Origin of the sequence: Vulcanococcus limneticus LL, assembly GCF_002252705.1 — a bacterium.
Taxonomy (GTDB): Bacteria; Cyanobacteriota; Cyanobacteriia; order PCC-6307; family Cyanobiaceae; genus Vulcanococcus; species Vulcanococcus limneticus.
The window spans coordinates 1-54941 of sequence record NZ_NQLA01000016.1; the positions used below are offsets into that span (position 1 = coordinate 1).

A 54941-nucleotide genomic window follows, 5' to 3' on the forward strand; every position below is an offset into this window, starting at 1 on the left:
TACGGCTGGATCAAACAGGCCGCCGGGTTGCGGCAGCTCAAGGCCAGAGGCCGCACCCGGGTCGGAGCGGTGTTCCGGTTGCATGTGGTGGCCTACAGCCTGATCCGCCTGGCCAACCTGCTCGCTCCACGGGAGGCGGTGGAATGAAACAGGCGGCAAGGGGCGATCGGGGTGGATTTCATGCTCAGCGAGAGGGACAGATGCCAACAGGAATCACCCGATCGGCCGATCGGACTGCCTCAATGGCGACGACCATCGCCGGTGGGATCGGTGGCAGTGCAGTAGCGCTCGGTTCGGGGGCAATTTCAGCAGCCTCCTAGCCAGCCAGAGGATCAGGCAGGGTGACGTACGCACCAAGAGGGCCGTCCCTTGCACATCGGAAGCAGCAAGTAGGGCCAGCCAGGCGTCACCGCAGCCAGTACGTCCTGTTGGCTGTTCACTGGCTGCTGTTTACGGGCTGCTGTTTACTGGCTGCCAGTCGAAGGTCCCGCCTCGATTCAGCACCTCGATCTCGGGTCTTCGAACCGGGCCTGGCACATTGCCACCATCCCTGGCGATAACGGGGTCCACCTCACCCCATGGATCGTGAGCCCGGGCACGACGCGTACCGCCCATCAGCGGAGGATCCTGGGGGCCTCAAGCCGTCGTGCATCACCCCCGGTGCTCCCCTGCCCCCTGATGGATGGGCGCGACCTCCGCAGCCTCAGCCGCCGCTCCCGCGGCCAGCGGGGACCAGTTGCCCCGGTACGCCCAGCAGCCGGCCTGGCGATCCAGGCCGCGATCAGGATTGAGGATCAGGCGGTGAACACCTCATCGCCGTAGCCGATCAGTTCCACCTGATGGCCGTCGGGGTCCCTCACGAACAGCGAGCGACAGCGGGGGCCGTAATCAAAGGCCATCACCTCCTGGCCTCGCCGCTGCAACTCCTGCTCCACCTCTGCCATGCGGTTGTAGGTGACCCGGAACGCCACATGACGCATCGCGATGGTGTTGTGGTCAGGCACCGGGGCTGGACTGGCGGAATCGGCAGGAAACAGGTTCAGATAGGCGCCCGGGCAGACCCGCAGGATGAACGGTGGACCGCTGGGCAGCCCCTGCATCGCCGCCGGCAGGAAGCCCAGCACCTGCTGGTACCAGGCCATTGAGGCCAGGGGATCGCGCACCGTGAGGGCCACATGATCCAGGGCCTCGATCGGCAGGGCATTCACGGGGCTGGCGCAGCCATCGGGAGCGGAGCTCATCAGATCGCGGGGAAGGGAACAGAGAAGGGCCGGCCGTCACACCAGCAAACCGGCGCTGCGCTTCTGGCGCAGCAGGCTGCGCAGGCACAGGGTCATGGCATCGCTGGCCAGCAACAGGTCGCCGCGGCCGTCGAGATCCGGCAGCCGCGGGGTGAGCGTCTCCACCATGCGCTGGTCTTCCGCCATGAATCGATCAACCCGACCGCGGGCATTGGCATCCGCCAGGGGAATGCGCAGGAAGGAGCGGAAATGGCGCCAGAGGTTGAGGGTGCGGCCCTCGTCCAGGGGCACATGCGCCGTGCACAGCGAAATCTGAAAATCGCCGAACACCACCCGCACCAGGGACACATTGGCCAGCCAGAGCTGGATGTGCTGCACACCGCCATCGCCGCCCTCAGCCTCAGTGTTCTCGTCGGTTATGAACAGGCCCCGCAGGCCCCGGCCCTGCTCAGCGCGGTAATGCCGGTCGCGGGGCGCCAACACCCGCTCATAGAGGCTGTCGTCCTTCACCCACTGCTCCTCAGGCATCAGCTGATCGGGAGCAGTCGCCCCAAAGGTGCCGGAGTGCACAAAGGGGGCATGGGTGAGATCCATGAAGGCCTCCAACACCCGCAGCCAGTTGGCCTGCCACTCCACCTGGCCCTCAAGGTTGCGCCAACGGGGATCACCGCCCTCGGGAATCGGGCCCACCGCCGGTAGAGGCGGCAGCGCCTCGGAACTGACCGCGGGCGCCTCGGGATCGCGGGCCCACCACAACCAGAGGAAGCCGTAGGCCTCCCGGCAGGGCACGCCGCGGGTGTGTGCCCGGCGGGGCATCGGTTCGCCGGTGTGCTGGGCAGGGATGCTGGCGCAGTGTCCGTCGGCGCCGAAGCACCAGCCGTGGTAACCACAGGCCAGACGGCCGTCCTGCACCCGGCCGGCACTGAGGGAGGCGCCCTTGTGGGGACAGCGATCCAGCACAGCGGCCACGGCACCGGCACTGTCGCGCCAGAGGGCAAAGCGCTCGCCATGGAGCCGCACCGCCAGGGGTTGCTCGGGCTTCAACGCCGATGCCAGGGCCACGGCGTACCAGGAATCGAGCAGTTGCATGGCAGGTGAGCCCCGGAGGCAGCGCGCATTCGCCAACGAAGCTGTAGCACGGGGACGCCTAGCCCAGATGGGTCTTCCAGCGATCGCCATCGCGGCGAAACCAGCCACGCTGCTGAAGCGCCGCCAGCAGGGCCTGCACCGGCGGGGTGTCCAACCCGCCCTGCCAGTCCTGCTCCAGCAAGGCCTGCAGATCATCGGAACTGAGGCCGCGTCGCAGGCCGCTCTTGAGCAGCCGCCGCAGCTCCGCAGGCTCCAGGGCCAGCAGGCCCGCCATCGACAGGGGACCCATGGGCAGGCTGTCGAGATCGACCGTGGGCACCACCTCAGAGCACCGTTTCCAGCAGGTGGCTGGCCAGGCCGCGCACCTGCTCGCTCCAGGGATGATCGGGATGCATCAGCACGGCAAGGCCGCCGCTGGCCAGGGTGAGCAGATCGTCACTGAGGGGCAGCAGGGCCCCGATCGGAACGCCGTAGCTGCTGGCCACCCGCTCGCGCACCTGCTGAGGATCAAAGAGTTCCGGCAACTTGTTCACCACCATGCGGATGGCCGGCACATCCAGACGCTGAGCCACCTCAATGGCCACTGCAGTGCCCAGGTAGTCCTGGCTGTCTGGACGCATCACCATCAACAGACAATCAGCAATGGCCGTCGAGAGGAGTGTTTCTTCGTTGATCCCTGGATGGGTATCAATCAGCACGAGATCGAGCTTCAGCTTCTCACTGAGGGTAAAGAGCGCATCGTTGAGCTTCTCCACCTCATAGCCCTCGCGCAGCAACCTGGCGATGCGATCGCCATCCATCGCGGCAGGTACCAGCCAGATCTGCCCGTGGGCCTGTTGCACTGACCGAGGTGTCACGTCATGGGCGCACTGCTCAATCGACGCATCGGCCTGCAAATGGTCATTGAGGGTGAACTGACCGGCTGCCGGCGTGAAGCCGAACAGCACGTGAATGCCGGGGGACGCCAGATCAGTGTCGATCACCGCAACACGCTTACCCTTCAGCGCAAAGGCGGCCGCCAGATTGGCTGTGAGATTGGATTTACCCGTGCCGCCCCGGAAGGAATGGATAGCGAGGATGTGGGCCATGCCTTCGGCGGATCGGATGCGGGCCGATCAATGGTAAGGCTACCGTTAGCACGTTGCCCCAGATCTCCGTGAACCTATCCGCTCGTCTGGTGGCCCTTGGGGTGAGCGGACCAATCGTGGGGCTGGCCATCTTCCTGGCCATCTCCAGCAGCATGGTGGTCGATCTCTCCCAGAAGGCCAAGCTGGAGCTCACTGCACTCTTCGAGCAGGACAACCGCACCAACCTGATGCTCACCACGAGCATCATTCAACGGGATGCACGGATTGTCGCCACGCAGTTGCAACGGGATTCCGAGCACCTGGCCACACAGTTGCGCCAGCGGCTGACACTGGCCAGCCATGGCAACCTGCTCTGGGACGGTCAGCCCCTGGCACCCGATTCCGCACCAGAACGCCTCAATCCGGTCCTGGGCCTGCCGCTCACGATTCCCAGCGAAACGGCATCGATCTACAGGCGCACGAACCAGGGCCGCTGGCAACGGCTGGCTGGGATGGACAGCGCCGGCCAGCCGTTGGCGGCCGGGTGGCAACCACCCGCGGCCACCGTGCAGGAGCTGGAGGCCAGGCTGGAGCCGACCAACGGTGGCCTGGAAGCCCGCAACAGCCTGCTGCTGCGGCATGGGGTCTGGCGGATGGCCCGGCTGACGCCGCTCCTGAAACCGGACAGCGGCCGATCGCAGCAACTGATCCTGGCGGTGGGGGTCAGCACGGATGCGGCGAACCGGATTCTGGCCAGGAGCGCCCAGCTGTTCCCGAACAGCACCCATCAGCTGGCCTTCTTCGAGTTCACGCCACAGGGAAGGATCTTCTGCAGCTTCGCCCAGCCCTCCCGCGCCAGCTGCGACACCCTGCGACGCGCCATGCTCAGCAGCGGAGGCATTCCCCGGATCACCGACAGCCACCACGACACCCTGAGCGAGCGTGCCCTGCGGCTCCCCCGTCGGCCGGGCTCACCAGCCCGGCAGGAGCAGCTGGTGCTGGCGAGCTTCCCAGGCTGGAACCGCCTGGCGGTGATCCAGGTGGAGGAATCCCAGCTCAGTCGCACGCTGGCGCCCCTGCGTCAGGCCACGGCACAGATGCTGCTGCTGCTGCTGGCGGCAACGCTGTTGCTGGTTGCCGGCTGTGCAACCGCCGCCTGGCGGATCGCCGCAGGCATCAGGCAGGAACTGCAGCTGTTGGCAGCAGCGGCCGACGGCATCGCCGCCGGCCGCTCTCGCACGCAGCTGCACTACGGCGCTGACGATGCCCTGGGCCGGCTGGTCCAGGCGTTCAACCGCATGGCGGGCGCCGTGGCCGACCGGGAGGATTCACTGCGGGAGCGCATCCGCACCCTGGAGATCGACATCAACGTGCAGACGCTTCAGGGCCAGGTGTGCTCAATTACGGGTAACCCCAGCTTTGACGCCCTCACGCAGAGGGCCCGGGAGATGCGGGAGCGGCGCCGCCGGCAGCTGGCCAGGGAGAACCAGCCGGGCATCAGTTGATTTTCGACAACCGGGGCGGCAGGCTCAGCCGGGCCAGGGGATTGCCCACCTGCTCGATCAGCTGGGGGTCGGGCGCGTAGCTGAGGCCACTGGCCCGGGCCAGACGCACCAGGGCGAGGTTGTAGTCGGTCAGCTGTTCCAGATAGGCGCTCACCGCCTGGGTGAGATCCTGCTGGGCCTGCACCACATCGGTGATGTTCCCGTAGCCGGCGTTGAAACGCAGGGTCTGCAGCTGCAGCGCGTTGCTGGAGGCCTTGACCCGGGCCGAGGCGAGCAGCACGGCGTCCCGTCCCAGCTGGGCCTGGGCGTGGTAGGTCTGCACCTCACGGCGCACCTGGTTGACGGCCGACTGGACATCCGCCTCGGCAGCCTTGGCCCTGCGCAGGGCGGCAGCCGCATTCATGCGTGCCTGGCCGCCATCGAAGCCGGTGAAGGTGATCTGGAGGGCCGTGGAGCCATTCCAGAGATCGGAGCGGGCATCAATCACATAAGGGGGCCCCAGGGAGGTGTAGCCCACACCTTTGGTCCAGTAGAGCGAATTCACCAGGGAGATCGTGGGTCGGTAGACCGCCAGCTCGATCTGTGCCTGGGCTTCATTGATCTTGACGGCAGTGAGCTTCTGCTCGATCACCTTGCGATAGCCCATCGCCGCGGTGATGGTGGCCTCGAGGGGCTGGGTCCAGGAACCCAGGGGGGCGAGGTCGTTGGCGGGCCGAATGGCGACGGCATTGGGGACGTTGAGCAGTTCAGCCAGCTCAGCCTGGGCCACCTGGGCGGTCTGCTGGGCATTGACCAGATTCACCTGGTCGGTCTTGAGCACCGATTCCTGCTTGGCCAGCTCGAGCTTCGAGGACACCCCGAGCTTCACCCGCGATCGGGCCAGGCCAAAGAGAATCTGGTCATTGGCCACAAGCTGCTGGCCGGTGATGATCTTGGCCGCAGCCTGCTGCAGCTTGATGTAGGCCTCCTCCGTGCGCAACCTGTTATCTCGCCTGGCAATCACGAAGGTGTCAACCGCCTGACGCACCTGATACTTGTTCTGCCAGATGGTTGGCGAGCGGGCCGGGTCGAACAGATCCCAATTAATGTTGAATTGATTGAGACTTTGAAAGTAGCTGCTGTTGAAACTGGTGAGCTTGCCGTAGGGACCGGTGGCGGGGGCTCCCACACCCATCAGGGCCCCGGGGTAGTTGTAGTAGGCCCTCTCGCCATACAGCCCACCGGCCAGGCTGGCGTTGATCGTGGGCCACCAACTGGCATAGGCCGCCCCCAGGCTGTTCTGGGTGGCCACCAGCTGTTCGTAGGCCTGGCGCACAACCGGATTGCGACGGTCCGAGAGGTCCACCGCCGTGGTGAGCTCGAGGTTGGCGAGCTGCTGCAGGGGAATCGGTGCGAGCTCGCCCAGCGGCAAGGGCTGACCTGCGGGCCAGCCCACACCGAGACCGTCGACCGCCTTGGTCGAGGGCAGGGGCTCGCGATCCTCGGCCGCGCGCCCGGGCAGCCCGCAGACCAGCAGGCCCAGGGCGACCCACGCAGCCACCCAGTGGTGGGGATGGGGCGACCGGGTCATCGGGCCTGGGCGATCACGTAGGAGAAGGGCAGGTCCAGCAGCTTGCCGGCCTGGGGCACGTAGGCGCGCTTGTTGAACACGTCGTAGTCGTGCCGCTCGATCACATCGAGGATGCCGCGGTAGAGCCGCAGTGACGCCCACACCGGCCAGCGGGCATCGGGCGCCAGCCAGCGCACACCGGCCTCGGAGCGGGCAAACCACTGGCGGGCCCGTTCGAGCTGGAAGGCCATCAGCGCCCGCCAGTTGTCGTTGAGGGTGCCGGCCAGTAGCTCGGCCTCCGAATAGCCGAAGCGTTCCAGGTCTTCCTGGGGCAGGTAGATGCGGCCGCGGCCCCGGTCCTCGCCCACATCCCGCAGGATGTTAGTGAGCTGGTTGGCGATGCCAAGGGCCACCGCGGCCTCGGAGGTGTCGGGGCGCTCGCTCCAGGGCGCTGAGGTGTAGGCGGGATCGAGGCCCATCACCTCCTGGGTCATCAGGCCTACGGTACCGGCAACGCGATAGCAGTAAAGCTCCAGCTCGGCGAAGGTGGCGTAACGGGTCTGGAGTAGGTCCATGCGCTGGCCCTCGATCATGTCGAGGTAGGGCTGCAGGCTCTGGGGGTAGCGCTCGAGTGTGTCCACCATCGCCCGATCAAGGCCATCGCGCACCTGGCCCTCAAACAGCTGGCGGGTGCGCAGCTCCCAGGCATCGAGCCGCGCCGCCAGCTCTTCCACCGGACGCGCCTGGGCTTCGGCGCTGTCCATCAGCTCATCGGTGCGGCGACACCAGACGTAGATGGCCCAGATGGCCCGGCGCTTGGCCGGGGGCATCAGCAGCGTGCCGAGATAGAAGGTCTTGGCCCACTCGGCCGTCTCCTGCCGGCAGGCCTCATAGGCCTCCTCCAGGCTTGGCAGCGCGGCGGATCCGGGCTCCCGCTGGCGGGACGCGGCGGCGGCGGACTGTGCCGTCATTGGGGCAGGGTCGGCACCTGGATCAACCGGGGCAGAGGCCATGGTGGCAGAACGCTGGGTCACGAGGCGGCACGGCGCTGGCGCATGGCCCGGGCCCGCTCGGCCAGGGAGGAAAAGGAAGGATCGCCCAGGATCGAACCCACCTGGCCCTGCACCACGGCGGTGTTGATCTTGATCTCCAGCTCCTTGATCGTGGCCCGCAACTCCGTCTCCCGCCGCGACACGGCCCCGGCCATGCGCTGGAAGGCCGCCAGCAGGGGCGCCACCCGGGGGTCCTCGCGCACATCGGCCGCCATGGACGCCACGAAGCGGTCGGCCTGGCTGAGCTCTCGATCGAGGCGTTGCTGGCTCAGCACCAGAGTCTGGTAGAGCTCCAGTTCCTGGTCCCGCAGGGCCTTCTTCTCCAGGCAGGCGCCGATGCGGGCCCGCAGCAGGGTGGCGTTGAAGGGCTTGGGCAGGTAGTCCTCGGCGCCGGCCTCAATGCAGCGCACCACGCTGGAGAGGTCGTCGAGGGCGCTGATCATGATCACCGGCAGATGGCGCAGCTCCTCGTCGGCCTTGAGCCGCAGCAGGGTGCCATAGCCATCCAGGCGCGGCATCATCACGTCCAGCAACACCAGATCGAAGCGCTGCTGGCGCACCTTCTCCAGTACCTCCACGCCGTCGACGGCCGTGGTGACGCTGTGGCCCTGGCGGACCAGGCGGCTGGCCAGCATGTCGCGGTTGAGCGGGTCGTCGTCCACCGCCAGGATGCGGCCGTGGCGGGGGGCCGGCTCGGATGCCTGGGGCTGGGGATCGGGCGCGGCTGGGGCATCGGGCAGCTCGCCGGGCGGCTGCGATGGGGCCCCGGCCGCGGGGAGCTGGCGAGCGGGTGGGGCGGCTCCGGGAGCCGGCAGCGGAACCAGCTGCAGCCGGGTGCGGATCAGGCCCACCAGCGTGGCGGCCGCCTGCTGGATGTGGCGCAGATCGGCCACTGCGGCCGGGTGCTCCTCAGCAGCCTCCTCCTCGAGCAGTTCGCTGTAGCCGATGATCTGGTTGAGGGGCGTCAGCAGGTCATGGCGCAGGGAGGCGAGTTCCTGGGCGGGATCCGGGGCGCCAGGGGCCTCTGATCCTGGCGGCGGGCTCGCAGCGGGGGCGGCACCCGAAGGGGGGGGGACAGGATGCATCGCTCAGCTGTCCACCGCGATGCCGCAGCGCTGCAGCTGGGCCTGGATCTTCTCCAGCAACCGGGCCAGATCCACGGGCTTGGTGTCGTAGTCGTCGCAGCCGGCGGCCAGGCAGCGATCCCGGTCCTCCGCCATGGCATGGGCCGTCAGGCCGATCACCGGGATGGCGGCGGTGGTCGCATCGGCCTTGAGGCGCCGTGTGGCCTCCCAGCCATCGATCACCGGCAGGCTCATGTCCATCAGGATCAGGGCCGGGGCCTGGGCCTGGGCTGCCTCCAGCGACTCGGCTCCATCCACTGCCATCACCACCTCGAAGCCCTTGCGCGTCAGCCGCCGGGACAGCATGTCCCGATTCATCTCGTTGTCCTCGACGAGCAGGATGCGAACCATCGCAGCGGCGGGAGCAGTCAGGATTTTCGCCTCACAATGGCATCAATCTGAGCGAGCAGAGAGGTGCCGGTGACGCGTCCCTTGCTGATCACATCGCTCACCCGACCGTTGAGCCGGGCTTGATCATCCGGGCTGAGGCTCTTGGCCGTGAGCACGATCACGGGAATGGCGGCGGCGATGGGGTTGCGGCGCAGCTGATCGACGAACTCCAGGCCATCCATTTCCGGCATCATCAGATCGAGCAGGATCAGGGCCGGCCGACTGATGGCGATCCGATCCAGGGCCTCGCGCCCGTTGCAGGCCCGCTCCACGCTCCAGCCCGCTTTCCCCAGCAGGCGCCGCAGCAGCTCGGCGTTGGCGTCGTCGTCCTCCACCACCAGCACCTGGCCCAGCTGGGAATCGCCTGTGAGCCGGCCGAGCAGCTGCTCCAGCTTGGGCCAGTCCACCGGCTTGGTGAGGCAGTCGGTGGCCCCCATGGCCACCCCCAGCTCGCGGTTGTCGAGCATCGTCATCATCACCACAGGGATCAGGGCCAGTTCCGGATCCGCCTTGAGGCTGGCCAGCACCGCCCAGCCGTCCATCCCCGGCATCATCACGTCGAGGGTGATCAGATCGGGACGCAGGCGGCGGGCCAGGGCCAGGCCCTCCGCCCCATCGCCGGCCAGCTCCACCTGGAAGCCCTCGCGCACCAGAAAGCGACGGATCAGCTCGCGGGCATCGGCGTCATCGTCGATGGCAAGCACGGTGCCCCGGGGCGGGACGGCGGGGATGGGCAGCGGCGGGTCCAGGGCCGATCCCCCCGGCTCCGCTGTCGCCGAAGCGGTGGGGTCGGCCCCAGCGAAAAGCTCCGGGGCCGATCCCACCGCGATCGTCCCCGCCGTGGTCGCGCCGGCGGCGGCCATGGCGGCGGCAGCGGCGGGGGCGGCAGCGGGCGTGGCGACTGGATCGGCCTCGGCCTCGGCCTCGGGCGTCACCCGACGCGGCAGCTCCAGGGTGAAGGTGCTGCCTCGGCCGGGCTCACTGGCCACGGTGATGTCCCCGCCCATCTGGCGGCTGAACTGGCGGCTGATTGCCAGGCCGAGCCCGGTGCCGCCGTAGCGGCGGGTGGTGCTGCTGTCGGCCTGGCTGAAGCTCTGGAACAGCCGCCCCATCTGCTCCTCGCTCATGCCGATGCCCGTATCGGCCACCGCGATGCGCAGGCGCTCGTCGGGACCGGAGCCCACGGCGCTCACGGTGATCGTGATCCGGCCGTGGTCAGTGAACTTGCTGGCGTTGCTGAGCAAGTTGAGCAGACACTGGCGCACCTTGGTGAGATCGGCGTGCACACTGCCGATGTCAGCGGGGCACTCCACATCCAGCCGATTGCCGTTCTGAGCCAGCAGCGGCTGGACGGTGCTGACCACCTCCACCAGGGTGGCGGCAAGGTCGAAGTCCTCGAGGTAGAGGGTCATCTTGCCCGCCTCGATCTTGGAGAGATCGAGCACGTCGTTGATCAGACCGAGCAGATGCTTGCCGGCGGCATAGATCTTGCGCAGATCCGGCACGAACTCCTCGGGCTCAAGATCCTCCGCTTCCTCGATCAACATCTCGCTGTAGCCGATGATCGCGTTCATCGGTGTGCGCAGCTCGTGGCTCATGTTGGCCAGAAAGGCGCTCTTGGCCTGATTGGCCTCCTCCGCCTCCTGGCGCGCGATCTGGGCCGACGCCCGCTCGGACTCGGCCCGTAGCCGCGCCACCTCGTCGTCGATCAGGGCCTTGGAGAGCCGCTGGCTGAACCACCAGGAGAGGGCCAGCACGGCCCCAATCATCACGAACAGCAGGCCGAGCAGGCCACCGGTGAGCTGCACGGTGAGCCGATCGATGTCCGGCAGATAGGTGGCAGAGAGGATCTGGAATCGCCAGGGCGCGAAGGTCTGGCGCGTCAGCGCGTAGCCCTTGGGGACCTCAGGACCGGAAGCCGGGGATGCCGGCACGGCACCTGAGGGCTGGACGGACTTCAACAGGGCGTCAACCTGTCCCAGGGGCACATGGGCGGAGTGGAAACGACGCATCCCACGGGCATCAAGCAGGGCCACAAAGCCACGGTCGAGGATGCGGGAGTCGTTCACGGAGCGGCCAATCACCGCCAGGGTGTCGATCCGGTATCCGGTATACCAGGCGCCAATCACCGCGCCGGAGCTGTCGCGGATCGGCTCATAGCTGGTGAAGTAGGGCTCGCCGAAGATCTCGGCCACGCCAGTGAAACTGCGGCCCGAGCGCAGGGCCACGATCGCCTCACCGAGGGGGTTGAGCTCGGTGCCGATGGCGCGCTGGCCATCAATCTGGCGCACGGTGGTCGCCACGCGGATGAAGCGGTCCCCCCGCCGCACGAACAGGGTGGCGGTTCCGCCCATCCGCGCCACCACGGCATCCACGATCCCGGAGGTCCCATCCAGCGTGGTCTCACCAAATCGCAACTCGGGAACCAGCTCGGCGCCGATCCGCCGGCGAGCTGGCCCCAGGGAGGGCTCTCCCAGGCTGAGAGTATCGGCCTGGAGAACCCGAAGCGCCGCCCGGGTGAGCTGGCGGTAGATGGTGTCGGTGACCAGCAGCTGGCTGGCCAGGTTGTCGCCCACCGCCTTGACCCTCTGGGCCGCGAAGGCCTGCACGGTGCTGCGCAGCTGCAGCATGCTGAACACGGCGGTGCCAACCAACAGTCCAGCAACGACCCCGAACCAGATCAGGGTGCCGCGAAGAACGCGGCGCTCGATGGCGCGGGCATCAACGCCCAGGGCGCCGGGTTCGCTCACACCCCGACCGGCGTGCGTTCCGCCTGGTGCGCCGCCACGGCGGATCCGGCCACGGCCTCGGCGCACTGCTTGCCGCTCAGGACCGCCCCCTCCATCGAGGCCAGATAACGCTGCATCGTGTAGCAACCGGCCAGGAAGAAGTTGGCGATCGGGCTGGCCTGGTCGGGCCGCAGCTGTTGGCAACCGGGCACGGTCTTGTAGACCGAGAGGGGCGTCTTGACGACGATCGCCTTGCGCAGCTGGGCCTGGTCGTCGCCGGTGAAGTGCATCGGGAACAGACGCTTCAGCTCCTCCAGGGTGGCGGCCACGATCTCGTCGTCGCTGCGGCCGATCCAGTCCTTGGCGGGGGCGAACACCAGCTCCAGCATCGAGCGGTTGGGGTCTTCATACTCCCGGCAGGTGTTGCTCATGTCGGCGTACACGCTGAGCAGCGGACTGCGGCTGAACAGCAGGTGATCGATCTCGGTGAGCTTGCGATCAAACCAGAGGTGGATGTTGATCACGGGCACGCCGTTGAGCCCATCGAGCTTCTGGAAGTAGGGGATCGGCTTCCAGGCCGCAGGAATCAGCAGCTTGAAGGGATCCACCGGCATGGCGCTCACGTAGGCATCGGCCGTGAGGGTGTAGCCCTCCTTGCCCTTGATGCCGCCGATGCGGAAGCCGCTCACCGTGCCATCGGCGTTCAGTTCGATCTCCCGCAGGGGTGAATCCAGGTGCACCTCGCCGCCGCGGGCCGTCACGTAGTCGACGATCGGCTGGCAGAGGCGCTGGGGCGGGTTGCCATCGAGGAAGGCCATCTTCGAACCGTCGCTCTCCTGGAGGAAGCGGTTGAGGGCCGTGAGCACCACCGTGCTGGAGATCTCATCGGGATCAATGAAGTTCAGCGCCTTGGCCATGGCGATGAACACCTCATCATTGACCCGATCGGGGATGTTGTGCAGCTTGAGCCACTCGCTCCAGGAATACTGGTCACACTCCTCCACATAGGACTGACCCCGCAGCATCGCCGGCACCAGACCCAGGCCGAAGGCGATCTTCTCCGGCCAGGTGAGCATGTCGTTGTTGCCCAGGATCGCCGCTACGCCGTTGAAGGGGGCGGGGATGTCGGGGAAGTCGAAGCGGCTGTAGGTGCCAGGGGCCTCCTTCTGGTTGAAGATCATCGAGTGGGATTTCCACTGCAGACGGTCTTCGATGTCCAGCTCCTTGAACAGCTGGCGCATGTTGCGGTAGGCGCCGAAGAAGATATGCAGACCGGTCTCGTACCAGTCGCCCTCCTCGTCCTGCCAGGCGGCCACCTTGCCGCCCAGCACGTCCCGGGCCTCCACCACGATCGGGGTGTGACCGGCGTCGCAGAGGTACTTGGCGCAGGCCAGACCGGCCAGCCCGGCTCCTGCAATGGCGACGCGCATGGCACACCCGAAAACCAGAGGCAACCTTAAGAGCCCCGCTCCCGCCGCCGAGAGGCTGGGCCGGGCGGGGGGTTCGCCGCCCCTGGGCCGGGATGGGGCGGAGAGGCCGCGGGGAGAACGGCTGCGCCGGACCGGAGCGGGTCGCACTGTTCCTAAAGTCGGTCCACGCCCCATCCGGGCCCGCCCGACGCGCCAGCCCTGGCGAACGCCGGCGCCCCCGGGCTCCGGCACCTTCCCGGTGAGACTTCCGACCCCATGGCCGACACCCTGATCAAGTCCACCACCCGCCACATCCGCCTGTTCACGGCGCGGGTGGAGAACGGCCAGCTGGTTGCCGATGCCGGCCAGCTCACCCTGGATGTGGATCCGGACAACGAATTCCTCTGGGACCCCGCCACCCTCACCAAGGTGCAGGAGCGCTTTCGCGAGCTGGTGGACGCCCAGGCCGGCGCCGACCTGACCGACTACACGATCCGGCGCATCGGCTCGGAACTGGAGGGCTTCCTGCGCGAGCTGCTGCAGGCCGGCGAGCTGCGCTACAACCCGGATGCGCGGGTGCTGAACTACTCGATGGGCCTGCCCCAGGCCCCCCAATCGGCATGACCCGCTCCCGTTACGGCGACGGCGGCCGCGGCCCCCGCGAGGGCCGCTACGACGCCCCTGCCAACGACCGCTACGCCACAGCCCGCGGCGGCCGCTCCAGCGACCGGGACTACGACAGCCGCTACGACGCCCCCCGGGACGCCGGCCGCAGGCCCGCTGCGGGTGGTCCGGGCGGTGGTCCGGGGGGGGGAGGCGGCCCGGGCGGCGGCGGACCCTTCAAGTTCAACGTGGCCACAATCGCGGTGCTGGCCGGCGTGCTGGTGGTTGGAATCGGCATCGGCACCGCCCTCTCCAGCACCACCCAGGGTGACCAGGGCAACATCGCCAGCTCCCAGCAGCTGGACATGGCCGTGCCCGATCCGGAGTTCTGCCGCCAGTGGGGCGCCAGCGCCTTCGTGATGGACGTGGAGCTGTACACCACGATGAACCCAAGCAGCAGCTTCGTGACCCAGCCCCAGCTCAAGCCGGGCTGCGTGATCCGGCGGGAGAACTGGAGCGTGCTCCAGAAGGAGGGCGCCGTGACCGCCGAACAGATGCGCCAGTGCAAGCAGCGCATGAACACCTTCGCCTACGTGGGCTCCGTGAAGGACAAGCCGATCGTGCGCTGCGTGTACCAGACCGACATCAGTGAGAACAAGTTCCTCACCAGAGGCGTGGCCGACGACACCGTGGGCGTGACCCCCGAAGCCGACCAGTTCTGAGCCCGCTTCGGCGGCTCAGGCCCCCGCCGAAGCGGGCTCGCCGCCCGAGGAGCCTGACCCCGCTGCGGCCTGCTGCAACGGCCGCCGCAGCGGGCTGTCCGGGCTGGCAAACACGGGCAGGATCTCGCGGCGGAAGGCATCGGCGGCCCGGGAGCAGTAGCGAGCCGGGTGGGTGATCAGCTTGAGCTGGCGCCGCACCGAGAGATCCGCCAGGGCCGGGCGGTGCAGGCTCCCGGCCGCCAGTTCCCGCTCGATCGATACCACCGGCAGGAAGGCTGCCCCCAGCCCGCTCTGCACCGCATTCTTGATCGCCTCGAAGGAGTTGAGCTCCATCTCGATCTTGAGCCGACCCACGTCCAGCCCCGAGCGGGCCAGCAGCTGGTCCACCATCTTGCGGGTGGTGGACTGGGCATCGAGGCAGACGAAGCCCAGCCTGTAGAGATCGTCCTTGCTGAGCTCCGGCAGTCGGGCCAAGGGGTGCTTCACCGGCAGCACCAGGGCCAGCTCGTCGCTGGCATAGGGCACCACCTGCAGCAGCTCATTCAGATCGGCCGGCAACTCGCCGCCGATAATCGCCAGGTCAACCTGGCCGTTGGCCACGCTCCAGCCGGTGCGGCGGGTGCTGTGCACCTGCAGCTGCACCGCCACATCCGGATACTTCTGGCGGAACAGGCCGATCATGCGCGGCATCAAGTAGGTGCCGGTGGTCTGGCTGGCGCCCACGATCAGGGAGCCGCCGCGCAGGTTGTGCAGATCCTCCAGGGCCCGGCAGGCCTCCTGGCACTGGCTGAGGATCCGGTCGCAGTAGCTGAGCAGCAGGTGGCCGGCCTCGGTGAGCTGGGCCTTGCGGCCACCCCGGTCGAACAGCGACACACTCAACTGCTTCTCCAGGTTCTGGATCTGCAGGCTCACCGCCGGCTGGGTGACGTAGAGGCTGTCGGCGGCTTTCTTGAAGCTGCCCTCGCTGGCAATGGCCCGCAGGATGCGCAGCTGGTCGAGGGTGAACGGCAGATCGGCCATGGATCCCGTCGGGGCAGCACCGTCTGGAAATTGGAACTGTAGGCATGGATGCCGTGTCGCCAGAATCGCGGCCTCCGCATCCCGTCATGGCCGACCCGCACCTGCACCACAGCAGCCTGGTGATGCTGGGCCTGCTGCTGGCCTTCGCCCTGGTGCACAGCGGCGGCGCCTCGCTGCGGGCCTGGGGGGCCGAGCGCATCGGCGAGCGGGCCTGGCGGCTGCTGTTCGCCGGCGTCAGCATCCCGTCGGCCGTGGTGGTGATCGGCTACTTCCTGGCCCACCGCTACGACGGGATCCGCCTCTGGAACCTGCAGGACCAACCCTGGATCATCCCGGTGGTCTGGACCGGCACGGCCATCAGCTTCCTGTTCCTCTATCCGGCCACCTACAACCTGCTGGAGATTCCGGCGCTGCTCAAGCCCCAGGTGCGGCTCTACGCCACCGGCATCATCCGGGTGAGCCGCCACCCCCAGGCCGTCGGCCAGATCCTCTGGTGTGCCACCCACCTGCTCTGGATCGGCAGCAGCTTCATGGTGGCGGCCTGCATCGGCCTGATCGGCCACCACCTGTTCGCGGTGTGGAACGGCGACCGGCGCCTGCGCAACCGCTTCGGGGCGGCCTTCGAGGAGCTGAAGGCCAGCACCTCGGTGATCCCCTTCCTGGCAGTGCTGGACGGGCGGCAGCAGCTGGTGCTCTCGGAATTCCTGCGGCCGGCCCAGCTGGGCATCGCCATCGCCGTTGCCGTGTTCTGGTGGGCGCACCGCTTCATCGGCCTCGGGGCCACGACCTTTGCGCGCACCGGCCTGGCCCACTGGCTGGGCTGAGGACGCGCCAGGGCAGGGCGCGCGTCACAAGCCCGCCACAGGAGCTGGGGCGCCCCAAAGGGCTGCCTACACTCCGGGGGACTGCCTCCCTCCCGGATGCCCCCAGCCGCCGAACTCGCCTGGTTGATTCCGGTCCTGCCCCTGGCGGGGGCCTGCCTCGTTGGACTGGGGCTGATCAGCTTCAACCGCACCATCAACCGCCTGCGCAAGCCGGTGGCCCTCTTGCTGATCACGTGCGTCGGTGCCGCGGCGGTCCTCAGCTACGCCGTGCTGGCGGAACAGCTGGCGGGGGCCGGCCCCACGGAGGTGCTGTTCAACTGGGCCAGCGCTGGCAGCTTCAACCTGCAGATGGGCTTCCGCGTCGATGCCCTCGGCGCGGTGATGCTCTCGCTCGTGACCACTATCGCCGTGCTGGTGATGGTGTATTCCGATGGCTACATGGCCCACGACAAGGGCTATGTGCGCTTTTTCACCTACCTGGCCCTGTTCAGCAGCTCGATGCTGGGGCTGGTGATCAGCCCGAACCTGCTCGAGATCTACGTGTTCTGGGAGCTGGTGGGCATGTGCTCCTACCTGCTGGTGGGCTTCTGGTACGACCGCGACGGCGCCGCCAACGCGGCCCAGAAGGCCTTCGTGGTGAACCGGGTGGGCGACTTCGGCCTGCTGCTGGGGATCCTGGGCCTGTTCTGGGCCACCGGCAGTTTCGGCTTTGAGGAGATCGGCGCCCGGCTGAGTGAGGCCGTGGCCGACGGCAGCCTCAGCAACGGCGCGGCGGTGCTGCTCTGCCTGCTGGTGTTCATGGGCCCGATGGCCAAATCGGCCCAGTTCCCGCTGCACGTGTGGCTGCCTGACGCCATGGAGGGCCCCACGCCGATCTCGGCCCTGATCCACGCCGCCACGATGGTGGCCGCCGGCGTGTTCCTGGTGGCCCGGCTTCAGCCGGTCTACGTGCCCTTCCCCGAGGTGCAGACGGTGATCGCCGTGGTGGGCACGATCACCCTGGTGCTGGGCGCCTCGATCGCCCTCACCCAGCAGGACCTCAAAAAGGGCCTGGCTTACAGCACCGTGAGCCAGCTCGGCTACATGATGCTGGCCATGGGCTGCGGGGCCCCGGTGGCCGGGATGTTCCACCTGGTGACCCACGCCTTCTTCAAGGCAATGCTGTTCCTGGGCTCGGGCTCGGTGATCCACGCCATGGAGGAGGTGGTGGGCCATGAGCCCGTGCTCGCCCAGGACATGCGCCTGATGGGCGGCCTGCGCCGCTACATGCCCGTGACCGCCACCACCTTCTTCATCGGCTGCGTGGCGATCAGCGGCATCCCACCCCTGGCCGGCTTCTGGAGCAAGGACGAGATCCTCGGCGTGGCCTTCGGCCACTTCCCGCTGCTCTGGGCCGCCGGCTTTGCCACCGCGGGCCTCACGGCCTTCTACATGTTCCGCCTCTACTTCCTCACCTTCGAGGGCAGCTTCCGCGGCACCGACAAGGCCGTCCAGGCCCAGCTGCTGGCCGCCGCCGGCAAGGGCAGCAGCTCGGGCGAGCACGGCGACGACCACGGCCACGCCCACGCCGAGCACCCCCACGAGTCGGGCTGGCAGATGGCCGCACCCCTGGTGGTGCTGGCCGTGCCCTCGGTGCTGATCGGCCTGCTGGGCACCCCCTGGAACAGCCGCTTCGCCGCCCTGCTCGATCCCCGTGAGGCCGCCGAGGCGGCCGAGCACTTCAGCTGGGGCGAATTCCTGCCCCTGGCTGGCGCCTCGGTGGGAATCTCGCTGCTAGGAATCAGCGTGGCCGTGCTGGCCTACGCCCTGCACAAGCTGGATCTCTCCACGGCCGTGGCAGCCCGCTTCCCGGCCGTGAACGCCTTCCTGGCCAACAAGTGGTATTTGGATGCCATCAACGACAAGCTCTTCGTGCAGGGAAGCCGCAAGCTGGCCCGCCAGGTGCTGGAGGTGGATTCCAAGGTGGTGGACGGCGTGGTGAACCTCACCGGCCTGGTGACCCTGGGCAGCGGCGAGGGTCTCAAGTACTTCGAGACCGGCCGGGCCCAGTTCTATGCCTTGATCGTGTTCGGAGGCGTGATCGCCCTGGTGGTGCTGTTCGGCGTGCTGGGCTGAGCCACAACGCTCTGTGTGACATCGACCACCGGCCCAGTTCCAGGCGGGCCGGCATTTCTACACTCCGCCCAGACCATCGGGCCTGTCTGTGTTCTTCGACTTCGCGGTGTTCCCGGCGGTGGCGTGCCTGGCCGCTGCAAGCGCCGCTCCGGGAGCCGCCCCTTCCTCGGCTGCGGATTTCCCGTGGCTGAGCGCCTCGATCCTGTTCCCGATCGCCGCCGCCCTGCTAATCCCCTTCGTGCCCGACAAGGGCGACGGCAAGCAGGTGCGCTGGTTCGCCCTGGGGGTGTCGCTCATCACCTTCCTGATCACGGTGGGCGCCTACCTCAACGGCTACGACCCGAGCGTCGAGGGGCTGCAGCTCGTGGAACGCGTGCAGTGGTTGCCCAACCTCGGCCTGGCCTGGTCGGTGGGGGCCGATGGCCTGTCGATGCCGCTGATCCTGCTCACGAGCTTCATCACAGCCCTGGCGGCCCTGGCGGCCTGGCCCGTGAGCTTCAAACCGCGGCTCTTCTATTTCCTGCTGCTGGCGATGGATGGCGGCCAGATCGCCGTGTTCGCGGTGCAGGACATGCTGCTGTTCTTCCTGGCCTGGGAGCTGGAGCTGCTGCCGGTGTACTTGCTGCTGGCCATCTGGGGGGCCAAGAAGCGCCAGTACGCCGCCACCAAATTCATCCTCTACACAGCCGGCGGCTCGGTGTTCATCCTGCTGGCGGCCCTGGCGATGGCCTTCTACGGCGGCGGCACCCCGAACTTCGAGTTCACGGCCCTGATGGCCAAGGAGTTCCCGCTCAAATTCCAGCTGCTGGCCTACGCCGGCCTGTTGATCGCCTTCGGGGTGAAGCTTCCGATCGTGCCGCTGCACACCTGGCTGCCGGACGCCCACGGCGAGGCCACCGCGCCGGTGCACATGCTGCTGGCGGGCATCCTGCTCAAGATGGGTGGCTACGCCCTGCTGCGCTTCAACGTGCAGCTGCTGCCCGAGGCCCACGCCCAGTTCGCACCGCTGCTGGTGGTGCTCGGGGTGGTGAACATCATCTACGCCGCACTCACCTCCTTCGCCCAGCGGAACCTGAAGCGCAAGATCGCCTACAGCTCGATCAGCCATATGGGCTTCGTTCTGATCGGCATCGGCAGCTTCAGCGCCCTGGGCACCAGCGGGGCGATGCTGCAGATGGTGAGCCACGGCTTGATCGGCGCCAGCCTGTTCTTCCTGGTGGGTGCCACCTACGACCGCACCCACACCCTGCAGCTCGATGAGATGGGCGGTGTGGGGCAGAAGATGCGCAAGATGTTCGCCCTCTGGACCATCTGCTCGCTGGCATCGCTGGCCCTGCCGGGCATGAGCGGCTTCGTGAGCGAGCTGATGGTGTTCGTGGGCTTCGCCACCAGCGAGGCCTATGCCCTCAGCTTCCGCATCGTGATGGCCGTGCTGGCGGCAGTCGGGGTGATCCTCACGCCGATCTACCTGCTCTCGATGCTGCGGGAGATCTTCTTTGGCAAGGAGAACGCCGAGCTGGCCGCCCACACCCACCTGGTGGATGCCGAACCCCGCGAGATCTACGTGATCAGCTGCCTGCTGGTGCCGATCATCGGCATCGGCCTCTACCCGCGCCTTGTGACCGACAGCTACCGCGCCTCGATCGAAGCCCTGGTGCAGCGGGAACTGACGGCCCTGGACCGGCCCGTGGGCAGCCCACCCGGAGGCCTGATCCGCCGCTCCCCGCTGGGCGAGCTGCTGCCACCCGCGCTGCTGCAGGCCCCCTCCCTCCTGCCAGCACCAGTCCCGGCCCTGGGCTGACACCCGGGGTGAACCGGCGCCCCGATCGCGAGGGGCCCAGACCCGGTCCTCCAAGGCGGCGCTTGCGCAACTGGGAACAGCTCCGTACGCTCTCCACTCAGACCGACCTTGCGGCCCCTACCCTTCCCTGAACGGCGATGCGACAGCTGAATTTTCTGCTGATCTTCAGCTTCAGCCTTGCGATGGTGATGTTCACCCTGGAGAACACCGCCGCCACCACGGTGAAGTTTTTGCCGGGCGTGTCCACCACCCTGCCGCTGGCCGTGGTGCTCTTGCTGGTGGGCGGCATCGGCGCCACGGCTGCCTGGGTGTTCGCCGTCTGGGCCGGGGTGGTGAAGCAGGTGGAGAGCCTCAACAACCCCAGCGAGGTGGAGGCCCAGCAGGTTCGTATCCGCGAGCTCGAGGAGGACGTGCAGCGCTACCGGGCCGCCGTGGATGCCCAACTGGGCCTGCTGCCACCCGCCGGCGAGAGCTCGGCCCCCCAGACCAGCGGCAACGGATGACGGGATGTCGGGATGACCGCGGAGCGAAACACCGCTGTGCGAGTGTTCGCCAAGCATCCCCACTGATCACCCCGCTGGCGCCTTGGGGGCTGGTCTGGGCCGGCTGAAGCCGGTAAGTTGCAAGAAGTCTGCGGAATCCCGTGTCGGAAGGGGGCGCCAGGCTGGCTATCCGCCTGCTGCAGGATGCGGCCCTGCGTGGAGATCTGGATCCCTGGGACGTGGATGTGATCGCCGTGGTGGACGGCTTCCTCGACCAGCTGCGCCAGCGCATCAGCCTGCCCCGGCTGGTGGTGCACAACGGGGCGGGCGGCGGCGGCAGCTTCGAGCAGGACCTGGCCGAAACCAGCGAGGCCTTCCTGGCCGCCTCGGTGCTCGTGAGCCTCAAGGCCGAGGTACTTGAGGCCCGCACCTTTCCCCCGGAAGCAGCCTTTGAGGAGGAGTCCGGCGAACTGGAGCCCGCGTGGGCCGGCGGGGAGGTGATCGAGCTGCCCAGCCGGCCCGAGCGACACCTGCGCCGTCGGCTGGTGGCCCCGCCGCCCCTGCAGCGCCCGGTGACCCTTGGGGAACTGATCCGCCAATTGGAGGAGATCGCGGAGCGGCTGGATCAGGAGGAGGCCCGGCCCCGCCAGCGCCAGCGCAGCCGGCGCTTCAGCGACCGGGCCGTGATCGAGCAGGTGGTGGCCCTGGCCCACCGCGAGAAGCTGCCCGAGACCACCGCCGCCCTGGGCCGCTACCTGCTCCAGCACCCCGACAGCCTCGACTGGCTGGGCTTCGACGCCCTGGTGGAGGGCTGGTCGGAGGTGGCCCCGGCGGACCTGGACTGTGATCGCGTGGGGGTGTTCTGGGCCCTGCTGTTCCTCAGTTCCCAGGGCAAGGTGGCCCTGGAGCAGAGCGGCGGGCTTTACGGGCCGCTGCGCCTCAGGCGGCTGGCCGAGGCGGACGAGGGCCCCTCGCCGCCCTTGGCTGCGGCCACAGGGCCAGCTCCGGGGCCGGCTCGGCCGGCGCTGGTGGCCTAGAGCGGTTGACTAGGGTTGCCCTATCCAGACCCTCTCACCACGGAAGACAGCGCCGATGAAGGCGATGATCCTGGCGGCCGGCAAGGGAACGCGGGTGCGTCCGATCACGCACACCACGCCCAAACCGATGATCCCGATCCTGCAGAAGCCCGTGATGGAGTTTCTGTTGGAGCTGCTGCGCCAACACGGTTTCACCGAGATCATGGTGAACGTGTCCCATCTGGCGGAGGAGATCGAGAATTACTTCCGCGATGGCCAGCGCTTCGGCGTGGAGATCGCCTACAGCTTTGAGGGTCGCATCGAGGATGGCGAACTGATCGGTGAGGCTGTGGGTTCGGCGGGTGGCATCAAGAAGATTCAGAACTTCCAGCCGTTCTTCGACGACACCTTCGTGGTGCTCTGTGGCGATGCTCTGATTGATCTCGACCTCAGCGAGGCCGTGCGGCGACATCGCGAGAAGGGCGCCATGGCCAGCCTGATCACCAAGCGGGTGCCTCGCGACCAGGTGAGCAGCTACGGCGTGGTGGTGACAGATGGGGACGGAAGGGTGCTCTCCTTCCAGGAGAAGCCGGCGGTGGATGAGGCCGCCAGCGACATGATCAACACCGGTATCTACATCTTCGAGCCACAAGTGCTCGACTTCATCCCCACGGGTGTGCCCTTCGACATTGGCTCGGACCTGTTCCCACTCCTAGTGGAGGCCGGGGCGCCCTTCTACGCCCTGCCGATGGAATTCGAGTGGGTGGACATCGGCAAGGTACCCGATTACTGGCAGGCAATCCGCAGTGTGCTGGATGGTCAGGTGCGCCAGGTGCAGATCCCCGGCAAGCAGGTGCGCCCCGGCATCTATACCGGTCTCAACGTGGCCGCCAACTGGGACAAGATCAACGTGCAGGGCCCTATCTACGTGGGCGGCATGACCAAGATCGAAGACGGAGCCACGATCATCGGCCCGGCAATGATCGGCCCCAGCTGTCACATCTGTGAGGGAGCCACGATCGACAACTCGATCATCTTCGACTACTCGCGCATTGGCCCCGGCGTGCGGCTGGTGGAAAAATTGGTGTATGGCCGCTACTGCGTGGACCGCAACGGCGACCATTTCGACCTGCAGGAAGCAGCCCTCGACTGGCTGATTACCGACGTGCGCCGCCATGATCACGCGGCCCCCTCGCCCCAGCAGAAGGCGATGGCCGAACTGCTCGGCACCGACCTGGCCATCAGCGGCTCCTGATCCGGCTGATCGTGCTGGGCGGGGCGGCCTCTTGTCCCCTGCCTCAGGCCGGTATCCCCAGGGCCCCGACCCCGGCGCGCTCCAGGATCAGCGGGATGCGCTCTTCCGCCTTCACCGCCATCAGGTGCACCCCCTGGGCAATGCCGGCGTAGGCCGCAACCTGCTCGGCGGCGATACTGATGCCCTCGTCGGCGGGGTTGGCGGCGGCGGCGAGCCGATCGATCACGGCCTGGGGGATGCAGGCGCCGGGCACCACCCGGTTGATGAAGGCCGCGTTCCTGGCCGACTTGAGCAGGAACACCCCCGCCAGCACCGGCAGCCCCAGGGGTGCGGCCAGCTCCTCCACAAACCGGCGCAGACGCACGGCATCCATCACCATCTGGGTCTGCAGGAAGCGGGCACCAGCGGCCTGCTTGCGGGCAAGGCGGCGCTGCAAGCCAATCCAGCTGGGAGAGTGGGGGTCAGCTGCCGCTCCTGCGAACAGGTCGGTGGGGCCATCGGGCAGGACCCCCTGCACCGGATCGGCCCCCCGGTTGAAGTCGCTCACCTGCTGCAGCAGCCGCACCGCCTCCAGCTCGTTCACCGGCCGGGCGCCGGGCTGATCCCCGGCGCGCACCGGATCGCCGGTGAGGCAGAGCAGGTTGCGGATGCCGAGGGCATGGGCGCCGAGCAGGTCGGCCTGGAGGGCGATGCGGTTACGGTCGCGGCAGGCCAGCTGCAGCACCGGCTCGATACCAGCATCCAGCAGCAGGCGGCAGAGGGCCAGGCTGCTCATCCGCATCACGGCGCGGCTGCCATCGGTCACGTTCACGGCATGCACCAGACCCCGCAGCCGGCGGGCATGGGCGAGGGCGGCGGACACGTCGGCTCCGCGGGGGGGCATCACCTCCGCAGTGATGGCGAACTGCCCCGCCTCCAATGCCTGTTTCAGCCGCAAGATGCCGTGCTTTCGAATCGGCCCATCATCGGCCAGCACGGTGACGGCCTGGACGGTGACGCTCTGGACGGTGACGCCGAGGACGGATCCTTGCCGAGACGGCGCAGGGGCGATTGCGCTGCGTACAGTGCAGCCACAGCTCCAGGAGCCGCGATGTCAGAGCTGGGCGAACTCGGACACCCCCGCTCCGCCCTCTCGGAGCGCGAACTGGAGATCATCGAGCTGGTGGCCCAGGGCCTGACCAACCAGGAGATCGCCCAGGCGCTGATGATCAGCAAGCGCACCGTGGACAACCACGTGAGCAACGTGTTCACCAAGACCGGCGCCAAGAACCGGGTGGCCCTGCTCAACTGGGCCCTGGACAACGGCAAGATCTGCCGCGACGGGGTCAACTGCTGCAGCCTGCCCCAGCCCAATGGCCAGGGCTGAAGCCCTCAGGCGGCAGCGAACTGCGGATCGGCAACCTCGCCCAGCAGCACCTGCAGGCTGAAGCTGCCGGCTTCCAGGCCGAAGAACTCGGCGTAGGCCAGGCAGTCGTCCCGGTCGTGGCCGGCGATGCGCAACACGCCGTCCTGGTCGTAGAGGCCGATCATCCGGGCAGGGTCAGATGGGGGTCGCGAGGACATAGCAGGGACCAGGGCGCCGTTCCTGAAGAGAAGTGGAAGTTCCTAGCGCGATCCTAAGCGTCCGGAGCAGGCGCCCTCGCCGACCTGGCATCCGCCTCCAGGAGCTGCTCCAGGCGAGCGCGATCGGCATCGGACCAGGAGGCGAAGGGCTGCCGGGCCAGGGCGGCGTTGCTGAAGCGGCCATCACCGGTGAGTTCCCGCACGCACCAGGAGGGCACGGTCAGCGGACTGTCGGGGCGCTCCAGCTCCACTTCGGCGATCACCAACGGGGCATTGGCGCCCTCGAACACATCCAGCACCCAGTCGCCGCCGGGCAGATCGAGGGGATGGCGCCACTTGTGCAGGGCCGTGGCGCAGTGGCCCAGCAGCTGCTCGGCATCGGCCACCGGGATCGCGTACTCGAACTCATGGCGGGCGATACCCCCCGCCGGCAACTTGAGCGTGAGCCAGGCCTGGGCAGCGCGAGACCCGGCAACCGCCGCCGTTGGGGCCGGAGCCCCGCCGCCATCGGCCGGGAGTGGCGACGCCTGCCGCACCCGCAGGGTCAGCCCCTCGGCGGCGGAGGCCAGATAGCCCTGGGCCAGGGCCTGGGGCTCACCCGCATGCACGCGCCAGCCGTCTCCAGCCACCAGGAAGCGTCGTTCGATCTCCAGGGCCATCAGGGGGGTTGCGGCTCAGTTGGGGGAGGGCTCGCCGGCGGTGAGGTTGCCGGCCCAGTGCAGTTTGCGGGTGAGGGTGCGGTAATAGGAAGGGCTCTGCTCGAGCACCACCAGCAGGGCCTGGTGGTGCGAGCGCTGGACGATGCAGCGCTCGCCCGGCTCCAGGTGCGTGGCGTGGGCGCCATCCTTCCAGAGCCGCACCCGCCGGCTGGCTTCGCCCAGGGGCCAGATTGCCAGCTGGGAGCGGGGCGGCACCACCACGGGCCGGCTGGAGAGGCTCATCGGGCAGATCGGATTCACCACGATGGCGTCGATGCCGGGATGCAGGATGGGGCCGCCGGCCGCCATCGAATAGCCGGTGGAGCCCGTGGGGGTGGAGATGATCAGGCCGTCGCCGCGGTACTGGTCCACCACCTCACCATCGATCTCCAGCTCCAGTACGCAGGTGGGCGACAGCTCGTCCTGTCCCGGCCGCAGGTAGAAGTCGTTGAGGGCCAGGTGAACCTCGTCGCCGTCCTCGACGTGGGCCTCCAGCATCATGCGGCGCTCCAGGGCGAAGCGGTCGTCCCGCAGCCGCTGCCAGAGGTTCTCGGGGGAGCCGGCCGGCTCGGCCGCGTGCATCAGCTTGCGCTCATGGGTGAGGAAGCCGAAGTGGCCGCCCACGTTGAAGCAGAGAATCGGCACCCCCAGCGGGCCCAGGTGCCGGGCGGCACCGAGCACGGTGCCGTCGCCGCCGAGAACCACCGCCAGATCAGGCAGCTCCCCCTCATGGGCCAGCAGGCCAGGGAAGGGGTTGACGTTGGCGCCACTCATGGCGACAGCGACCCGGGCCCCTTGCTGGCGCAGCTGCTCGGCACTGCGGCGGGCCTGGCGCAGCGCCGCCTGGCTGCCGGCGCGATGGATCAGCCAGACGGTCCGCAGTTGCATGGATCGAGCGGGGCAAGCCGGTGGGAGGCCACAGGAGCGGCCTGCACCGGATCAGCCCCCAGCCTGGCTACCAGCGCAGCAGGTTGAAGCGCTCCATGTCCACCGTTTCACGGTTCCGGTACAGGGAGAGCAGGATCGCCAGGCCCACGGCGGCCTCGGCGGCGGCCACGGTGATCACGAAGATCGCGAACACCTGGCCGCGGATCAGCTGGCCGTCCAGGTAGCTGGAGAAGGCCATCAGGTTGATATTGACGGCGTTGAGCATCAGCTCGATGCTCATCAGCACCCGCACGGCGTTGCGGCTGTTGATGAGACCCCAGACGCCGGTGCAGAACAGGATGGCCGCCAGGGCCAGATAGGCCTGCAGGGGCACGGTGGTGGGCAGCTCGAGGCTCATCAGCGCTTCTCCAGGACGGGGGTGGGCACGGCGGGGCTGGCCGGTGCGGGGGTCTCGAGCAGCAGCGGCGTGCGCGACTTCTCGATCAGGCCCTGGTCCGCGGGCTCACCGGTCACGATGTCTGCGGAGAGCACATCGCGGCGGGCCAGCACGATGGCACCGATCATGGCCATCAGCAGCAGCACCGAGGCCAGCTCGAAGGGCAGCAGGTAGTCGGAGAACAGGTGCTCGCCGATCCGGATCGTCGCCTCATCGCCGATGGGCTCCGGGCCCGGCGTGGCCCAGGGGGTGATGAAGGCCACCCGGAGCAGCAGGCCGAACAGGCCGGCGCAGACGGCACCCGAAAGAACCCGGCGCAGGGCCAGGCCCGGGATCGCAGCCATCGTTTCCTTTTTGTTCACGAGCATGATCGCAAACAGGATCAGCACGTTCACGGCGCCCACGTAAACGAGCACCTGGGCGGCGGCCACGAAGCTGGCGTTGAGCATCAGGTAGAGGCCCGCCACCGACAGGAACACGCCCCCAAGCAGGAAGGCGGAATAGACGATGTTGGGCAGCAGTACCACGCCCAGGGCTCCGATGGCCACGGCCGCCGAGAGGGCCGCGAAGCAGAGGAATTGGGTGGAGGAGGCGATGGTCATCAGGCTTTGTCTCCGCTGGCGGCGGCCTCAGGCTTGGGCAGGGTCTCGAGCACCTGCTCGGGCAGTCTGCCGGCCCGGGGCCGGTTGGGATCCACGCCATGGGGATCCATTTCGCCCTTGGGCAGGTAGGCCAGCTCGCGCAGGGCGAACACCGCCGGGTCACTGGTGACGCTGGTGGGCAGGCGACCGAGGGCGATGTTGTCGAAGTTGAGGTTGTGGCGATCGAAGGTGGAGAGCTCGTATTCCTCGGTCATCGACAGGCAGTTGGTGGGGCAGTACTCCACGCAGTTGCCGCAGAAGATGCACACCCCGAAATCAATCGAGTAGTTGCGCAGTTCCTTCTTCTTGGTGGCCTTGTTCATCACCCAATCCACCACCGGAAGGTTGATCGGGCAGACGCGCACGCACACCTCACAGGCGATGCACTTGTCGAACTCGTAGTGGATGCGGCCGCGGTAGCGCTCTGAGGGGATCAGCTTCTCGTAGGGGTACTGTACCGTGATCGGCCGGCGGCGCAGGTGATCGAAGGTCACCGCAAGACCCTGGCTCAGGTAATTGGCCGCACTCACCGCATCGCGGGTGTAGTCGCCGACTTTCTTGAGGAACCCGAACATGGACTTGGCGGGGCGAAGGGCGGTGAATCAGGGGAGCCGGCCCCATGATGGGCCGGCTGGAGCGGGGTCTGGGGATCAGCCGCCGAAGAAGGCGGGGAAGGCGAGCTTGAGGCCGGCGGTGACCAGCAGGTTGACGAGGGCGATGGGCAGCAGGAACTTCCAGCCCAGATCGAGCAGCTGGTCGATCCGCACCCGGGGCACCGTCCAGCGCAGCAGAATCGCGAAGAACACCAGCAGGTAGGCCTTGAGCACGGTCATCACGATGCCCACCGAGGCCGTGATCACCTGAACCAGCGGCGCATCGACCGACTGGCCCAGGGCCCCTGCCAGCCATTCCACCGGGATGGGGAAGCCCCAGCCGCCCAGGTAGAGCACCGACACCAGCAGGGCCGAGAGCACCAGGTTGATGTAGCTGCCCAGATAGAAGAGGGCGAACTTCATGCCCGCGTACTCGGTCTGGTAGCCGGCCACCAGCTCCTCTTCGGCCTCCGGCAGGTCGAAGGGCAGGCGCTCGCATTCGGCCAGGGCGCAGATCCAGAAGATCACGAAGCCCACCGGCTGGCGCCAGATGTTCCAGCTGAGGATGCCGGCACCGGTCTGCTGGTTGACGATGTCGACGGTGCTGAGCGAGTTGCTCATCACCACCACCGCCAACACCGCCAGGGCCAGGGGGATCTCATAGGAGATCGACTGGGCCGCCGCCCGCAGCCCTCCCAGCAGGGAATACTTGTTGTTGGAGGCGTAGCCGGCCATCAGCAGGCCGATCGGCTGGATGCTGCTGAGGGAGATCCACAGGAAGATCCCCACGCCCACGTTGCTGATCAGCAGGTGCTGACCAAAGGGCACCACCAGCCAGCTCAGGATCACCGGCACCACCACCAGCACCGGCCCCAGGGTGAAGAGCAGGCCGTCGGCCCGGGCGGGAATCACGTCCTCCTTCCAGAGGAGCTTGAGGCCATCGGCCAGGGGCTGCAGGATCCCCAGGGCGCCGGCGTATTCGGGGCCGATGCGCTGCTGCACGGCGGCCGAGATCTTGCGCTCCAGCCACACGGTGACGAGCACGCCCACCACCGCAGCCACCAGCACCAGCAGCATCGGCAGGGGCAGCCACACCAGATGGGCGGCGGCAGGGCTGAGGCCAAAGCCCTCAAGCACGTCGGTGAAGCTGGCCTCCAGGTCGAGGCCGGGCGTCACCAGGGCAGGGGCCTGCAGGGCGGCGGCCATGGCGCTGGCTGGAATGGTCAGCATGCGGGTGGCTGCAGGGGGACTGGCGGGACTGGGGGCAACTTAGGCGGCCGCAGCGGCAGACGGGTCGATGGGGGGTCGCTCGGCGCTGGGCGCGTCAGCGGTCCTCGATCGGCGTCAGCTCGCGGGACGGATAGCCGGTGTAGATCTGCGTGGGCCGGAAGATGCGGTTGGCACCGAGCTGCTCCTTCCAGTGGGCCAGCCAACCGGCGGTGCGGGCGATGGCGAAGATCGGTGTGAACAGGTCTTCTGGGATGCCGAGCTTGCGATACACCAGGCCGGAATAGAAATCCACGTTGGGATAGATGCCCTTGGGACCGAGCCGCTCGGCAGCGGCGGCCTCCAGCTTGCGGGCCAGGTCGTAGAGGGGGTCGTGGCCAAAGGAATCGAACAGCTGCTCGGCCAGCTTCTGCAGAATCACGGCCCGGGGGTCCTTCACCTTGTATTCCCGGTGGCCGAAGCCCATGATCTTGCGCTTCTCGGCAATGGCGCGATCGAGCCAGGGTTCCACCTGGTCCTCGCTGCCGATCTCCTCCAGCATCTCCAGCACGTCCTCATTGGCACCGCCGTGCAGGGGCCCGGCCAGGGTGCCCACGGCCGAGGCCACGACGGCGTAGGGGTCGGTGAGGGTGCTGGCGGTGACGCGGGCGCTGAAGGTGCTGGCGTTGAGGCTGTGCTCGGCGTGCAGGATCAAGCAGGCATCGAAGATGCGGGCCGCCAGGGGATCCGGCTCCTGTTCGGTGAGCATGTAGAGGAAATTGGAGGCGTAGGCCAGGTCGTCGCGGGGCTGGATCGGATCCTGGCCTTTGCGGATCAGCTGGAACGCCGCCACCATCGTGGGGATCTTGGCGATCAGGCGCACCACCGCCCCGTAGATGTACTCGGGGTTGTCGAGGGCGCGCCGCGAATAGAAGAGCCCGAGGGAGGCGGCGCTGGCCTGCAGCGCGTCCATCGGATGCCCCTGGGAGGGGAAGCTCTTCATCATGTCGCGGATGCGGAAGCTCACGCGCCGGTGCATCTGCACCTCCTGCTCAAAGGCGGCCAGCTGCTCCGCATCGGGCAGTTCGCCCCAGATCAGCAGGTAGGTGGTCTCCAGAAAAGTGCTCTGGGCCGCCAGGTCCTCCACCCGGTAACCGCGATAGCTGAGGATGCCCTGCTGGCCATCGATGTCGCACACCGCCGACTGGGTGGCCGGCACGCCCTCCAGACCCGGGCGATAGACCGGAGCGGTCGCCTGGATGCCTGCCTCTGCCACCATGCCGCTCCTCCTGCTGCAGTGGGCAACCTAAGGCCGGCGGCGGAGCCCGCTGGGTAGCGCTACCGACCAGCCAGCAAGGTCTTGGGGCTGAGCAGCAACAGCAACCGGGCCGATCCGGCCAGCGCCTGCTCCGCCAGTCCGTTCTCAGCGGGCAGCTGCAGCAGCAGGGCGCCGGCCTTCTTGAGCCGCAGCCGCCCCTCGGCCTGGCCTGCGGGCACCCCGATCAGCCAGGCCGCCAGACGGCTGAGGTCGGGTTCATGGCCCACCAGAGCCAGCCGGCTCCAGCCCGGCCGTGGCGAGGCCGGCCCCAGCCAGCGCAGCAGCAGCGGCACGGGATCGGCCTCCGGGGCCAGCCCCGACTCCAGCTCCAGATCAGCGGCCAGGCCCGCATCCCGGGCCAGCTCGGCGGTCTGGCGGGCCCGCACCAAAGGGCTGCTCAGCAGCAGCTCGGCCCGCAGATCCAGCTCCAGCAGACGCTGCAGCACCAGGGCCGTGCGTTCCCGGCCGGCGGCCGTGAGCGGCCGGGAGCCGTCGTCGAGACCCTCGTCGCGCTGCTCGGCAATGCCGTGGCGCAGCAGCAGCAGCTGGCGGTGATGGGACATCGCAGCCTCAGCCAAGCTCCAGCAGGGCGTGGAGCCGCAGGGCGCCGCGGGCGGCTGGGGCGACACGGGGTGCGGCTCCAGACGCCGGGGCGGCGGCTGGGACGTCAGCGTCCAGGCTCATGGCGCCCCCCTCCAGGCGCTCGGTCAAGGGGGTGGAGGCCAGGGTCGCCAGCAGGCGCCAGGGCTGCCAACGGGCCAGCAGGCCGCGGGCCGTGGCCCCATCCATCGCCCACTGCACGGGGGCCTGGGGCGTGCCGAGCGCCTGCAGCTGCTCGAGGCGACGACGGGGCTGCCCATGCCCCTCGCGCTGCTGGGCGAGCACCGCCAGCCCCTGGCCCCACCAGGCCAGATCGCCCTGGGCACTGCGGGCCCCGGCGAGGCGGGCCTGGAGCTGGTCGGGGTTGCCGCGCACCGGCCGGGACTCCAGCTGGGTCCAGGCTTCCAGGGTCTGGCCCTGGAGGGTCAGGGGGGCAGCCGTGAAGCCCTGGCCGGTCAGATCGGCCTGGAGGTCCTCGGGGGCGGGGCTGTCGGCGCGGGTGCCCAGCAACCAGCCCTCCTCCTGGCGGGCCCAGAGCAGCGGCCCCCGATCGGCGGCGGCCACCAGCGCCGGCAGCGGACCGGCCTCGGCGGCCAGGGCCCGTGCCAGCACGGGGCCGAGCAGGGCGCGCCAGGCGTCGGGGGACGTGGGCGTGGGCGCGAGTGTCGCTGGCGCTGGCCTGGCCTGCTCAGGGGCGGGTTGGGGGTCCTCCGCAGCGACGGCAACGAGAGCCTCCGCCTCAGTACCGGACGGTGCCTCGTCCGCCAGCTGCACCGGGTCCAGCAGCTGACCCTCGGCAGCCGCCGCGAAGGTGGGAGCCTCAGCGGCAGGGGCCGGCGTTGGTTCTGGCGCCCCCAGCAGGGTTGCCGGGTCCTGGAGCAGGGCCAGGCTGGCGACAGGGGTGTGCAGCTGCTGCTGCAGGACCTCAGCGCCGACCAGCGGCCTGGGGGCCAGGGGGGCGCGGAGCTGCACAAGGGCATCCACCGCCAGGCCCCGCCCGGAGGGGGAGACGGCGGCCACCAGCTCGCTGGCGGGGGAGATCAGCTGGGGGTCGGCCGGCAGGCCCAGCCAGCGCTCCAGGGCCGCCGGCCTGGCGGTGAGCAGGGCAACGCCCTGGCCGAGCCGCGCCACGGCCTGCCGCAGCGGCGGGCTGGCGGCCTGGTTGAGCTCGTCGATCTGCGACACGTCCAAGGCCTGCTCGAGCACGCCGCGGCCGGAGGCGATCAGCACCAGATCGTCGTGGATCAGGGCCGTGGCCAGGGGACGGGGGCTCTGGCCCACCAGGGCACCGCGGCCGCTGATCAGGCCCATGCCCCGGTAGCGGCTGACCTGCAGGTCGGTGCCGGCCAGGCTGCGGGTCTGCCAGAAGCGCTGCAGGAAGCGGCGGGCGCCCTCGTTGTCGCGACTGCGCAGGGCCAGCACCCAGCCGGGCTCTCCGACCTGATCCGGGGGCGTGAGCAGGGCCAGGCTCACCTCACCGCCCAGCCAGGGGGAGAGTTCACTGGCGTAGTCGAGGCCGGCGGCGGCGAAGGCCCCATCGCGCAGCCGATCGAGGGCCTCCGCCGCGGACCGGCGCTGGCGCGGCGGGGCGACGGCCCGGGCATAGGAGCCAGCCGCCTCGGGACCCACCAGCCAGTGCAGGGTGAGCGGGGCGCTGCGCGGCACGAAGCGGGCCGCCAGGGGGAGGGCCAGGGGCTGGTGCTGCAGGGCCAGGGGGCTGCGCTCCAGCACCAGCCACCAGGCCCCGGCCCCCAGCCCCAGTAGCACCAGGGCCGCCGTCAGGACGGCCGCCAGGAAGGGGCGGGCCTTCATGCGACGCACGCAGCAACGACGTCATCTTTATGCATGGCCCCGGGCTTTGGCACGCCAGCGCGCCCACCAGCCAGCCCAACGTTGCAGTCGCCAGCATGGGGCGATGCGCCCGCCGCGGCGACGCCCGCCCCAGCTCCGATCCCCACTCCCCCTCCCGATGCCCACCCCCGCCACCCTGCGCGCCAGTGACCTGCACCGCCGCCTGGAGGCCGGCGAACCGCTTCAGTTGGTGGATGTGCGCGAGGACGCCGAGCTGGAGCTGGCGGCCCTGGCCCAGCCGGTGATCCACCTGCCCCTGAGCCGCTCGGCCGAGTGGCTGGAACGGCTGGACACCCTGCTGGATCGCGAGCGGGACGTGGTGGTGCTCTGCCATGCCGGCGTGCGCAGCTGGCAGTTCGGCAGCTGGCTGATGGAAACCCAGGGCTACGAACGGGTCTGGAACCTGCACGGCGGCATCGACGCCTGGAGCGTGGAGGTGGATCCCTCCGTGCCGCGCTACTGAGCTCTGGGTCCACACCGCACCGCTGGCTCGGTCCGCGTGCCACAACCGGCCGCAGCCCCTACGATCCACCCCACCCCGCGAGGCAGCGCCCCGTGCAACCCCTGCCCCGCCGCCAACAGCAGGTGCTGCAGGCCACGGTGCGCCACTACGTGGACACCACCGAGCCTGTGGGCAGCCAGACCCTGGTGAAGCGCTTCGGGCTGGAGGCCAGCCCCGCCACCGTTCGCTCGGCGATGGGGGCCCTGGAGCAGAAGGGTCTGCTGACCCAGCCCCACACCTCCGCCGGGCGGGTGCCGAGCCAGCAGGGCTACCGCCACTACGTGGACTGCCTCCTGCCGGCCCCCGGCGCCGCCGCCAGCCAGCTGGAGCGGGAACTCACGGGCCTGAGCCTGCAGTGGGCCGCCCTCGACGACCTGCTGCTGCACCTGGCCCGCCGCCTGGCGGACCTCACGGGCCTGCTGAGCCTGATCACCCGGCCCCAGCGCCACGCGCCGGACCTGCAGGCCCTGCGCCTGGTGCCCAGCGGCGACCGGCTGCTGGTGTTTCTGGTGGAGGGCAGCGCCACCACCAGCAGCCTCAACCTGCGCCTGCCCCCCGGCATCAGCGGCGAACTGCCGGCGCTGGAGCGCTGGGCCGCCGGCCAGCTGGAGGGCACTCCCGGGGCTGTTCGGGGCGGCGCCATTGACTGGGGCAGCCTGCCGCCCCAGCTGCGCGGCAGCGGTGAGCTGCTGCGCCAGGGGCTGGAGAGCCACCGGCAGCTGGGCCCCCTGGAGCTGGGCGGCGCCGTGGCCCTGGGGCTGGGGGGCCTGCTGCGCCAGCCGGAATTCAGCCGCACCGAGAGCCTGCGGCCGCTGCTGCAGCTAGTGGAGGAAGACCCCCAGCAACTCCTGCAGGCCCGGGGCGCCGCCGACCTGGGCGGGGTGTGGATCGGCGCCGAACACCCCCACCCGGCGCTGCGCTCGTGCGCCGTGGTGCAGTCGAGCTACGGCACGGGCAGTGGTGGCGTGGGCCACGTGGCCCTGGTGGGGCCGATGCGGATGGCCTACGCCACGGCCCGCTCGGCGGTGCGCTCGGTGGCCACCGTGCTGGAGCGGCTGCTGAGCTGAGCCTCAGCCCACCAGCTGGTCCCCGAGCCTGTCGGCCACGGTGTTCACGTCCTTGTCGCCGCGGCCGGAGAGGTTCACCACCAGCTCGGTGCCGGGGGCCAGGGTGGGGCAGAGCTTCTCCAGCCAGGCGAAGGCGTGGGCCGTTTCCAGGGCGGGGATGATCCCCTCCAGGCGGCAGAGCAGCTGCAGGGCGTCGAGGGCCTCGGCATCCGTCACGGCGGCGTATTCGGCCCGGCCGATCGTCTTGAGGTAGCTGTGTTCGGGGCCGACCCCCGGATAGTCGAGGCCGGCGCTGATCGAGTGGGCCTCCTGCACCTGGCCCTCCTCGTCCTGCAGCAGCAGGCTCATGGCCCCGTGCAGCACCCCCACCCGCCCCTCGGTGATGGTGGCGGCATGGCGGCCGCTGGCGACGCCATCGCCGGCGGCCTCCACCCCGATCAGGCGCACGGCGGTGTCCTGAACGAAGGGATGGAACAGGCCCATGGCGTTGGAGCCGCCACCCACGCAGGCCACCAGCACGTCAGGCAGGCGACCGAAAGCCTCCTGACACTGCTGCCTGGCCTCCTCGCCGATCACGGCATGGAAGTCGCGCACCAGCATCGGGAAGGGGTGAGGGCCGGCCACCGAGCCGAGGATGTAGTGGGTGGTCTCCACGTTGGTCACCCAGTCGCGGATGGCCTCGCTGGTGGCGTCCTTGAGGGTGGCGGTGCCGGCAGTCACGGGCTGAACCGTGGCCCCCAGCAGTCGCATGCGGAACACGTTGAGGGCCTGGCGGCGCATGTCCTCGGCGCCCATGTAGACCACGCACTCCAGGCCGAAGCGGGCGCACACGGTGGCGGTGGCCACGCCGTGCTGGCCGGCGCCGGTCTCGGCGATGATCCGCTTCTTGCCCATGCGCAGGGCCAGCAGCGCCTGACCCAGGGCGTTGTTGATCTTGTGGGCGCCGGTGTGGTTGAGGTCCTCGCGCTTTAGCCAGATGCGCGGGCCGCCCTCGGGCCGGCGGTAGTGCTCCGTGAGCCGCTCCGCCTCGTAGAGGGGGCTGGGCCGGCCCACGTAGTGCTTGAGCAGGTGGTTGAGCCGTTCGGTGAAGGCGGGATCCGCCCAGGCCTCGGCGGCCGCCTGCTCCAGCTCCGCCAGGGCCGGGATCAGGGTTTCGGGCACGTACTGGCCGCCGAACTGGCCGTAGCGGCCCAGGCTGTTGGGGCGGGCCGAGAGCTCCAGGGCGGCGGGATCAACACCGCTCGCGGAAGAGAGGCCGCTGGCGGAGGACAGAGGGGGAACGGTGCTAGTCACCGGCGGCGGGGCAAGATGCCGCCAGCGTAGGAAGCGGGCAGGGGCTCACCGGGGCTGGCGGACCGGACGGGTGGCTTTCGAGGGCTGGGGAGGCGGTGGTGGCGGCGTCACCGGCCAGCCTGGCGGCATGTCGATACGGATGCGCGAAGCCTCGTCGCGGCAGGGCGGGCTGCCGCTGAAGGACGTGCCCAGGCTCTCCTCCCGCTCCGGCGCCGGCCGGCAGAGCTGCTGGGCCGGCTCGCCCTTGAGCCCCAGGCGAACCATCTCGAACTGGAGGGGAGGCAGGTCCATGGCAGGGGCATGGGGCAGGGGGAAGCGGCCGGTGGGCGGCCCCTGCGCTGAAGTGGTGTCTAGCGAATCCACGGGGCATGGCCAAGGGCGGCTGGCAGGAATTCAGCAGGTCGGAGAGCCTGCAGCGGCCGGAGAGCGGCAACGGCGGCGCGGCCTCCGCACCCACGCCCCGGGCCCAGCAGCGGGTGCGGGTGCAGCGCACCAAGGCCGGCAAGGGCGGCAAGCTCGTGACCGCCATCACCGGCCTGGAGGCCCCCGAAGCCGAGCTGAAGGGCCTGCTGAAGCAGCTCAAGGCCGCCGCCGGCACCGGCGGCACCCTCAAGGCAGGCGTGATCGAACTACAGGGCGACCAGGTGGCAGCGGCCCTGGCGGCCCTGGAGCAGGCCGGCTTCCGGCCCAAGCAGGCGGGGGGCTGAGGCCGGCTCCGCGCGCTGGTGGGCCGGGCAGGGCCAGCGAGGCGGCCCAGCCTGCAGGAGAGAATGCCCGCCACAGCTCCACCGCCAGCCCGCTGCGCCATGACCACCAAGGCCACCAACATCGTCTGGCACCACTCCACCGTGACGCGCCAGGCCCGGGCCCACCAGAGGGGGCATCGCAGCGCCATCCTCTGGTTCACCGGCCTGAGCGGGGCGGGCAAGAGCACCCTGGCCAACGCCGTGAACTCGGCCCTGTTCGAGCAGGGCCTGGCCTGCTACGTGCTCGATGGCGACAACGTGCGCCACGGCCTCTGCAAGGACCTGGGCTTCTCCGACGCCGACCGGGAGGAGAACATCCGCCGCATCGGAGAGGTGGCGAAGCTGTTCCTGGACGCGGGTGTGGTGGTGCTCACCGCCTTCGTGTCGCCGTTCCGGGCCGATCGGGACCGGGCCCGGGCCCTGGTGGAGCCCGGCGACTTCATTGAGATCCACTGCGCCGCCGATCTGGACGTGTGCGAGCAGCGCGACACCAAGGGCCTCTACGCCAAGGCCCGCGCCGGCGAGATCAAGGACTTCACCGGCATCTCCAGCCCCTACGAGGCCCCCGAGCTGCCCGAGCTGCGGATCGAGACCGGCCGCCAGAGCCTGGACGACTGCGTCGCCCAGGTGCTGAGCCACCTGGAGGCCCAGGGGGTGGTGCCCGCCAGCGAGGCCTGAGCCGCCTGCCCCTTCAGGACGGCTCCGCCAGCTCCCGCAGCAGGAAGGCCCCCACCAGGGCCGGCAGCACGTAGCGCGACGTGAGCAGCACCCCGAACAGCAGCGGCTGGGCGGTGCCGTAAAGGGGGCCGAGCAGCAGGAGCAGCACCGCATCGCGGGTGCCGATCCCTGCGAACGACAGCGGCAGCAGGCCCACCAGCACCGCCGTCACCATCACCAGCAGGCCTGAGGCCGACCACAGGTCCATCGCCAGGGCCTGGGCGAACAGGCCCATCTGCACCAGATGCAGACTCCACAGCCCCAGGGACACCAGCAGGAAAACCAGAAAGTCGGCCCAGCGGAAGCGACCCGCCACCAGGCCCGCCTCCCGCAGCTTCAGGGGCAGGGGCTTGAGCAGCCGCGCCACCACACCGCCGTGGCGATGGGGCAGCAGCACCAGCAGCAGCGGCAGGGCCAGCAGCAGCAGCAGGGGCGTCAGCCCCAGACCGGCCAAGGGACCAGCCAGTTCGGGGATGCCCGGCACCGCCCCCACCAGCCGGCGCAGCAGCCCCAGCAGGGCGCCGAGCAGCACCAGGGAGAACAGGTCGGCCACCTTCTCGTAGACGGTGAACACGTGCAGCTCGAACGGGTAGGCGATCCGATCCAGCCGGCCGCAGAGCAGGCCCTTGCCCAGGTCGCCCAGCTTGGAGGGCAGCACCAGATTGAGGCAGGCCGCCAGGAAATAGCTCTTGAGGGACGTGCCGTAGCCAGGGGCCGGGGTGATCCCGAGCCTGCGGGCGAAGTGGGCGTAGCGCCAGGCGGTGGCAGCGCTGAGCAGGCCCCCCACCCCCAGGGCCGCCAGGAACAGGGGCAGGGACGCCCGGCGCAGGGCCGCCAGCAGCTGGGCCGGATCCACCTGGCGGTACAGCAGCCAGAGCAGCAGCAGCGACACGCCGATGGCCAAGGCGACCTTGAGGCCGGAGCGGCGGCGGCTCACCAGCGGCGCTCCAGGCTCAGGCCCGGCCCGTCCTGGCCCAGGGCACTGCGCAGCGGCTCCTGCAACTCCAGGGCATAGGGGTGGAACACCCGGCTCATCACCACGTGGCGAAAGCTGCTGAAGGTGGTGGGAATCAGGCTGGCCTGCGCCGCCTCCGCCGCCGGCAGCCGCACGCGGTCCTCCACCACCAGCCCATCGTCCCGAAAACGCAGCCGCCGCACGAAGCTCCGCTGGGGATCGGGCCGCGCCGCGATCAGAAGCCTCTGCATCAGGGCCCGGATGCCATCGGCCCAGTAGCGGCCCAGCGAGAGCATCAGCAGCCGCAGCACGATCAGCTTGAGGGGGGTCATCGGCTGGGGCCGGTAGGCGCTCAGCGGCCCCTCGATCCGCAGGGTGGCGGCATCCTCCCAGCACCAGCGCAGCTCCGGGGCCTGGGCTGTGGCCAGATAGGTGGCCGCTGCAGGCCGCCGCCAGCGCAGCAGGCCGCGGGGGCGGGGCTCGACCCGCAGGGCCAGCTGGGTGTCCTGCACCACGAAACGCTCCTGCCGGTAGAGGCGGAAGGCGCCGCCGAGCCGCAGCGACACATGGGTGCAGCAGTCGCCGTGGCGCAGCCAGAGGTGGCCCGCCTGGGGCAGCTGCCGCTCGATCTGGGATGGTGGCAGATCCGCAGCGCCGCCCGGTTGCGAGGCCCCCCAGCCTGCGGCCACCAGCCCCCGCAGCAGAGGCAGGCAGCGCAGGTCACTCCAGAGGTGGTGCTGGATCACGAAGTCGTCGCGGACGGCGGTGGGGTAGCGGATCCAGCGGGCTTCCAGCACCCGCAGCAGCAGCTCCAACTCAGCATCGCCGTCGCCGCGGTCGGCCCGCTCGATCGCGTGGGCCAGCAGCCCGTGGCCGAACCAGTTCCAGGTGGCGCGGGCGAACAGCTCGCCGCCGAGACAGCCATCGGGCTCCACCGCCGCCAGGATCAGGCGGGCATGGCCGTCCAGCAGGTCCTGCACCCGGGGACGGCACTCGGGCAGCGCCTCCGCCAGCTCCCGCAGGCAGGCGAAGGTGAGCGACTCATACCCAACATCGAAGCCGCCGTACTCCTCGAACCAGCCCTCCTCGCTGCGCCAGCTCATCAGCCGCTCGAAGCGCTGCCGGGCCACCGCCGCCAGGGCCGGATCGCCCAGCAGGGCAGCGCCGCGGGCCAGGCAGAGGCTGATCAGGGCCTCGTGGTTGGAGAGGCGGCCGCTCTCGCGGTGCTGCGCCAGCCAGTAGAGCCGCCGGGCCAGCCGCGGCAGCAACTCACTCGGCAGCTCCAGCGCGCCCAGGCGCTGGGCCTCGAGGATCGCGAACAGGGAGAAGGCCGTGGCGCCGGCGGCCTGCTCATAGGGGAAATAGTCGTCGACGCTGCCGTTGCCGTGCTGGCCCTGGAGCGAGAAGGCGGCCCCGGCCTGGATCAGGCGGCGCAGCTCCTGGCCGGCCGCCGCACTCAGCTGGGGGAAGAGGCGCTGCTCCAGGGCCAGGGCCAGCGGATACAGGCACTCCTGGGACATCCCGGAGGGGAAGTCCTTGATCTTGTACTGCCACCAGGAGCGATCGAAGCAGCCGTAGCTGGGGGCGTAGGGGGTGCGATCGGCAAGGGTGAGCAGGTGGCGGCAGCGCTCCTGCAGGCTGGCCTCCAGCGCCGCCACCAAAGCCGCCGGATCGGGTGGAGCACCACGCAGGGCCGGCAGGGCGAGGCTCATCGGCCCGCTCCGGGCGATGGCAACGCGGCAGCTGGCGCGGCGGGCGGAGCAGCCGGCAGCGCAACGGGTGGAGCAGCGGCGGCCTCAGCCGGGGCGAACTGGCAGGCCACAGACACCAGCAGGAGCTGCTCCGACGCGGAGGGCTGCGGCCCCGAGGCGCGCCGGTCCGCTGGCAGGGGAGTCGTACAGGCCGCCCGGGGCCGCACGGCCGCCAGGTCCTCCCGGGGGGCCAGCATGTGGCTCACGCGCAGGCGCCGCAGCTGAGCGGCCAGCTGGGGATCGTCGCGTCGCAGGCTGTCCTCCACCAGCTCCTGCTGGCGGCGCAGGCGCAGGCCATCGCGGATCGCGGTGCGGTGGAAGCCCCGATCCATCTCCTCCGCGTAGAACACCCGCACCCCGGCGGCCACCGGCAGGGCACTGGCCAGCTCGGAGCTGCCGTCGCCCGGCAGCACCAGCACCTGGCCCGTGGCGGGCACCTGGGCTGCCACCGCCCGGATGGCGGCAGCGTTCACCGGCAGCAGGTCCACCGGCTCCCGCAGCAGCGGCAGGGCCAGGGCCAGCAGCAGGGGCAGCAGCCGGCCACCCCGGAGCGGCAGCAGCCAGGCCAGCACGGAGAACTCCGCTGCGGAGAGCAGCAGCACCGCCGGCATCATCAGGTAGCGGTTGGGATCGTGCAGGCGGAAGGCCAGGGCGAAGGAGAGGCCGTAGAGCACCAGCGCCGCCAGGGCCAGGGCCAGGGCGAGCTGGCCGGCACGGCTGCGGCGCTGGGGATCGGCGTCGCGCCAGAGGCGCCAGCGCTGGGCCAGGGCCGCTGGGCCGCCACGCCGCAGGGGCCCCACCAGGCGTACGGCCGCCAGCAGGGCGGCCACCGCCAGCACCGAGGCCGGATCGCCCAGCCAGCCGAAGGCATGCTGGCCGCTGGCCGGCAGGGGCCGAAAGCGCTTGTCGCGCAGCAGCTCCAGCAGCACGGCCGGAGTGGGTCGGAAATCGTGGAGGCTGGCGACGCTCGGGCCCAGATCCCCCTGCAGCAGGGCCGGCTCCAGGGCTGGGGCGGCACCGAAATGGCCGGCCTCGAACAGGCGGAACGTGGGCCCCCAGGTGGCGGCGTGGATCTGGGGGCCAAGCAGCTTGAGCCCGAGCAGGGTTGCCAGCACCAGCAGCAGCAGCCGGAGCGCCAGGGGCCCGAGCGCAGCCCGGCGCGGCCAGCGCCAGCGCCAGCGGGGCGCCCCGGCCCAGGCCGCCAGCAGGGCGGCTCCCGCCGTGGTGAGCAGGCCAAGGGCGCCGAAGGTGGGATAGGCGGCCGCCAGCAGCGCCAGGCAGAGCAGGCTCCAGCGCCAGCGACCCTGCAGCTGGGCCAGCAGCAGGGCAAAGAACAGCAGGGTGCCCAGATCCCGAGGGGTTCCGGTGAGTACCTGGTTGCTGAACACCGCATTGGCCAGCAGCAGCACCGCGAGCAGGGCCCGCCGCGCCGGATCGCGCAGCAGGCTGGTCGCCAGGCCCCAGCTCAGGGCCGCCAGGGGCAGCAGCAGGGCGAAGGCCAGCAGCTTGGTGGCCACGGGCACCGTGAGCTGCAGTCCGCCCGCCAGGGCCAGCACAAGGCCCTGGTAGATCCGCGGCGCGGCCGCCGCGAAGTACTGCACCTGGGGCTGGGCCGCCAGCCAGCCGTCGCCCTTGAGGGCCGCCACCAGGGGCGGGCCGTACTGGCGGGTGTTGTCGAGGAGCTGGCCTGGATCGGCCACGGCGCCGCCGAAGCGGAGCAGCAGCACGAGCAGGAACAGCAGTGGCGCCAGCCAGGCCAGGCCGCCGGCGCCAGCCCATCGTCCTGCCGCGGACCTGAAGGCGCTCATCGCCCCGCTCCGCCACTGCGGTCGCGCTGCAGGGCCAGCAACTGCTCCGAGAGGCGGCGGTTGATGCCGCTGAGCAGCGACACATAGCTGATCGCCAGCAACTGCAGGGCAGTGAGGAACATCACCGCCGCAAAGATCAGGCTGGGCACATGGCTGCGCGGCGAATCCTCCAACCAGAGATAGATCCAGCGCAGGAACAGCACCGAGGAGGCGGCCAGCAGCACCCCGGCCAGGAAGAGGGTGATCTTTTCGGCCCGGTAGATCAGCAGGGTGCGCAGAATCGCCGTGGTGGAACGGCGGATGTAATCGCCGCTGCTGCGCACCAGCCGCGAGGGGCGGGTGCTGGGGTTCACCCGGATCGGCACCGACACCACCCGCAGGCCATTGAGACCCGCCTGGATGATGCTCTCCAGGGTGTAGGTGTAGTCGTCGTAGATGTTGATCCGCGCCGCTGCGTGGCGGCTGAGGGCTCGGAAGCCGCTGGGGGCATCCAGCACCGGCGTCTGACTCACCAGCCGCACCACGGAGCTGCCGATCTTCTGGAACAGCTTCTTGCTGACGCTGAATTCCTGGTGGGAATCGATCGGGCGGGCCCCGATCACGATGTCGGCCTGGCGCTCCAGGATCGGGCGCACCAGGGCCAACAGGTCGCGGGCGTCGTACTGGTTATCGGCATCGGTGTTGACGATCACGTCGGCGCCGAGCCGCAGCGCCTCCGCCACTCCGGTCTGGAAGGCGGTGGCCAGGCCGCGGTTCACCCCATGGGCCACCACGTGCTCCACCCCCAGGGTCGCGGCCACGGCCAGGGTGCGATCGGAGGAGCCGTCGTCCACCACCAGGATTTCCCAGCGCAGCGGCCGCCCGTCCGGCAGGTCCGGGGCCTGGGCCAGGGCCGCGCGGATCGCCGACACCGCCTCCGGCAGCTGGGCCTCCTCGTTGAAGCAGGGAATCTGGATGATCACCCGCAGCGGCACAGCGGCCCCCGCCGGCGCCAAGGGCGTCAGGGCCTGCATCGCAGGAGGGGCCGGTGGGGCACGGTCACGCGGCAAACACGGGCGACCACCACAGCAGGGGATTCACCTTGAGGGCTCACCTTACTGAGCGGCATCCGGCAGCTCCCAGCGGCGGGCCAGCTCGTCGAGCAGGGTCTTGAGGCAGCTGGCCACCGGCACCGCCAGCAGGAGTCCCAGCAGGTCGCCCAGCCCCATCAGGCTGCCGAAGCGGGCCCCGATCGGCAGGCACACCAGCAGCCAGGCCGGCTGCAGGCCCACGATGCTGCCCATCAGCCGGGGCTGGATCACCTGGTCCACCACCTGGCCCACGCTGATGGCCGCCGCCAGCACCTCCAGGCCGGTGCGCGGCTCCTCCAGGGCCAGCAGCACGCTCACCAGCACGATCGTGAGGGCGCTGGCGTAGGGCACCAGGGTGGTGAAGCCGATCAGCACCGCGAACAGCACGCCGTAGGGGATGCCCAGCAGCGTGAACACCACCATCTGGGCGCCGCTGAGGATCAGGGCCAGCAGCACCTGGCCGGCGAAATAGCCGCGGAAGGTGCGCCCCAGGGTGGAGAGGATCAGACCACGCCACTGGGCTGGCAGCCAGCGGGCCAGGCCCGCCACGATCGACTCGCCGCCCAGCAGCAGGAAGATCGCCAGCACCAGCACGATCACGGTGTTGACCGTGACCCCCACCGTGGCCCCCAGCAGGCCCAGCAGCTGCTGACTGACCTGGCTGGCCACCTGGCTGACGCGGGTGAGCAGGCTGCTGCTGAGGTCGCCGATCTCTGTGGGCAGGCCCCGCTGGGCGGCCCACTGCTCAAGGCGATCCAACCACTGCTGCCCCTCCGCCAGCCAGGAGGGCAGGGCGTTGATGAGTTCGCCGAGCTGCTGCACCAGCCGCGGCACCAGCCACAGACCCGCCAGCACCAGCAGCCCCATCCCCAGGCCCACCACCAGCAACACCGCCAGGCTGCGGGGCAGGCCGCGGCCCACCAGCCAGCGGGTGGGCAGGTCGAGCAGGAAGGCGATCAGGGCCGCCCCCAGGAACAGGGCCGGGAAGGGCGCCAGGGGCAGCAGCAGCTGGCGCAGCACCCAGAGGTTGAGCACCAGCAGCGGCAGCGCCAGGCTCAGCCGCAGCCAGGAGGGGAGCACCAGGCGTTCGAGCATCGTCCGCCGTACGGCTCCGCGGGGAAAGGGTTCAGGAGTTGGCGCCCAGTCTGCTGGCGCCTGCCGCAGCCTGCCACCAGAAATACAGCCAGGCGGCGATGCCGAGGAATTTGAAGCCCTCCTCGAACAGCTGCGTCAGCTCATAGCGGAAGGGCAGCAGGCTCTGGATCTCATCCACCAGCACCGAGCTGCCCAGCAGCACCACCGCTGCAAGGAAGGAGAGCCCCCCGAGGGCGGGCACGAGGCTGCGGTAGCGCAGCAGCAGGGCCACGGCGAACACCGCGTAGAGCGCGTAGAGGAAGTTGGCGCCGATGTAGCGATCGTGCAGCAGGAACATGTCGTCGAGGGCGAGCAGCAGCGAGAAGCCGCCGCCCAGCAGCAGCAGCTGGCGGTGCCGCCCCCGCGCACCGGTCACGCCGGAGAGGGCGCCGAAGAAGGCGATCGCCGCCGCCGCCATCCAGAGCAGGTAGCCGAGGTTGGAGAGCAGCCCAACCCCCAGGGGGTACTTGCAGGTCTGGGCCAGGTCGCGCAGCACCAGTTCGGCCTCGATGCCGGCGGCGCCACTGAGCCACAGCGCCAGCACGTACACCAGCAGGGCCGGCAGCAGGGCCAGGCGCAACAGGGGAACGAGTCCGGCTCGGGGTTGGGAGGGGGTGTCGGACATGGAGGAAAGCGCCAGGGGGCGCCAGGCCTGTCGGCACCCTACCGAGCCCGCGCCAGCCGGTTCTCCGGGCCGGGATCTGGGCCCGGGCCTCAGCCCCAGCCTCCGGCCATACGGTCCAGGTAGACGGTGCTGCCCAGCTCCTGGAGGCGCCCATCCTTGGCCACCACCTGGTCGTGCAGGCTCTGGCGGTAGGCGGCCAGCCGCTCGGCCAGGGCCGGATCGGCGAGGGCCAGGATCTGGGCCGCCAGCAGGCCGGCGTTGGTGCCGTTGCCGATGGCCACGGTGGCCACGGGGATGCCAGCCGGCATCTGCACGATCGAGTGCAGGGAATCCACCCCCGAGAGGGCCTTGCTCTGCACCGGCACGCCGATCACCGGCAGGGGGGTGAGGGCGGCCACCATGCCGGGCAGGTGGGCGGCACCGCCGGCGCCGGCGATCACCACCTGGAGGCCACGGCCGGCGGCCTGCTGGGCGAAGGCCACCATCTCCAGGGGGGTGCGGTGGGCGGAGAGCACCCGCACCTCCACCGGAACGCCGAAGTCGTCCAGCAGGTCCACCGCCGGCTGGAGGGTTGGCAGGTCGGAGTCGCTGCCCATCACCACCGCCACCCGGGGGCCCCCGGGCCCTTGAGGGCTGCTGGCGGTGGGATTGCTGGCGAGAGGCTTGCTGGCGGCCATGACCGGAATCCCCACGGAGGCGGCGAGGATGCCATTCTCCCGCCCCGGCGCCGTTCCCTCCCCCGCCCGGTGCCCATCGCCATGCGCTGGCTCAGCAACCTCCGCCTGCCCAACGCCGCCCCCAGCCACGCCAGCCAACCGAACCGCCGCTGGCGGGTGGGGCTCGACGGCCACGGCCAGATCGCCGCGGTGGAACCCCTGGCGCCCGGCAGCGCGGCCGCCGGCGAGAACTGGCAGGGCGACTGGCTCAGCCCTGCCGCGGTGGACCTACAGATCAACGGCGGCCTGGGCCTGGCCTTCCCGGAGCTGACGCCGGCCGACCTGCCGAAGCTGCTGGAGCTGCTGGAGCGGCTCTGGGCCGATGGGGTGGAGGCGATCAGCCCCACCCTGGTGACCTGCGGCGTGGCGCCGCTGCGCCAGGCCCTGGCGGTGCTGCGCCAGGCCCGCGCCGAGCACCGGCAGGGGCGCTGCCAGCTGCTGGGCGCCCACCTGGAGGGGCCGTTCCTGGAGCCCAGCCGGCGCGGCGCCCACCCGGCCCAGCACCTGGCGGCCCCGAGCCGGGCGGCGCTGCTGGAGAGGATCGGCGGCTTCGAGGCCGAGATCGAGCTGATGACCCTGGCGCCGGAGCTGCCCGGCGCCGGCGAGGTGATCGAGGCGCTGCGGGAGCTGGGGATCCTGGTGAGCCTGGGCCACAGCGCCGCCGATGAGGCCCAGGCCAGCGCGGCCTTCGCGGCAGGCGTGACGATGCTGACCCACAGCCTCAATGCCATGCCCGACATGCACCGCCGCGCCCCCGGGCCGGTGGCAGCCGCGGCGCTGCGGGGCGACGTGGCGCTGGGGCTGATCGCCGATGGCGTGCACGTGGCGCCCACCATGGCAGTGCTGCTGCAGCGGCTGGCCCCCGGGCAGCTGGTGCTGGTGAGCGATGCCCTGGCCCCCTACGGCCTACCCGACGGCACCTACCGCTGGGACGACCGCCCGTTGACGGTGGAGGGCGGCAGCTGCCGGCTGGAGGACGGCACCCTGGCGGGGGTGACCCTGCCGCTGCTGGAGGCCGCCTGCCGGCTGGCGCGCTGGAGCGGCGAGCCGGAGCGGGCCATCGCCGCCGCCACGCTGCACCCCCGCAGGGTGCTGGGCGACGAGCGGCCGCTGCCGGAGCTGCTGCTGGGGCTGCCCCTGGCGGAGACCCTGCGCTGGAGCGGCACGGCGGAGGCGCTGCGCTGGCGGCGCTCCGCCTGAGGCCGGCGGCCCGGCGCTGCGGGCCCCCAGGCAGTGCTGCCTAAGATCCGCGCCACGTCCCGCCCATCAGGCCCCCTTCCGATGCCCCCCGAGCAGCTGCTGGATCCCAGCCAGACCCAGGACGCCAAGGCGGCGGAGAAGGCCGAGGTGCAGGCCTACTTCAACAGCACCGGCTTTGAGCGCTGGAACCGCATCTACAGCGAGAGCGAGGCGGTGAACCGGGTGCAGCGCAACATCCGCATCGGCCACCAGAAGACGGTGGACAACGTGCTGGTTTGGCTGCAGGAGCAGGGCGACCTGGCCAACCGCACGTTCTGCGACGCCGGCTGCGGTGTGGGCAGCCTCAGCCTGCCCCTGGCGCAGGTCGGAGCCGGCCACGTGGACGCCTCCGACCTGTCGGAAGCAATGGTGGCGGAGGCCGGTCGCCGCGCGACCGAAGCGGGGATCCCCAGCGAGCGACTGCGCTTCACCGCCTCCGACCTGGAGAGCCTGAGCGGCCGCTACGACACGGTCATCTGCCTGGACGTGTTCATCCACTACCCCCAGGCCCCGGCGGAAGAGATGGTGCGCCATCTGGCCGCCATGGCCGAGCGCCATCTGATCGTGAGCTTCGCGCCCTACACCCCGCTGCTGGCGCTGCTGAAGGGCATCGGCCAGCTGTTCCCAGGCCCCAGCAAGACCACCCGCGCCTACACGCTGCGGGAGGCGGGGATCGTGGCGGCGGCTGCTGAGGCGGGCTTCGTGCTCAAGCGCCGCAGCCTCAACCAGGCGCCCTTCTACTTCTCGCGGCTGCTGGCGTTCGAGAAGGCGGCCTGAAGGGGGGCCCGCGGCGGGAGCCATCCATCCGACGCTTGCACCAGCCGGGCCCAGGCGGCGGAGAGGCCCCAGGACAACCGGTGATCAGGCAGCCAGCCACTCAGTCATCCCCAGTCGCACCTGCAGGTGCCCCTGTCGTCGGCCAGCGCGGGTCGAGGTGAGGATCATCAGATCGCGCCGTGGAAGGGTCGGCGAGGGGCCGGAAGCCATCGAGATACTCAAAGCGGTCAACAACGTGTCCCTGCATGTAGGGGCGACCAGTGCTGGGGCAGCGGCGGAACTCCCAGGTGTGCTCCAGGCGGGCCTTGAGCAGTTCGCTCGTGGGGCTGCCCTCCGGCCGATGGCGACAGGTCCATAACATCACTGTCTTCGCAGTTGTAGCAGGACGCTGGACAGAAACCAGGATAGTTGAGTAGCTATGGAGCTCATCAAAGAACTTGCGTTTAACGATTTGATGCCGCTCAAAGTCGGCGTAGCCGATCCAGGAGGTTTCCCCAAAACGCATGTAGAAGGCCTCACTGGCGATGATCGGAAGGAACCAGGAGAGACCGGCCTGACGGTCGTGCAAGATTCCCCACTGGAGGATGATGGCGCGGGCCTCATCCTCTGAAACGAGATCAATGTTCGGCACTGGAGCAGTGACAGAACGACATGGAGGAACCGTAGCCAGCTGATCCGCTCGTGGGCTTCGCGCCCAAGCGCCGCAGCCTCAACCAGGCGCCCTTCCACGTCTCGCGGCTGCTGGCGTTCGAGAAGCCGGCCTGAGCCTGACGGGCGGAGGCTCGTCGGGCGCCAGGACAGCGCCGATCTCGCGGAAGATGGCGTCGGCGCCGTTGCTGTACCCACCGGTCTTGTCAAAGGCTGCCTCGTCAAAGGTCACCGCGACGGCGATCGCGATCTTCTTCGACGGCAGATAGGCCATCACCCCGGCCTGCCCGGAGAACAACGGGTTCTGGAGGAGCCACGGGCCCGAGAGCACGATACCGATGCCATAGGTGTAGAAGTCGTCGAGCGTCGCGCAGGTGACACAGCCCTGGATGGGCTTGCCGAAGCCGCGCAGGGTCGGAGCGATCTGGAGGCGGTGCATCTCGGGCGACACCAAGCGCCCGGTGCCGATCGCCTCGGCCGACGTCACCATGTCGGCGATGGTCGTGTATTGGATCGCGCCCCGCGTGATCGTCCACGACGGATTCCAGTAGGTCGACTCCTCGTAGAAGCGCGTGGATGGTGGGATGCCAAGCAGCTGGCGCCGCTCCGACGAGAAGGCGTGAAGCACGGGCTGGGCGATCCTGGGTGTGCCGTCAGGGTCGCGCGTGTGGCGTAACGGCAGGGGGGCGAAGATCCGCTCCTGCATCAGCTGCGGGATCGTCATGCCCGTGATCTTTTCAAGCGCCAGGCCCAGGAGGATGTAGTTCGTGTGGGCGTAGTTCCAGCTGGTACCAGGCTCATACCAAAGGGACTGGAGATTCGCATAGGAGAGCAGCTCCTGCGGCGTGAACTGGCGGAAGGGATTCGCGTAGACGGTCTGCTCGAACGCAGGGTTGCCGATCACGTAGTCGCGGTAGCCGGATGTCATCCGGGCGAGCTGGCCGAGGGTGACGCGATGGGCATTCGGGATCTCCGGCAGCCAGCGCGAGAGCTTGTCGTCAAGGCTCACCCGCTTCTCATCAACCAGTTGCAACAGCAGCGTGGCGACGTAGGAGATGGCGATGGCACCATTGCGCACGTGCATGTCACGGGTGGCAGGAACGCCCGTCATCGATTCGCCCAGCGCCTCGGTGACGACATCCTGGCCATCGATCGTGACGCGCACGAGCACCGCCCGAAGATGGTCTGAGGCCATCCGGTTGCGCACGATCCGCAGGATCGCGTCGGCCTGGGCCGAGTCCGACACGGTGCCGCCAGGGCTGGCCAGGGCGGGCGCTGCGGCCAGGCATGCCGCAACTACTGCACCCACAATCAACCTGGAGCGGGAGCCTGGCCGACGCGCCGCAGCTCGTACCTGGGCGAGCAGGCCACGCGTGGATCGGCAGACCTCCTGCCGCAGCGACCAGCGTGCCTGAACAGGCTCCATGGAGCGAAAGGCCGGAGATCGTCAGTGATACAGCATCTCAGCATGATCAGCAACGTCCGTGCCAAGCCGTCGACCGCAAGAGGACAACCATGGCGAGGGATTAGATCTCGCCGAGGACTCTGCGGAGATCAAACAGAAGATCACCGCAGACCCAGATAGCCCGCCAGCAGGAGGAAGCCGACTCCGAACAAGAACCAATACAGCCAGTCCGACTGTGCGGTGTTATCGAGAACAGCAGACGCCGGCCTCTTCGGATTGTAGTAGACCCTGACCAGCTTTCCGGGCACGTATGGCCTCAGAAGCTCATCCATTGCAGCTCGACTGACTCCGTATCCGGAGAAGGAAGCGCGAAAGCCCACATAGGCTCGACCACCAACGTCGTAATGGTAGCGCAAAACGGGCTTCGTCATGTCAATGTGCTCATCGTCCACACGAGACTCGGTGATGCGCCCGATAACACTGGGCCAAGACAAGCACTCCTTCGAGCGGGCCCTTAGCCATAGGGACAAGCCCACCAAAGCGGCACCAGCAAGGAGTGACACTGAAGCAAACACCAGAGCCATGGATCCGAGGCTTAACGGAAGATTCGGCTGGAGCCAGGTGACGCGTGGTCATCAACTGACCTGAGTGGATCAGTATCGCGTGCCAAACAGGCGGCGCGCATCATGGCTGGCTTAAGGCTTGGATCATGGCAGGAAGAAGGAATCCAATCAAGACCAACGACAGGGCCGGACGCAGCAAGTTTACAGGCTTTGAATCCCTCTCCATGATGGCTGAGGCGGCATGATTCGCTGCCGAGAAAGAAAAGAACATCAACATCGCGGTCACGATCGTGGCATCTGCATGGCGCCCCCAATCCAGGGCATAGACGAGCAGTGCCGTCACTGCGGTAGCCGCATTGGCCAGACCCGATTGGACTTGATAGGCATGATTGGGCGCATAGCCAATTTTCACAGAGGCCGCTTCTCCCAACACCAGGGACTCAAAGGCCACTGTTCCCGACATGAGCACAACAACGAAAGGCCCCAGAATATGGAATCGTGAAATCGCATCATGACCGAGGAAGGAAGCGACTACAAAAGCCAGTCCGATGCCGACGGGCCGAAGCCACTCCATGAACACGGCCAGATTCTGTTTTGTCATGTCAGCTCACATCCACGCTGTCGATTGCTCACCGAACAATTTGCAGAAGAGGGCCCACCCGAATTGCTGGGGCGGATCGCTGCGAGGAAGGGTAGGCCGCGCTCAAGGCTTCACTTAACTCCATCGGATGAACCAGCCCCATAAGCCAGATAAAAGCCATGCACTGCCCCCAGTAGCTCGCGTAAGCGGGCGCCTAGGCACGAAGCGCCTCACCTGTCGCATCCTCATCTAAGGGAGACAAAGCCCCGGGGTCGAATAGAGAGGAATGAACTCCTCTCGCCCCGTGCAGGCTCCACGACGATGCTATCTCCGGAAGGGGAGAGAAACTGGATCGTCGCACCTTGCTCCTACAAGCCTTGAGATGCTAAGCCTTGCAAAGAAGCGAAGACCCGGCATCTGCAGCGATGTGGACCAGCCATGAGGCACCAGATGCGTAGGCGCTTGGCAGTTCATAGTGGCGGTGAAAAAGATGAGCCTTACAGATGACATACAGAACTACTGACAGGGAAGCATGCAGCAAGGGACCTCGAGCCTCCGAACGCCCAAAACAACGTTGGATAGCACGCAGCGACAGAAACAGGAAAGCCAGCATCCACATGCTGGCCTTGAAACCAGAAGGAAGACGCAATACGACCAGGCAATCCACATCGATTCCCCGCAGATAACGATGACCTGAGGGAGATACACATTCAGGACATGACTAGAACCAGGCAGCGCGAAGGGCACACAGAGCGCGGAGCCTAGTTCATACTCAACGGATGCCTAAGCTGAATCCAATAGATCGAACAGAGGTGGCCGATCTCGTTCTATCTGACGAAGAGCCCGCGCCACCTTAACGAGCAAGAAGGAGGATGTCGCAAGCCGTCCTAGAACTTAAAGCGAAGTGACATGATCAGAAGGCCAATTGCAGTACAAACTAGCAGCCCCAAGAGCCCACCGAAAAGAAGGCCCGCTGCGATAACGAGAACCACGAATACTGCCTGAATCAATCGTATATCACGGTTAAGCTGGCGAGACCGCTCTTCAGCCTTTCGTCTTCGCGCAATCCGCTTTAGCCGGTACTTCTCAGAAGTCTCAGGGTCCTCGGCCCTTGGCCCCAGTGAAGCAGATTGACGCTGGGACTCTGCCCAGTTAGTCTGCTGATTCAACAGCCGCTGCCGGAATATCTGAGCTCCTGCGCTCTTCAGAAGATCATCTCCACTGACCTCGGGGGGCGTGTCAGGCACGTGATGGCTTGATTCATTCTCATTGGTGCAGTCGCGATGAGTCATATTGAAGTCTGATATCCACCAACGCGGCACACTGTGCCCCCACTTCATGCGTCGGTTGCGATCCTCGGACGTCATGCCACTTCCTTAACGCGACAGCGGACTCTTGCTAACCAAGAGTTTGCGAAGAGTAGGCCATACCCTGAACGATGTCAACATATAGCGCAAGCACCTTGATGCGGCTTGACCATCGATCTGGCCTCCCCATCGCAAAGCCCCCAGTTACAAATACAATCGACTGATTCAGGATGGGATCCCTAACCATCAATCACACCCGCCAATGCGTGCGCCAGGAGGTCACTTTCTTGATGATCTAGGCCACACGTTCCCGCAAATGAATGATATTGCCCTCCGGGTCGCAGACATTGCGAACCCGCAGGCTGGGTCCCGGCCACACTGGCCCGCAAAGTAAGCCGCCAGACTCTACTACCGCTTTCTCGGCGTCCTCCAGACTGCTGACTGTGAAGAATGGCTTGATCGCCTGCTGATCGCGAGGTGATGGTGGTGCGGCGATCTCGATCTGATCGGCGTACATTGCAGGGATGGCATGGATGATCAACTGAGCATCCGCCGACTGCAGCACTCTGTGTTCAGAGTCTGCGAAAAGCAACTTGGCTGATAGCAACCTCTCGTAGAAGCCTGAGACAGATTCGAGGTCTTTAGCGTAGATCAGAACACCTGTGGTCGCTGGCCCAGGCATGTGGTCATCCGAGGGAGTAGGTCACTGAGTATGGCCTGTGAGGCCAAGGGTTCCAGATTGGAACCGGGCTGAGGTCTTGGTCAATCACAGGATACGTGCTGCTCCGGACATCTGGATCTGGAAGTTAGGCCACTCAGTTGTACATCGCCGCTTCACGTCTTCTGGGACAGTTCCTCGGCGGCGATGCCAAACACTTCGTCTGCCGAACCGATTGCCACGAAGTGACCGGCCCCCGCCACCGGATGCCACACAGCTCCAGGCATTTGGTCGGCAAGCTCCTTGTTGATCGCATCGGGCACGAGCCGGTCGTCCAGGCCTTGCCAGAGGTGAACACGTCGCTCGATCTGGCGAACATCAAAGTCCCAACCCCGGTAGAGCAGCTCGGAATCGCGAACTAAACCCTCGATTCCATGGGCAAAGCATTCGGCGCTTGCTTCGCTGAAGGCAGCTGCGAAGCCTGGTCGCCGCACAATCTCCTGGTCATACGGGTTGATGGCCCTCAGCAATTGCTGGATGTAGGTCTCGCGGAAATCAACGGCGGTCTTGGCGAGTGCCGCATACATGAGACGGAAGCCAGGCTGAAAGTGCAGTGCGAGAAAGCCCCCTAGCGCATCAACTGCGGAAAGGTGCTTCTTTGCCGAGTTGTCGCCGAAAGCTCCGTAGCTGCCGCCGGCGATGCTGGTCACGTGGCGCAGTCGAGCTGGGTCGATGTAAGCCGCGGCCGCCAGAGCCCACGGGCCACCCTCCGACCAGCCTGTCACTCCAAACTCACGGTGTCCCAAAGCGTCGGCGATGGCCGTCATGTCGTCAGCCCATCCCGAGTAGCTGCGTTCCTCCTGGGGAGTGGACTGTCCGATGCCGGGCCGGTCTACGCAAACAAGGCGGAGCCCATGCTTGGACGCCGCCTCGGCAAAGAGTCGGGCCTCAAGCCTGCTACTCGGCCCGCCATGATTATGGATAATGAGCGGACCATAAGGATCTCCAACTTCGAGATAGGCGAGAAGACGGTCGTCTTTCGTTACCAGCATCGATCCGCTCCACGGGAACTATGATCGCAATGGCCGATTTAAGATGATCTTAGGATTGATTGGCATGAGGCTGGCAACGAGGCCTGCCATCGGCAATGAGAGGGCAACGCTGCCATGGGAGCAGCCGCCTCCGTCAAGACAATCTAGGGCATTCCATGGGGCCCAACATTCGCCATCAGCCACGGGAGGTAAGAATGTCCGCTGCATGGCATTGGTGGGCAGCGGCGCCGCTTGCTCAGTAACCAAGAACGCGTAGATGCATCGCATTGACATCAGCTTGAGCAGCTTCGCCTCGCAGACGGACTGCATCTCCATGAACCTCTGGAAGATAACCCCTAGGAACTCAACAACCTTGGCGAACTTGGGGCTATCCAGCCTCCTCCGATGCCTGGCCAACGATCACGATCAGCAACGGGAGGTAGCACTCTTCGCATCCCATGCATCATTGGCCCCCGTTCGCTGAATCTTGATGTCAGCTGTCAGCGCATTGAATCCGCAGCATTTCGCATGCTCCTCTCTGGAACTCGTAGTCCACCCGCTGAATCGACACCTTGTGTCCAGCTGTACGTAGCAGCTCGACACTCGTTTCAAGATGGGGCGAGATGGCACCACCAAATGCAAGAAGCGGAAACACCCTGACTTCCCTGGCAACTCGGCATAGCTCAAGCAGCGAAGAATGATGGAACGCCTCGTCCAGCTGTTGGCTATACAAGAAAAGTAGATGGGAGCAGAGGGCCAAGTCGAAGTGCCTATCAGAGAATGGGAGAGATGGTAGTTCCGAGTTCAAGTACCGTCCCTCAACAAGGCCGGCTGGATAGTCATCCAAGAAAGTTTGCATTGCGGCCATGCGGACCTTGCCGAGCTCCTCAACTGATGCGATGGCTTTCCAAACGAATTCGTTCTGATTCTGCCTGGTCTGATCGATCACGAGCCTATAGGTCGCGGCAATGCGAGCTTCGATATCGGCTCTGCTGAATGCATAGATTGGATCGCACGAAATAACCTGAGCGCCTCTTATAGTAGCTTCTGCATTGAAGCCTGCTGGTCCATCCCCACAGCCAAGGATTCGGCCAGCCATATCGGCCCCGGCCAGCGAGAACATGGCCGAGTACTCCTCGAAAGAACGGCCCCAGGGAACAACCTGATCAAGCGCGAACATGGTCTCTTTGGCGAAAGGCTAAAACTCAGGATCAACGGCTGGATTTAGCGCAGTCAAGTGGAGGCATTCGCACTATACTGACCTTACCCAATGGCCCAGAGCTAACAGTGCCAAGATCGCCGAGATGAAGGGCCCGCATGATCCGACCCGGCCCATGGAAACCCCAGTGTAGATCCATTGGCGACTGACTTCTGAGACGTCCTAGACGAGTGCCGACGAGGCAGCATGGTCAAAACGGAGGGCTTCCATCCAGTCCGGCATCTCCCGCAACTTGCAGAAGTCGTTCGCGTCAGTCGCGAACGTCGGAATGAAAGACCTTGGAGATCACCTGCCAGCGTCCGTCCACGTGGATGAGCGTCAGCAGATCAATGAAGTCCCTGGG

55 protein-coding genes and 1 pseudogene (1 of these 56 running past the window's edge) are annotated in these 54941 nt (G+C 68.2%); 17 read left to right on the forward strand and 39 right to left on the reverse strand.

The genetic code is table 11. The features are described from left to right. Positions 1-147 (forward strand): annotated as a pseudogene (locus CJZ98_RS08430) (IS5/IS1182 family transposase); the annotation flags it as partial. A gap of 647 nt (positions 148-794) precedes the next feature. On the opposite strand, the gene CJZ98_RS08435 reads toward CJZ98_RS08430, so the two are convergent. The 4 genes from CJZ98_RS08435 to CJZ98_RS08445 are packed head-to-tail and all read right to left on the reverse strand — an operon-like array spanning position 795 to position 3418. Further along, positions 795-1241: a VOC family protein gene (locus tag CJZ98_RS08435; RefSeq protein ID WP_094590329.1), complete on the reverse strand. Its 447-nt coding sequence runs from the start codon at positions 1239-1241 to the stop codon at positions 795-797. Positions 1242-1277: 36 nt separating this feature from the next. Next, positions 1278-2330: an aromatic ring-hydroxylating dioxygenase subunit alpha gene (locus CJZ98_RS08440; protein ID WP_157910925.1), complete on the reverse strand. Its 1053-nt coding sequence runs from the start codon at positions 2328-2330 to the stop codon at positions 1278-1280. A 58-nt stretch (positions 2331-2388) separates the two neighbouring features. After that, positions 2389-2619, reverse strand: coding sequence for a hypothetical protein (locus tag CJZ98_RS18255; protein WP_198537614.1), 231 nt, complete (start codon positions 2617-2619; stop codon positions 2389-2391). A 34-nt stretch (positions 2620-2653) separates the two neighbouring features. Next, complete coding sequence (locus CJZ98_RS08445; protein WP_094590333.1) at positions 2654-3418, reverse strand: MinD/ParA family ATP-binding protein; 765 nt, start codon at positions 3416-3418, stop codon at positions 2654-2656. Positions 3419-3486: 68 nt separating this feature from the next. On the opposite strand from CJZ98_RS08445, the gene CJZ98_RS08450 reads away from it, so the two are divergent. Continuing rightward, the gene (locus CJZ98_RS08450; RefSeq protein ID WP_157910927.1) at positions 3487-4902 is read left to right on the forward strand and encodes a hypothetical protein; all 1416 of its coding nucleotides are present in this window, start codon (positions 3487-3489) and stop codon (positions 4900-4902) included. On the opposite strand, the gene CJZ98_RS08455 is transcribed toward CJZ98_RS08450, so the two are convergent. Genes CJZ98_RS08455 through pds form a run of 6 tightly spaced genes read right to left on the reverse strand, consistent with a single transcriptional unit; the run spans position 4895 to position 13176 of the window. Continuing rightward, on the reverse strand, positions 4895-6472 hold the full coding sequence (locus tag CJZ98_RS08455; protein WP_094590337.1) for a TolC family protein: 1578 nt from the start codon (positions 6470-6472) through the stop codon (positions 4895-4897). The two genes, CJZ98_RS08450 and CJZ98_RS08455, sit on opposite strands and share 8 nt — an antisense overlap. Next, positions 6469-7422, reverse strand: a complete 954-nt coding sequence (locus tag CJZ98_RS08460; RefSeq protein WP_094590339.1) for a phytoene synthase — start codon at positions 7420-7422, stop codon at positions 6469-6471. Before CJZ98_RS08460 ends, CJZ98_RS08455 begins: the two co-directional genes overlap by 4 nt. A gap of 59 nt (positions 7423-7481) precedes the next feature. Next, on the reverse strand, positions 7482-8588 hold the full coding sequence (locus tag CJZ98_RS08465) for a response regulator (protein WP_094590341.1): 1107 nt from the start codon (positions 8586-8588) through the stop codon (positions 7482-7484). Between the two features lie 3 nt (positions 8589-8591). After that, entirely contained in the window at positions 8592-8978 is a 387-nt protein-coding gene (locus CJZ98_RS08470) for a response regulator (RefSeq protein ID WP_094590343.1), read from the reverse strand. A gap of 17 nt (positions 8979-8995) precedes the next feature. Beyond that, on the reverse strand, positions 8996-11767 hold the full coding sequence (locus CJZ98_RS08475; protein ID WP_157910928.1) for a response regulator: 2772 nt from the start codon (positions 11765-11767) through the stop codon (positions 8996-8998). Further along, positions 11764-13176 carry a 15-cis-phytoene desaturase gene (pds, locus tag CJZ98_RS08480; protein WP_094590347.1) on the reverse strand — a complete coding sequence of 471 codons (1413 nt, stop codon included), beginning with the start codon at positions 13174-13176 and terminating at the stop codon, positions 11764-11766. The genes CJZ98_RS08475 and pds overlap by 4 nt, the downstream gene beginning before the upstream one ends. Before the next feature lie 255 nt (positions 13177-13431). Between pds and CJZ98_RS08485 the strand changes: the two genes are divergently transcribed. Both CJZ98_RS08485 and CJZ98_RS08490 read left to right on the forward strand, forming a co-directional pair. After that, entirely contained in the window at positions 13432-13779 is a 348-nt protein-coding gene (locus CJZ98_RS08485; protein ID WP_094590349.1) for an NAD(P)H-quinone oxidoreductase subunit M, read from the forward strand. After that, on the forward strand, positions 13776-14480 hold the full coding sequence (locus CJZ98_RS08490) for a DUF3172 domain-containing protein (protein ID WP_094590351.1): 705 nt from the start codon (positions 13776-13778) through the stop codon (positions 14478-14480). Before CJZ98_RS08485 ends, CJZ98_RS08490 begins: the two co-directional genes overlap by 4 nt. Positions 14481-14495: 15 nt before the next feature. Here CJZ98_RS08490 and CJZ98_RS08495 read toward each other — a convergent pair whose 3' ends face one another. Further along, positions 14496-15500: a LysR family transcriptional regulator gene (locus CJZ98_RS08495; protein WP_094590353.1), complete on the reverse strand. Its 1005-nt coding sequence runs from the start codon at positions 15498-15500 to the stop codon at positions 14496-14498. An 86-nt stretch (positions 15501-15586) separates the two neighbouring features. Between CJZ98_RS08495 and CJZ98_RS08500 the strand changes: the two genes are divergently transcribed. From CJZ98_RS08500 to CJZ98_RS08525, 6 genes are all read left to right on the forward strand, one after another. Beyond that, the gene (locus tag CJZ98_RS08500; protein ID WP_094590355.1) at positions 15587-16324 is read left to right on the forward strand and encodes an NnrU family protein; all 738 of its coding nucleotides are present in this window, start codon (positions 15587-15589) and stop codon (positions 16322-16324) included. Positions 16325-16420: 96 nt separating this feature from the next. Beyond that, complete coding sequence (locus tag CJZ98_RS08505) at positions 16421-18439, forward strand: NAD(P)H-quinone oxidoreductase subunit 5 (protein ID WP_094590357.1); 2019 nt, start codon at positions 16421-16423, stop codon at positions 18437-18439. Between the two features lie 118 nt (positions 18440-18557). Continuing rightward, positions 18558-20240, forward strand: coding sequence for an NAD(P)H-quinone oxidoreductase subunit 4 (locus CJZ98_RS08510; protein WP_094590427.1), 1683 nt, complete (start codon positions 18558-18560; stop codon positions 20238-20240). 137 nt (positions 20241-20377) lie between these two features. After that, positions 20378-20743, forward strand: coding sequence for a lipopolysaccharide assembly protein LapA domain-containing protein (locus CJZ98_RS08515; RefSeq protein ID WP_094590359.1), 366 nt, complete (start codon positions 20378-20380; stop codon positions 20741-20743). 140 nt (positions 20744-20883) lie between these two features. Next, complete coding sequence (locus CJZ98_RS08520) at positions 20884-21759, forward strand: segregation/condensation protein A (protein WP_094590361.1); 876 nt, start codon at positions 20884-20886, stop codon at positions 21757-21759. A gap of 55 nt (positions 21760-21814) precedes the next feature. Beyond that, entirely contained in the window at positions 21815-22993 is a 1179-nt protein-coding gene (locus CJZ98_RS08525; RefSeq protein ID WP_094590363.1) for a nucleotidyltransferase family protein, read from the forward strand. A 43-nt stretch (positions 22994-23036) separates the two neighbouring features. On the opposite strand, the gene CJZ98_RS08530 is transcribed toward CJZ98_RS08525, so the two are convergent. Beyond that, complete coding sequence (locus CJZ98_RS08530; RefSeq protein ID WP_094590429.1) at positions 23037-23930, reverse strand: methylenetetrahydrofolate reductase; 894 nt, start codon at positions 23928-23930, stop codon at positions 23037-23039. Positions 23931-24083: 153 nt separating this feature from the next. Here CJZ98_RS08530 and pedR point away from each other — a divergent pair, with 153 nt between their 5' ends. Then, the gene (gene pedR, locus CJZ98_RS08535) at positions 24084-24359 is read left to right on the forward strand and encodes a photosynthetic electron transport-dependent transcriptional regulator PedR (protein ID WP_094590364.1); all 276 of its coding nucleotides are present in this window, start codon (positions 24084-24086) and stop codon (positions 24357-24359) included. A 5-nt stretch (positions 24360-24364) separates the two neighbouring features. Here pedR and CJZ98_RS18785 read toward each other — a convergent pair whose 3' ends face one another. From CJZ98_RS18785 to CJZ98_RS08580, 10 genes are all read right to left on the reverse strand, one after another. After that, complete coding sequence (locus CJZ98_RS18785; protein WP_198537616.1) at positions 24365-24523, reverse strand: hypothetical protein; 159 nt, start codon at positions 24521-24523, stop codon at positions 24365-24367. Between the two features lie 86 nt (positions 24524-24609). Then, positions 24610-25215: a CYTH domain-containing protein gene (locus tag CJZ98_RS08540; protein ID WP_094590366.1), complete on the reverse strand. Its 606-nt coding sequence runs from the start codon at positions 25213-25215 to the stop codon at positions 24610-24612. Between the two features lie 15 nt (positions 25216-25230). Next, entirely contained in the window at positions 25231-26142 is a 912-nt protein-coding gene (locus tag CJZ98_RS08545; protein ID WP_094590368.1) for an NAD(+) kinase, read from the reverse strand. A gap of 67 nt (positions 26143-26209) precedes the next feature. Further along, positions 26210-26539 carry an NADH-quinone oxidoreductase subunit NuoK gene (gene nuoK, locus CJZ98_RS08550; RefSeq protein ID WP_094590370.1) on the reverse strand — a complete coding sequence of 110 codons (330 nt, stop codon included), beginning with the start codon at positions 26537-26539 and terminating at the stop codon, positions 26210-26212. Then, positions 26539-27180, reverse strand: coding sequence for an NADH-quinone oxidoreductase subunit J (locus tag CJZ98_RS08555; RefSeq protein WP_094590372.1), 642 nt, complete (start codon positions 27178-27180; stop codon positions 26539-26541). Before CJZ98_RS08555 ends, nuoK begins: the two co-directional genes overlap by 1 nt. Further along, entirely contained in the window at positions 27180-27794 is a 615-nt protein-coding gene (gene ndhI, locus CJZ98_RS08560; protein WP_094590374.1) for an NAD(P)H-quinone oxidoreductase subunit I, read from the reverse strand. The genes CJZ98_RS08555 and ndhI overlap by 1 nt, the downstream gene beginning before the upstream one ends. Before the next feature lie 75 nt (positions 27795-27869). Then, the gene (gene nuoH, locus CJZ98_RS08565; RefSeq protein ID WP_198537626.1) at positions 27870-28988 is read right to left on the reverse strand and encodes an NADH-quinone oxidoreductase subunit NuoH; all 1119 of its coding nucleotides are present in this window, start codon (positions 28986-28988) and stop codon (positions 27870-27872) included. 148 nt (positions 28989-29136) lie between these two features. Continuing rightward, on the reverse strand, positions 29137-30297 hold the full coding sequence (locus CJZ98_RS08570; RefSeq protein WP_094590376.1) for a citrate synthase: 1161 nt from the start codon (positions 30295-30297) through the stop codon (positions 29137-29139). 59 nt (positions 30298-30356) lie between these two features. After that, complete coding sequence (gene sixA / locus CJZ98_RS08575; RefSeq protein ID WP_094590377.1) at positions 30357-30899, reverse strand: phosphohistidine phosphatase SixA; 543 nt, start codon at positions 30897-30899, stop codon at positions 30357-30359. Positions 30900-30906: 7 nt separating this feature from the next. Further along, entirely contained in the window at positions 30907-32748 is a 1842-nt protein-coding gene (locus CJZ98_RS08580) for a DUF3352 domain-containing protein (protein ID WP_094590379.1), read from the reverse strand. Positions 32749-32905: 157 nt separating this feature from the next. On the opposite strand from CJZ98_RS08580, the gene CJZ98_RS08585 reads away from it, so the two are divergent. Both CJZ98_RS08585 and CJZ98_RS08590 read left to right on the forward strand, forming a co-directional pair. Continuing rightward, positions 32906-33250, forward strand: a complete 345-nt coding sequence (locus CJZ98_RS08585) for a rhodanese-like domain-containing protein (RefSeq protein WP_094590381.1) — start codon at positions 32906-32908, stop codon at positions 33248-33250. Positions 33251-33342: 92 nt separating this feature from the next. Further along, positions 33343-34356, forward strand: coding sequence for an HrcA family transcriptional regulator (locus CJZ98_RS08590; protein WP_094590383.1), 1014 nt, complete (start codon positions 33343-33345; stop codon positions 34354-34356). A gap of 3 nt (positions 34357-34359) precedes the next feature. Here the strand turns inward: CJZ98_RS08590 and trpB are convergent, their stop codons facing one another. Further along, positions 34360-35649: a tryptophan synthase subunit beta gene (trpB, locus tag CJZ98_RS08595; protein ID WP_094590385.1), complete on the reverse strand. Its 1290-nt coding sequence runs from the start codon at positions 35647-35649 to the stop codon at positions 34360-34362. 45 nt (positions 35650-35694) lie between these two features. Then, on the reverse strand, positions 35695-35940 hold the full coding sequence (locus tag CJZ98_RS08600; RefSeq protein WP_094590387.1) for a hypothetical protein: 246 nt from the start codon (positions 35938-35940) through the stop codon (positions 35695-35697). Between the two features lie 77 nt (positions 35941-36017). Here CJZ98_RS08600 and CJZ98_RS08605 point away from each other — a divergent pair, with 77 nt between their 5' ends. Together CJZ98_RS08605 and cysC are read left to right on the forward strand one after the other, a co-directional pair. Further along, positions 36018-36356, forward strand: coding sequence for a translation initiation factor (locus CJZ98_RS08605; RefSeq protein ID WP_094590389.1), 339 nt, complete (start codon positions 36018-36020; stop codon positions 36354-36356). Positions 36357-36455: 99 nt separating this feature from the next. After that, on the forward strand, positions 36456-37073 hold the full coding sequence (gene cysC / locus CJZ98_RS08610; protein ID WP_094590391.1) for an adenylyl-sulfate kinase: 618 nt from the start codon (positions 36456-36458) through the stop codon (positions 37071-37073). 13 nt (positions 37074-37086) lie between these two features. Here cysC and CJZ98_RS08615 read toward each other — a convergent pair whose 3' ends face one another. The 7 genes from CJZ98_RS08615 to purE form a co-directional block, all read right to left on the reverse strand. Beyond that, positions 37087-38049 (reverse strand): lysylphosphatidylglycerol synthase transmembrane domain-containing protein, encoded by a 963-nt coding sequence (locus CJZ98_RS08615; RefSeq protein WP_157910929.1) that lies wholly within the window; start codon positions 38047-38049, stop codon positions 37087-37089. Further along, positions 38046-39779 (reverse strand): hypothetical protein, encoded by a 1734-nt coding sequence (locus CJZ98_RS18260; protein ID WP_157910930.1) that lies wholly within the window; start codon positions 39777-39779, stop codon positions 38046-38048. Before CJZ98_RS18260 ends, CJZ98_RS08615 begins: the two co-directional genes overlap by 4 nt. Next, positions 39776-41626: a hypothetical protein gene (locus tag CJZ98_RS08620; protein WP_094590395.1), complete on the reverse strand. Its 1851-nt coding sequence runs from the start codon at positions 41624-41626 to the stop codon at positions 39776-39778. The genes CJZ98_RS18260 and CJZ98_RS08620 overlap by 4 nt, the downstream gene beginning before the upstream one ends. After that, a complete protein-coding gene (locus CJZ98_RS08625) occupies positions 41623-42639 on the reverse strand; it encodes a glycosyltransferase family 2 protein (RefSeq protein WP_198537618.1) in 1017 nt (338 codons plus the stop codon). The genes CJZ98_RS08620 and CJZ98_RS08625 overlap by 4 nt, the downstream gene beginning before the upstream one ends. Before the next feature lie 81 nt (positions 42640-42720). Next, positions 42721-43791: an AI-2E family transporter gene (locus CJZ98_RS08630; RefSeq protein WP_198537620.1), complete on the reverse strand. Its 1071-nt coding sequence runs from the start codon at positions 43789-43791 to the stop codon at positions 42721-42723. 31 nt (positions 43792-43822) lie between these two features. Beyond that, on the reverse strand, positions 43823-44455 hold the full coding sequence (locus CJZ98_RS08635; RefSeq protein WP_094590397.1) for an oxidoreductase: 633 nt from the start codon (positions 44453-44455) through the stop codon (positions 43823-43825). Positions 44456-44544: 89 nt separating this feature from the next. Then, positions 44545-45051: a 5-(carboxyamino)imidazole ribonucleotide mutase gene (purE, locus tag CJZ98_RS08640; protein ID WP_094590437.1), complete on the reverse strand. Its 507-nt coding sequence runs from the start codon at positions 45049-45051 to the stop codon at positions 44545-44547. 162 nt (positions 45052-45213) lie between these two features. On the opposite strand from purE, the gene CJZ98_RS08645 reads away from it, so the two are divergent. Together CJZ98_RS08645 and bchM are read left to right on the forward strand one after the other, a co-directional pair. Then, positions 45214-46371 (forward strand): N-acetylglucosamine-6-phosphate deacetylase, encoded by a 1158-nt coding sequence (locus CJZ98_RS08645; RefSeq protein ID WP_094590399.1) that lies wholly within the window; start codon positions 45214-45216, stop codon positions 46369-46371. A gap of 81 nt (positions 46372-46452) precedes the next feature. After that, a complete protein-coding gene (gene bchM / locus CJZ98_RS08650; protein WP_094590401.1) occupies positions 46453-47187 on the forward strand; it encodes a magnesium protoporphyrin IX methyltransferase in 735 nt (244 codons plus the stop codon). Between the two features lie 100 nt (positions 47188-47287). Here bchM and CJZ98_RS08655 read toward each other — a convergent pair whose 3' ends face one another. The 8 genes from CJZ98_RS08655 to CJZ98_RS08695 form a co-directional block, all read right to left on the reverse strand. Beyond that, positions 47288-47818 carry a hypothetical protein gene (locus tag CJZ98_RS08655; protein ID WP_094590403.1) on the reverse strand — a complete coding sequence of 177 codons (531 nt, stop codon included), beginning with the start codon at positions 47816-47818 and terminating at the stop codon, positions 47288-47290. A 78-nt stretch (positions 47819-47896) separates the two neighbouring features. Then, positions 47897-49261 carry a serine hydrolase domain-containing protein gene (locus CJZ98_RS08660; protein WP_094590405.1) on the reverse strand — a complete coding sequence of 455 codons (1365 nt, stop codon included), beginning with the start codon at positions 49259-49261 and terminating at the stop codon, positions 47897-47899. A 140-nt stretch (positions 49262-49401) separates the two neighbouring features. After that, a complete protein-coding gene (locus CJZ98_RS08665; RefSeq protein ID WP_094590407.1) occupies positions 49402-49824 on the reverse strand; it encodes a DUF3592 domain-containing protein in 423 nt (140 codons plus the stop codon). A gap of 100 nt (positions 49825-49924) precedes the next feature. Then, positions 49925-50404 carry a DUF6790 family protein gene (locus CJZ98_RS08670; RefSeq protein ID WP_094590409.1) on the reverse strand — a complete coding sequence of 160 codons (480 nt, stop codon included), beginning with the start codon at positions 50402-50404 and terminating at the stop codon, positions 49925-49927. 1581 nt (positions 50405-51985) lie between these two features. Beyond that, positions 51986-52282 carry a VOC family protein gene (locus CJZ98_RS08675; RefSeq protein WP_198537622.1) on the reverse strand — a complete coding sequence of 99 codons (297 nt, stop codon included), beginning with the start codon at positions 52280-52282 and terminating at the stop codon, positions 51986-51988. 242 nt (positions 52283-52524) lie between these two features. Continuing rightward, entirely contained in the window at positions 52525-53400 is an 876-nt protein-coding gene (locus tag CJZ98_RS08680) for an alpha/beta fold hydrolase (RefSeq protein WP_094590413.1), read from the reverse strand. 472 nt (positions 53401-53872) lie between these two features. Continuing rightward, the gene (locus tag CJZ98_RS08690; RefSeq protein ID WP_094590417.1) at positions 53873-54559 is read right to left on the reverse strand and encodes a malonyl-ACP O-methyltransferase BioC; all 687 of its coding nucleotides are present in this window, start codon (positions 54557-54559) and stop codon (positions 53873-53875) included. 289 nt (positions 54560-54848) lie between these two features. Next, on the reverse strand, positions 54849-54941 hold the end of the coding sequence (locus CJZ98_RS08695; RefSeq protein ID WP_094590419.1) for a nuclear transport factor 2 family protein. The gene runs 288 nt beyond the window's last position; only the last 93 of its 381 coding nucleotides appear in the window; the start codon falls outside the window, past its right edge; its stop codon occupies positions 54849-54851.

What these genes read in the sequence shown, in the direction of transcription:
- CJZ98_RS08620 (WP_094590395.1), bottom strand. Translation starts at nt 41,626, where the DNA reads ATGAGCGCCTTCAGGTCCGCGGCAGGACGATGGGCTGGCGCCGGCGGC.
- CJZ98_RS08515 (WP_094590359.1), top strand. Translation starts at nt 20,378, where the DNA reads ATGCGACAGCTGAATTTTCTGCTGATCTTCAGCTTCAGCCTTGCGATG.
- nuoK (WP_094590370.1), bottom strand. Translation starts at nt 26,539, where the DNA reads ATGAGCCTCGAGCTGCCCACCACCGTGCCCCTGCAGGCCTATCTGGCC.
- CJZ98_RS08645 (WP_094590399.1), top strand. Translation starts at nt 45,214, where the DNA reads ATGCGCTGGCTCAGCAACCTCCGCCTGCCCAACGCCGCCCCCAGCCAC.
- purE (WP_094590437.1), bottom strand. Translation starts at nt 45,051, where the DNA reads ATGGGCAGCGACTCCGACCTGCCAACCCTCCAGCCGGCGGTGGACCTG.
- CJZ98_RS08670 (WP_094590409.1), bottom strand. Translation starts at nt 50,404, where the DNA reads ATGACAAAACAGAATCTGGCCGTGTTCATGGAGTGGCTTCGGCCCGTC.
- CJZ98_RS08505 (WP_094590357.1), top strand. Translation starts at nt 16,421, where the DNA reads ATGCCCCCAGCCGCCGAACTCGCCTGGTTGATTCCGGTCCTGCCCCTG.
- cysC (WP_094590391.1), top strand. Translation starts at nt 36,456, where the DNA reads ATGACCACCAAGGCCACCAACATCGTCTGGCACCACTCCACCGTGACG.
- CJZ98_RS08465 (WP_094590341.1), bottom strand. Translation starts at nt 8,588, where the DNA reads ATGCATCCTGTCCCCCCCCCTTCGGGTGCCGCCCCCGCTGCGAGCCCG.
- CJZ98_RS08460 (WP_094590339.1), bottom strand. Translation starts at nt 7,422, where the DNA reads ATGACGGCACAGTCCGCCGCCGCCGCGTCCCGCCAGCGGGAGCCCGGA.
- CJZ98_RS08680 (WP_094590413.1), bottom strand. Translation starts at nt 53,400, where the DNA reads ATGCTGGTAACGAAAGACGACCGTCTTCTCGCCTATCTCGAAGTTGGA.
- CJZ98_RS08435 (WP_094590329.1), bottom strand. Translation starts at nt 1,241, where the DNA reads ATGAGCTCCGCTCCCGATGGCTGCGCCAGCCCCGTGAATGCCCTGCCG.
- CJZ98_RS08580 (WP_094590379.1), bottom strand. Translation starts at nt 32,748, where the DNA reads ATGAAGGCCCGCCCCTTCCTGGCGGCCGTCCTGACGGCGGCCCTGGTG.
- CJZ98_RS08495 (WP_094590353.1), bottom strand. Translation starts at nt 15,500, where the DNA reads ATGGCCGATCTGCCGTTCACCCTCGACCAGCTGCGCATCCTGCGGGCC.
- pedR (WP_094590364.1), top strand. Translation starts at nt 24,084, where the DNA reads ATGTCAGAGCTGGGCGAACTCGGACACCCCCGCTCCGCCCTCTCGGAG.
- CJZ98_RS08440 (WP_157910925.1), bottom strand. Translation starts at nt 2,330, where the DNA reads ATGCAACTGCTCGATTCCTGGTACGCCGTGGCCCTGGCATCGGCGTTG.
- CJZ98_RS08445 (WP_094590333.1), bottom strand. Translation starts at nt 3,418, where the DNA reads ATGGCCCACATCCTCGCTATCCATTCCTTCCGGGGCGGCACGGGTAAA.
- CJZ98_RS08485 (WP_094590349.1), top strand. Translation starts at nt 13,432, where the DNA reads ATGGCCGACACCCTGATCAAGTCCACCACCCGCCACATCCGCCTGTTC.
- CJZ98_RS08630 (WP_198537620.1), bottom strand. Translation starts at nt 43,791, where the DNA reads ATGCTCGAACGCCTGGTGCTCCCCTCCTGGCTGCGGCTGAGCCTGGCG.
- CJZ98_RS08525 (WP_094590363.1), top strand. Translation starts at nt 21,815, where the DNA reads ATGAAGGCGATGATCCTGGCGGCCGGCAAGGGAACGCGGGTGCGTCCG.
- CJZ98_RS18785 (WP_198537616.1), bottom strand. Translation starts at nt 24,523, where the DNA reads ATGATCGGCCTCTACGACCAGGACGGCGTGTTGCGCATCGCCGGCCAC.
- CJZ98_RS08600 (WP_094590387.1), bottom strand. Translation starts at nt 35,940, where the DNA reads ATGGACCTGCCTCCCCTCCAGTTCGAGATGGTTCGCCTGGGGCTCAAG.
- CJZ98_RS08660 (WP_094590405.1), bottom strand. Translation starts at nt 49,261, where the DNA reads ATGGAGCCTGTTCAGGCACGCTGGTCGCTGCGGCAGGAGGTCTGCCGA.
- bchM (WP_094590401.1), top strand. Translation starts at nt 46,453, where the DNA reads ATGCCCCCCGAGCAGCTGCTGGATCCCAGCCAGACCCAGGACGCCAAG.
- sixA (WP_094590377.1), bottom strand. Translation starts at nt 30,899, where the DNA reads ATGTCCCATCACCGCCAGCTGCTGCTGCTGCGCCACGGCATTGCCGAG.
- CJZ98_RS08605 (WP_094590389.1), top strand. Translation starts at nt 36,018, where the DNA reads ATGGCCAAGGGCGGCTGGCAGGAATTCAGCAGGTCGGAGAGCCTGCAG.
- CJZ98_RS08490 (WP_094590351.1), top strand. Translation starts at nt 13,776, where the DNA reads ATGACCCGCTCCCGTTACGGCGACGGCGGCCGCGGCCCCCGCGAGGGC.
- CJZ98_RS08635 (WP_094590397.1), bottom strand. Translation starts at nt 44,455, where the DNA reads ATGTCCGACACCCCCTCCCAACCCCGAGCCGGACTCGTTCCCCTGTTG.
- CJZ98_RS08555 (WP_094590372.1), bottom strand. Translation starts at nt 27,180, where the DNA reads ATGACCATCGCCTCCTCCACCCAATTCCTCTGCTTCGCGGCCCTCTCG.
- CJZ98_RS08500 (WP_094590355.1), top strand. Translation starts at nt 15,587, where the DNA reads ATGGCCGACCCGCACCTGCACCACAGCAGCCTGGTGATGCTGGGCCTG.
- CJZ98_RS08455 (WP_094590337.1), bottom strand. Translation starts at nt 6,472, where the DNA reads ATGACCCGGTCGCCCCATCCCCACCACTGGGTGGCTGCGTGGGTCGCC.
- CJZ98_RS08625 (WP_198537618.1), bottom strand. Translation starts at nt 42,639, where the DNA reads ATGCAGGCCCTGACGCCCTTGGCGCCGGCGGGGGCCGCTGTGCCGCTG.
- CJZ98_RS08545 (WP_094590368.1), bottom strand. Translation starts at nt 26,142, where the DNA reads ATGCAACTGCGGACCGTCTGGCTGATCCATCGCGCCGGCAGCCAGGCG.
- pds (WP_094590347.1), bottom strand. Translation starts at nt 13,176, where the DNA reads ATGCGCGTCGCCATTGCAGGAGCCGGGCTGGCCGGTCTGGCCTGCGCC.
- CJZ98_RS08540 (WP_094590366.1), bottom strand. Translation starts at nt 25,215, where the DNA reads ATGGCCCTGGAGATCGAACGACGCTTCCTGGTGGCTGGAGACGGCTGG.
- CJZ98_RS08690 (WP_094590417.1), bottom strand. Translation starts at nt 54,559, where the DNA reads ATGTTCGCGCTTGATCAGGTTGTTCCCTGGGGCCGTTCTTTCGAGGAG.
- CJZ98_RS08570 (WP_094590376.1), bottom strand. Translation starts at nt 30,297, where the DNA reads ATGGTGGCAGAGGCAGGCATCCAGGCGACCGCTCCGGTCTATCGCCCG.
- ndhI (WP_094590374.1), bottom strand. Translation starts at nt 27,794, where the DNA reads ATGTTCGGGTTCCTCAAGAAAGTCGGCGACTACACCCGCGATGCGGTG.
- CJZ98_RS18255 (WP_198537614.1), bottom strand. Translation starts at nt 2,619, where the DNA reads ATGGGTCCCCTGTCGATGGCGGGCCTGCTGGCCCTGGAGCCTGCGGAG.
- CJZ98_RS08470 (WP_094590343.1), bottom strand. Translation starts at nt 8,978, where the DNA reads ATGGTTCGCATCCTGCTCGTCGAGGACAACGAGATGAATCGGGACATG.
- CJZ98_RS08585 (WP_094590381.1), top strand. Translation starts at nt 32,906, where the DNA reads ATGCCCACCCCCGCCACCCTGCGCGCCAGTGACCTGCACCGCCGCCTG.
- CJZ98_RS18260 (WP_157910930.1), bottom strand. Translation starts at nt 39,779, where the DNA reads ATGAGCCTCGCCCTGCCGGCCCTGCGTGGTGCTCCACCCGATCCGGCG.
- CJZ98_RS08665 (WP_094590407.1), bottom strand. Translation starts at nt 49,824, where the DNA reads ATGGCTCTGGTGTTTGCTTCAGTGTCACTCCTTGCTGGTGCCGCTTTG.